Consider the following 56,051-nt stretch of genomic DNA (forward strand, 5'->3'; position numbering starts at 1 on the left):
TGCTCGTCGGCGACCACGATGGAGCGTAGGGTGTGCGGAAGGGACCGGGCGGCTTCGGCAATTATTGCCGCGTCTCGGGCGTCCGTTTTGGCCTCACCGGGGTGCAGGTCCGCGATGCGCCGCATCGCGAGCCCCGGCAGGTAGCCGACCATGATGCCTTCCGCCTGGGCCACGGCGACGGGCAGGGCGCCGATGGTGGAGGGCTGGTCGACGACCAACAGCACGCGTCCCTTGCCCGCTACGGCCTTAATGATGGAGCGTAATTTGGCCTCGTCCTGGGGCAGCGCCCGGTCGAGGATCTTCTTGCCCTGGCGGTCGATGGCGACCGCGTGGTGATTGCTCTTGCCGACGTCAACACCGATGAAGATGTCGACGAGTTCATGGTCCTTGATCAACGCAAACCTCCCAGAATTTGTGTCCGTCAAATCTGTTGGCATGTCCTGGCGGCGGCAAGGCTCGGCATCCACGTTACGGCTGACCTACGCGGTGTTTCATTGCGCTGGTCCGGTCCCCATTAGCGATTCCCTGGCGCCTATCGAATCCCGGTGACAACACCCCCCGGATCATTGATGACTGGGGGACTAAACCATGCCGGGACCGACAGGCCAACAACCCCAATTCTTACTCGTTAAGGGGGCTACTAAGAAGGTAACGGGGGGAGATCTTCGTCTTCAACGACTACCAGGACAAGGGGCTGTTCCTGGCCATCACCGCCGCCGACCTCGCCCGGGCAGCTGCCGCTGCTCGACGCCCTGCTGTGTGCCTTCCTGGCCGGTCCGTGGGTGGGCCGCAACGTCATCCATTACCAGATCGCCGGCGGTCTGATGGCGATCGGGGTGGTGCTCGCCTGTAACGGTTCCCGACGGCGGTTGGGCGCGTTCAGCGCCTTGGCGAGTCCCGCCGTCGTACTTTTCAAAGCGTCCGACGACGGCGGCTGGCGCTAACCGATGATGGGGCGTTCCTCCGGAAGGCTGTAAAGGCGGGGCCGGGAGGACAAAGCCAGCGCGGACGCGACCGTCACTGTGCCGATTCTGCCGAGGAACATCAGGGCCATAAGCACCCATTCTGCCGACGGCGGGAGGTTGTAGGTGATACCGGTGCTCATCCCGACGGTGGCGAACGCGGAGATGGATTCGAACAGCACCTTCTCCAGGCTGTAGTCGGTCACCATCAGCAGCGCCAGCGTGCCGGCCACCACCGCTGCCACCCCGAGCAGCGCCACGGACAGGGCCTGGCGCTGGGACGAGGCGCTGATGGAACGGTGGGCAATGGTCACCTCATCCCGGCCGCGGACCTCGTTCCAGATGGAGAAACCGAGTACCAGGAACGTTGTGATCTTGATGCCGCCCGCGGTGCCGGCGCTGCCGCCGCCAATGAACATCAGGATGTTCGTGACCATGAGCGTCTCCGGTGATGCCGCGCCGTAGTCGATGCTGTTGAAGCCGGCAGTGCGGGGGAAGACTCCGCCAGCTAGGGAACCCAGCAGCTTCCCGGTCAGCGACAGCCCGCCGAGTGTTTCGTCCCTGTTCCATTCGAAGGCGGCGAAAAGCGTGATGCCAAGCACCAGGAGCACCAGCGTGCCGTAGATGGTCAGGCGGAGGTGGACGCTCCAGTTCTCGGCCTTGACGTTTCCCCGGAGCAGTTGGATGATCACCGGGAATCCTAGGCCGCCTCCGATGATCGCCAGGCAGATGGGGACGATGATCCAGGGATCCTCGGCGAAGCCGATGAGGTTGTCGCTGTAGAGCGCGAACCCGGCGTTGTTGAACGACGAGACGGCGTGGAACACACCGTGCCACAGCGCCGTGGCAGGGTTTTGGTCGTAGGCCAGCCAGAAGCGTCCGGTCAGCACCGCGGCGGTGGCTGCTTCAATGACCACCATGAGCCTGGCCACCCGGAACAGCACGGCGCTGACGTCGCCCAGGTTGAGCGTGTGCGTTTCGGACTGCGCCACGAGTTGGCCGCGGAGGCCGATGCTTTTCCGGACCAGCAGGGCCAGGAGGGTCGCCAGCGTCATGATGCCGAACCCGCCGACCTGGATCAGTCCCAGAACCACGGTCTGCCCGAAGGGGGTCCAGTACGTGGCCGTGTCCACGGTGATCAGCCCGGTAACGCAGACAGCCGACACGGAGGTGAACAGGGCGGCCATCAGAGGGTCGGCTCCGGGGTCGCTGCCGGTCCGGGCAACGGGCAGCATCAGCAGGGCTGCTCCCAGGAGGATGACGGCCAGGAACGCCAGGGGCACCGTCCGGACGGGGTGTGAGAGGGCCCGCCGGATGGCGCTCTCCTTGCGGGCCCTGGCCGTTTTGTCTGTTTTGGCTGCCTTGCCTGTCCATCGCCCCGGGACAGGTCCCTTCACCCCGGCGGTGTCGCCACGTGCGGTCATTGGACTGCCCGTCAGCCCACGTGGATGCTGGGGCGGCGGCTGGGATCCGGTTCGTTTTCCCTGATGATTTCGCGGACCACGGGGGCGGTGTCGCCCCGTCCCAGCAGCAGGTAACGCATGAGGTGGGCCAAGGGGTTGCCTTCAGCCCACTCGAAGTACGCGTGCGGCCGGACACCGGTGGCGTCGCGGAGGGCCAGCAGGATGGCGGCGATGGCGTTGGGTGCGGCCGGGCTTTCGGCGCGGAGCACACGGTGTCCGTCCACTTCGATTCCGCGTACCTCAAGGACGTCGCTGAATCCCGAGGGGTCGGTGACCTCGATTTCAAGGAAGATCACATCGGCGGTTCCGGGCACGGGGTTGTTCTCCCGCTGCTCGGCTTCCTTCTCACGGTATTCTGCGGCATCGCGGGCCTGCGGGCGGTTCGCGATCAGGTTGATCCGCCCGTCAAAGTCGAGCGTGTCGGTGATGAAGCGGCGGGCTTCGTCGTCGAATTCGATTTTGTGGACCCGGAGTTCGGTGGTGCGGCTGACCCGGGAGACGAGCGAGACCACAATGATGCCCAGGATGAAGAAGCCGGATATTGCGAGGCCGTCCGGCTTGGCGATGACGTTGGCCCCCAGCGCGTAGAGCAGGATCAGGGTCAGGATGGTGAAGCCGACGGCGGCGCGCCGCCTCTTGCTGCGGGCGGCGGAGATGCTGACCGCAACGGCGCCGGAGACCATCATGGCCAGGATGCCGGTGGCGTACGCGCCGGCCTGGGCGTTGACGTCGGCGTTGAAGCCGATGGTGATCAGGATGCTGATGGCGGTGTACACCAGCACCACCGGGCGCACGGCCCGGGACCAGTCCGGGGCCATGCCGTAAGAGGGAAGGTAGCGGGGAACGATGTTTATCAGCCCTGCCATGGCGGAGGCGCCGGCGAACCACAGGATCAGGATGCTGCTGACGTCGTAGACCGAGCCGAAGCCGTTGCCGAGCAGCTCGTGGGCCAGGTAGGCCAGGGCGCGGCCGTTGGCCTCGCCGCCTGCCTGGAAGGCCTCGGCGGGGATCAGCACCGTCGTCACGAAACTGCTGCCCAGAAGGTACAAGCTCATGATCAGGGCGGCGGTGGTGAGGAGTTTCCGGGTGTTGCGGACACGGGCGGCCAGGCGTTCCTCGGCGGTGGCGCCGTTGGCCGCGACCAGTGGCATCATGCTGACGCCCGTTTCGAAACCGGACAGGCCCAGGACCAGCAGCGGGAAGGCGAGCAGGGCGGGTCCGGCGATGTCGCCGAAGCCGGTCCCGGAGGAGGTGAGCGCCGCGGTCCAGTCAGCCATGGCACCGGGCTGGGTGACGGCGTCGTACAGTCCCACTCCGATGATGACGGCGTTCAGCACAAGGAAGATGGCGACGAGGGGAATGGCGACGGCCACCGCTTCGGAGAAGCCGAGCAGGAACACGCCGCCCAGAATAAGCAGGAGCACCACCGTGATGAGTACTGCCTGACCCTCCAGGAAGTGCGGCAGGTAGGGGTTTTCGAGCATGTGGACGGTGGCGTCGGCGGCGGAGAGGGTGATGGTGATGATCCAGGAGGTGGCTACGAAGCCGAGCAGGATGAGCACAAAGATCTTGCCGCGCCAGAACGGCAGGAGCTTTTCCAGCATGGCCACCGATCCCTGGCCGTGCGGGCTTTCGTGCGCCACCCTCCGGTACATCGGCAGCATGCCCAGCAGGGTCAGGCCGACTATCAGCAGGGTGGCCAGCGGCGAGAGTGCACCGGCGGCGAGGGCGGCGATGCCGGGCAGGTAGGAGAGGGTGGAAAAGTAGTCCACCCCGGTGAGGCACATGACCTTCCACCAGCTCTGGGTGGGGGCGTGGTCCTCAGCAGTTTCCGGGCCCACCGGCTGGGGGACCGTGTGTTCGAGCAGCCACCGGGTGAGCCGGGTTCCGGGTCCGCCATCGCGTTCGGGGTTGGGAACGCTGGCAGGAATGGAGAAGCGGGTGGGTGCAGTCAACGGGTTGCTTTCTGTATCCCGCGCAGGCGGGATTGGGGTGAATAACCAACGGAGCGTAGCACCGGGCCAAGGGCCCTTTGCCGGAAAACCCGCGATCTTAACGCATCCTTAACGCCGCCAGCGCTGGTGTATGAGGGGCTTGCGCATCCGCTACTTAGCGCTACTAGTAGCTAGTAATACTGAGTAGTGGAGGAGGTGTCCGATGGGCAAGCAGATGACGGAGATGCTCAAAGGCACACTGGAGGGCATCGTTCTTGCCCTCCTGACCGGGAACCCGGCGTACGGGTACGAAATCACCACGCTGCTCCGGGCGCAGGGGTTCCCCGACATCGCTGAGGGCACCGTGTACGCGCTGCTCGTCAGGATCGAGCAGAAAGGCCTGGTGGACGTCGAGAAGCGGCCGTCCGAGAAGGGCCCGCCCCGCAAGGTGTACACGCTCAACGCTCAGGGCACGAAGGAACTGGACGATTTCTGGAACACATGGAGCTTCCTGTCCGAACGGCTTGAACAGCTCCGCAAGGGAGGAAAGTGATATGGCAGCGAAGTGGATCGAGCTGGTGACCGGCTCGCTCGAGCAGAAGAAGCAGTACAAGCAGGCCAAGGCGCGGCTGGATGCCCTGCCTGAGCCCTACCTCACCGTGGCGAACGCCTTCAACCGGTACTTCATGTACTACGGCGGGGTCACCGAGGGGGACACGATGGTGCAGATGTTCACGGACCTCGCGGACCTGTGGGAACGCGCCGCCATCGACGGCACGCCCGTGGGCGAGATCGTCGGCGACGATCCCATCGAGTTCGCCGAGAGCTTCGCCCAGGCATACGGCGGAAAGCGGTGGATCGACAAGGAACGGGCCCGTCTCAACGAGGCGGTCGACAAAGCAAAGGGGATGGGGTCGTGACCAGGACCGGCGGACCCGCGATCCGTGTGCAGAACATGGAGAAGTCCTACCAGGACCGGCACGTCCTGCGCGGTGTGGACTTCGAGGTGGCCCCGGGCAGCGTCTTCGCCCTCCTCGGCTCGAACGGAGCGGGAAAGACCACCATGGTGAAAATCCTGTCGACGCTGCTGAGGGCAGATGCCGGCACAGCCACGGTGTATGGATTCGACATCGCGACGGAAGCCCTTCAGGTTCGGGAGTCCATCAGCCTGACCGGGCAGTTCGCCGCCGTGGACGAAATCCTCTCAGGCCGGGAAAACCTGGTGCTGGTTGCCAGGTTGCGGCATCTGAAAGCCCCCGGCCAGGTGGCCGGTGATCTTCTGGCGCGCTTCAACCTCACCGATGCAGGCTCTCGAAAGGTGGCCACATATTCCGGCGGCATGCGCCGCCGCCTGGACATCGCCATGAGCCTGATCGGGGAGCCGAAGGTGATCTTCCTCGATGAACCGACCACTGGGCTCGACCCCGAAGGACGCAACGACGTGTGGCAGGTCGTCAAGGATCTCGCCAATCAGGGCACCACTGTTCTGCTCACGACGCAGTATCTCGAGGAGGCTGAGCAACTCGCGGACCGGATCGCCATTCTTCACGAAGGGCGCATCATCGCAAACGGCACTCTCGCCGAGCTGAAGCAGCTCCTTCCGCCGGCGAAGGTGGAATACGTCGAAAAGCAGCCGAGCCTGGAGGACGTCTTCCTCGCACTTGTGGGTAACGGCGGCAAGGTCGAGTCAGGTAAGGACCAGTCGTGAGCACACACTTTTTCGGAGACACGGCCGTCCTGCTGGGCCGCTCCATGCGCCACATCTTCCGCAGCGTGGACACCATCATCACCACCGCGATCACGCCGATCGCCCTTATGCTGCTGTTCGTGTACGTCTTCGGCGGCGCCATCAGCACGGGCACCGACAGCTACGTCAATTACCTGCTGCCGGGAATCATGCTGATCGCGATCGCGTCTGGCATTGCGTACACCGCCGTTCGTTTGTTCACCGATATGCAGAGCGGCATCTTCGAACGGTTCCAGTCCATGCCGATCGCACGATCATCTGTGCTGTGGGCCCATGTCCTGACGTCGCTGGTCGCCAACGGGCTCTCGCTGGTGATCATTGTGCTGGTAGCCCTCCTCATGGGAGGGCGCACATCGGCAAGTCTCCTGGCATGGCTCGCCGTGGCCGGAATCCTGGCGCTGTTCACCCTGGCACTCACCTGGCTGGCAATCATTGCCGGCCTTTCAGCGAAGTCGGTGGACGGCGCCGGCGGATTCTCCTACCCGCTGATCTTCCTGCCGTTCATCAGCTCGGCCTTCGTCCCGACGGAGACCATGCCGGGTCCGGTTCGATGGTTCGCCGAGAATCAGCCGGTCACGTCGATCGTCAACACCATCCAGGATCTGTTTGCCCAGCAACCGGTGGGCAACGACATCTGGATCGCACTGGCATGGTGCGTCGGCATCCTCGTCATCGCCTACGGGTTCGCCATGGCCGCCTACCGGCGCAGGATCACCTAAGGCGCCACCCCGCCGTCGTCCGACGGCGGCTGGCGCGCTCAGCGCGTTGGTGAGTCCCGCCGTCGTGCGGCATAGGCGAACAGGGACGTGGTGGCCACGGTGGCCAGGTACCCGGCGATCACGATGAGCGAGATCCCGGCCCAGAAGTAGTTGGTGGTGCTCCCCTCCTGGAGGGGGCCCGGGGCGATCTTGGCCAGCGAATACACCGCCACCCCCGCGGAAGCCAGCCCGATCACCACCGGCAGCGTGAGCCAGATTTTCGCCGAGCCCACGTGCCTGCCGAAGCCGTCCCACGCGTTCCACCCGGCGCCAGTCCGCATGATCAGCCAGCCGGCGGGGATCATAAACGCGCCCACCAGGAGGAAGGCGGCGACGACGTCGGCCGGGCGGTGCCACTGGTTGATCAGGGTGGAGACTCCCGAGGCGATGGCGAACGTGCCGCCCACAAACCCGGCCATCGGACGCCACCGCGGCGAGGCCATCAGGAACACCGCCGCCGCAGCCGACGCGGCCAGCGTGGTGTGACCGGACGGCAGCGAGTTCAGCTCCAGCGTCACCACACCCTTGTCCGGGCGGGCGGGCAGCACTTCCTTCAGGACCTGCGTGGCGATATTCGCGCCGATGCACGCGGTGACTGCAATCCCGGCAGCTGACCACCGCCGTCGGATCACCGTGACAAACAGAACCACGACGGCGGCCACCACCAGCGAGATGGTGGGCAGCCAGTCCAGGAACTCGGTGGCTGCCTTGCCCGCGGGCCCATGGATGTCCACGGCTTCAACCAGCGCGGACTCATCGATGAACTGGCCCGTGGTGGTCTGGACGAAGTAGTAGTAGGTGGCAATCAGGCCGACGACGCAGGCGAGCCAGGCGAACGCGAACATAAAGCCGGAGCCCGGGGTGGGGCGGGCCGGGGTCCGCGGCGGTGCCTGGCGTGGAATGGTCATCGGTTAAGGGTGTCACAGAAAACTGGGAGGACCCGCAGGGCTGCCTCGCGGCCCGCACCCAAGTAGGTAGCGCTATCTGTCGTTTTGCGGGGTCTAAACGACAGATAGCGCTACCTAGTTGGGCGGGGTCGCGGCAACCCGAATGTGACACTTGACACGTGTTAGGTCGGCGCCATAAGCTACCTCACACGTGTTAGGAAGGAAGTTGACATGACCGGTGCCACAACTGGCCGCCTGCGTGAAATCACACGCCGGACCGCCCTGGGTGCCTTGGGAGCAGGAATTGTGGGAGCAACGGTGGCATCGTGGCCCCGGCTCTCCGGATCCGATATTCCCGGGCGGGGCGACAACAGCCTCAGCATTGCCATCATGGGTACAGCCGCCGATGCCGCCGCGCGCCAGCGTGCCATCGACGCGTTCACCCGCCTCCACCCGGACATCCGGGTCAAGGTCCAGGCCATCCAGGCCGTGGACTGGAAAGACTTCTTCACCAAGATCCTCACCATGGTGGCCGCGGGCACCCCGCCCGACGTCGTCTACGTCGCCACCGAGGGCGCGCAGCTGTTCGCGGACAAGCTGGCCCATCCGCTGGACGAATACCTGCGCCGCGATGCCGCGGACATGGCCGAGTTCTTCGCCGACGTCCACCCCAGCCTTGTGGAGGCCTTCATGTATAAGGGCAGCCTCTTCCAGCTCCCCATGGACTGGAACGCCGCCAACATGTACTACAACACCACCGCCTTCGCCCAGGCCGGGCTGGACCGCCCGGCGGACGACTGGACCAACGTGGACTTCCGCAACAACCTCGCCGCGATGCGCAAGGCCCGGCCGTCCGACTTCACCCCGTACTACTGGACCAACCGGCTCTTCGGCGGCGTAGTGCCCTGGCTCTATGCCAACGACACCAGCTTCCTGAAGGAGACCCGGTCCACCGGCGGGGACTGGCTCTGGGACTCCTTCTACGCCAACGATCCCACCCGAAACCTGCGCTCCGGCGGTTACCAGTGGCTGGAACCCAACGCCGACGACCCCCGTGTGTTCGAGACCTTCGACTACCTCCGCGGCCTGGTCAAGGACGGCCTCGGCGTCCGGCCCGAAGAAGGCGGCGGCAGTTCCCTGGTGGGGCTCTTCGCCTCCAGCCGGATCGGCACCACGCCGGCCGGCGGCTACTGGGTCCAGGGCCTGCACGAGGCCGGCATGAAGGAGAACGACTACGACGTCGCATTCTTCCCCAAGTGGCGGAGCCAGCGGCACCAGTTCGGCACGGCCGGCTACGCCATCATGAAAACCGCCAAGGACAAGGACGCCGCCTGGGAATGGATCAAGTTCAGTGCCAGCCGTGAAGCCATGGAACTGATTTTCCCCAACCCGGTCACCACCCCGGCCCGCCGCTCCATGGTCAACGAGGCGCTGTATGCCGGTAAAGGCCCGGCGCACTGGAAGGTCTTCTACGACACTCTGGACAAGTACCCCACCACCGGCCCCATCCCGGCGCCGCCCCAGCAGGCCGCCGTCGAAACGGCGCTGATGAAAAACGTCTCGCTGGCAGTCAGCGGCGATGAGCGCCAGCTCAAGCAGGCCCTCGAGTCCATGCAGCGCGATCTTGAACTGGCCCTGAGGAGGCAGTCATGAGCACCACCACCCCTCGCCGGGAGCGGCCGAAGCAGGCCGCGCAGGCCGCCAAACCGGCAACGACCGCCACCGCGCACACCGCGTCCGGCCGGCACAGCCAGCGCTGGCTTGCCTGGATCTTCCTGGCCCCCACCATCGTGGGCATGGGCTTGTTCACCCTGGTGCCCATCGCGGCGTCGGTGGTCCTGGCGTTCTTCCGCTGGGACATCATCTCCGCCCCGACGTTCGTGGGCTTCGACAACTTCGCCGAAGTGGTCCAGGACCCCACGGTCCGGGTGTCCTTCCTGAACACCATCGCGTTTGTGGTGGTGGCGGTGGCCCTCCAGCTCGGCCTGGCACTGGCGCTGGCCGTCATGGTGCAGGAGAAGATGCCGGCCTGGCTGCGGACCTTCTTCCGCTCGGCGTTCTTCTTCCCGCTGATCCTCTCCGCCGCCTCGGTGTCCATCTTCATGCGGTACCTCTTCAACGAGCAGTTCGGCGTGGTCAACTGGTTCCTGTCCCTCGCCGGCATCCCCGCGGTGCCGTGGCTGACCACCCCCGGCGGGTCCGCCGCCGTCGTGATCCTTGTCTATGTGTGGCAGAACTTCGGGTTCTCCTTCCTGCTGTTCATCGGCGGTCTGGCGTCGATCCCCGTGGAAACCTATGAGGCCGCCTCGCTGGACGGCGCCACGGGATGGCGCAAGCACGTCTACGTCACCCTGCCGCTGCTCAGCCCCACCACCCTGCTGGCGTCCGTGATGGCCATCATCAGCGCGCTCCAGGTGTTCGACCAGCCGTACGTCCTGACCCGCGGCGGGCCGGGGGACTCCACCCGCACCGCCGTGATGGTGATCTTCGAATCCGCGTTCCAGCGACTGGAATTCGGCGAGGCCTCGGCCATCGGCGTGATCCTGACCCTGATCATCATGGCCATCACCGCCGCGCAGTTCCGGCTCAGCAAACGATTCGTCTTCTACCAGTAAGGCCAGCCATGACTACCACTACAGAGCGTGTATCCACCCGCACCCCTGCCGTGCCTGCCCGGTCCCGGCGGAAGCCGAACTGGAACCTGGTCCTCCGCATTGTCCTGCTGATGATCGCGGCAGTCCTGACCCTGGGCCCGGTGATGTGGACCCTGTCCACCTCGCTGCGGTCGCCGTCGGAATCGTTCAAGCTGCCGCCGTCGTTCTTCCCCTGGAATCCGGACTTCACGTCCTACGCGCAGGTCTTCCGGCAGCTGGATATCGTCCTCCTGGTGCTGAACAGCGCCCTGGTCACCGGGCTCATCGCCGTGGGGCAGATGGTCACGGCCGCAATGGCCGGCTACGCCTTCGCCAACCTGAAGTTCCGCGGCCGCGGAGCCCTGTTCTCCATCGTGCTGGCCACCATGATGGTGCCGGTGCAGGTGACCATCGTGCCCGTGTTTATGCTGATCCGCGGCATGGGGCTTTCGGACACCCTGCTGGCGCTGATCCTGCCGGCCATCCCGACGGCGTTCGGCACCTTCCTGATGCGGCAGTACTTCATGGGGCTGCCCACCGACCTCGCGGAGGCTGCGTCGATCGACGGCGCCACACCCTGGCGGACGTTCCGTTCGGTGTACGCGCCGCTGGCCATTCCGGGGATGGCGATCGTGGGCATCCTCGCCTTCAATTTCCACTGGAACGAGTTCTTCCGCCCGCTCATCATGACCATCTCGGAGCAGAACTTCACCCTGCCGCTGGGCCTCGTCTCCCTGCAGGGCAACCTGGGCACGGGCAGCATCTCGGTGGTGCTGGCCGGCGTGGTCCTGTCCATGATCCCCGCCCTGGTGGTCTTCATCTTCGGCCAGCGCGCGCTGCAGGACGGCCTCACCGCCGGCAGCGGCAAATAACCCCAACTTCTGAGAGGCTTACTTCATGTCATCCCCGGACCTTGCCGCCGCCGACTTCGCCCGCCTGGCCGCCGCCCACCCCGACCCCGCGTTCCCGCACTTCCACCCCCGCCCCGCCCAGGGCTGGATCAACGACCCCAACGGCATCAGCCACCTCCATGGCCGGTACCACGTCTTCTTCCAGTACAACCCCGCGTCCGCCCGGCACCACAAGATCGCGTGGGGCCACATCAGCTCCGCGGACCTGGTCCGCTGGGAGGAACACCCCGTGGCGCTGCGCCCGCAGGGCGGCGGGCCGGACGAGTACGGCTGCTGGACCGGTGTGGTGACGGACGACGGCGGCGTCCCCACCGCCGCGTACTCCGGCGTCCGCGGCGACGGCGGCCACTCCCAGGTGGTCATCTCCCGCGGTTCGGCTGACCTTGTGTCCTGGACCCAGGACGGGCACGTCGCGGCGTCCATGCCGGCCGACCCCATGGTCACGGCCGTCCGCGACCCCTTCATCTTCCGCTTCAACGGCAAGCGCTACGCCATGCAGGGCGCCGGTCTGGCCTCCGGCCACGCGGCACTCCTGCTGTACACGGTGGAGGACCTGGCCGACTGGAAGTACCAGGGCATCTGGCTCACGTCGGAGAACCCTGTGGCTTCTGCCCACACGCCGGCCGAGATTTGGGAGTGCCCGCAGCTGGTGCGGGTGCCGTCCGTTTCCTCCGTTGAATCCCCGTCCGGGGACGCCACTTCTTCCGGCGACGCGTGGGTGATGATGTTCTCCCTGTGGCTGTCCGGCGACGACCACGAGCACGCCAACGGGGTAGGCCACCTCATCGGCTCCCTGGCCGAGGACCCCGCCACCGGCCTGCCGGTGTTCTCCCCGGAGGCCGGCGGAAAGTCTGACCTGGGCCGCGACTTCTACGCGCCGCAGATCGTGCAGCTACAGGACGGTGCCGGCGCCGGCGCTCCCGGTGCTCCTGTTTCTTCCTCTGCCCTTGCTGCCCTCGCGGAGCCCAAGGCCCTGCTGTGGGGCTGGGCCAATGAAGGGCCGGGACGGGACGGCCGCCGGGGGCGCAACCAGGCCGAAATCGACGCCGCGGGCTGGGCCGGAGTGCTCACCCATCCGCGTCTGCTGTCCGTGGTGGACGGTTCATTGGCGGTGGCGCCCGCGCCGGAGGTGGATGCCTACCGTGGCACGCAACTAGCTTCGCAGGCTGCCGGGAGCGTTGAGCTGCCGCCGTATGCCGAGGCTGTGGTGACCGCCCGCTCCGGTGGGCCGGGCGCGCTGGCCGCGGACGCCGTCGTCGAACTTTCCCTGGTGGCGGATGGTTCGCAGGACGCCGGGCAAGTCGTGTTCAGCGGGACAATGGCTGCGGGGGAGGAGCTGCGGGTGTTTGTGGACGCGTCGCTGGTGGAGGTGTACCGGAGCGGTTCGGTGGCCACCACACTGCGCGCCTATCCGGCGCCCGGCGAGCGGCGGGTGCTGCGGCTTCCCGAGGGTACGGCTGCGGACGTCTGGCAGCTGGAGCAGCCCCAGTAAGGGCCGACGATTCGCTGTTGGCATGTTTGCGGGTTCGCGGTGTTTGCCAGGCCGGTGTTAGGTCCGGCCGGCGGGGACCGGGCCGGTTGACTCGCGCACCACGAGCCGGCACGGGACCAGCGTCTGGGCGGGGGGGCCGTGTTCGGCGGGCGCGTCGCCGTCGTCGTAATCCTCCTCCGGCTCCTCCGACAGTTCCCGGAGGAGCCCGGTCATGGCGGCGGCGCCCATCTCCCGCAGCGGGAGGGCCATGGTGGTGAGCGCGGGGACCATGGTGGAGGCGATCCGGAATTCGTCGTCGTACCCCATGACCGAGAGGTCCTTCGGGATGGCCAGGCCCAGCCGGTTGGCCGCGAGCACCACGCCGATGGCCAGGCGGTCGTTCGCGCACACGATAGCGGTGGGCCGGTCCGGCGCAGCCACGCCGTCCAGGAGCTTCATGGCACCGTGGAACCCGGCATCGATGTCCCAGCCAGCCTCGAGGATCCGGCCCGGCCGCACCGGCAACCCGGCGGCCTCAAAGGCATCCCGATGGCCCCGGATCCGGCGCGGCGCGGCGGGTGTGACGCCGTCACCGGCAAGGAACGCGATGTCCCGGTGGCCAAGCTCCAGGAGGTGCATTGCCGCCTCCCGGCCGCCGCGGACCTCATCCGGAATGACTGCGGGAACGCCTGCCTCGGGTCGGTCATCGAAGCAGTTGGCCAGCACCGACGGCACGCGCAGCATGTTGAGCGGGACGTGCAGGGGGCGCAGGCCCACGGTGACATACATCAGCCCATCCACCTGGCGGTCCAGCAGCGTGGCCACCGCACTTTCGTCACGGGTCTCGTCCAGCTCCGTATCCATCACCACGGTGACAAAACCCTGGGACCTGGCCACGGCGTCAGCCCCGGCGATGATGTTGCCGTCGAACGGGCTGGTGACCACCTGGTCCGAGACGATCCCGATGATCCGCGACCGGCGGTTCCGCAGGCTCACGGCAATGGCGTTGGGCGTGTAGTTCAGCGTGGCCGCCGCTTCACGGATCCGGACCTGGCTCTCCTTGGCCACATTCCCGTCGCCGCGCCCGTTCAGGACCAGCGACACCGCGCTGCGGGAAACTCCGGCGAGCTTGGCGACGTCGAGTGCTGTGGCTTTGCGGTTCATGCTGGATTCCCTCCCGCGTGCGGTATTTCCTGCAGTCTACCTAACGCGTGTGAGGTGTGCCCGGACCGACCTGGGCGGGGGCGTGCGCGCCTTCCCCCAACTGAGTAGCGCTATCTGTCGTTTTGAGGGGTCAAAACGACAGATAGCGCTACCTACTTGGGCCGGGGCGGGTTCGGGAGGTGCGCTTCAGGCAGGCGCGGGACGCTGGCCGCCGCGACCAGCAGTGCCAGGGCCCCGAGACCGAACGGCAGGGCGGTGAGGGTGGCGATGCCGCCCACCAGCAGTGGCCCGCCCGCATCGCCGAGTTCCCGGCCCAGTTCCGCGGAACCCATGGTCCGGCCCATGCGCTCCGGCGGCGTGGTGTCGGCCAGATGCGCGAAGCCGAGCGGCGTGGCCAGGCCGACGCCCGCGCCAATGGCTGCCGCGGCAATGAACAGCGTGACCGGGCCCGGGGCGAGGGCGATGAGTGCGACGCCCGCGGCGGTAAGGAGGAGTCCCGCCGTCGTTCCTTTGTTATCGCTGATGCGGTGTGCGTCCCGCAGCCTGCCGATCCAGGGCTGCGTGAGCACCGACGTGATGGCCAGGACACTGACCGCGGCCGTGCCGGCAACCGGGCCAAGGCCGTGCCGCGTGGCGAGGGCGGGAATGAATCCGATCGCCGCGCCGAGCGCACCGGTGGAGGCCGCCAGCACCAGCGTCGGTACCAGGAAGCGCCGCTCAGTGACCTGGCGGGCGAGATCGAGCACTGTGTAGCGCTGCCGGGGGAGCGGCGGCAGATGGGGAACGGACACCAGCACCCACACGGCGGTGGCCGCCGCCAGCACCGAGAGGGCCCCGAACAGCAGGGCAAACCCGCCCGCGAGGATCAGGCCCGCCCCCAGCAGCGGACCGATGACGTACCCCAGGCTCTTCCACGAACCGTACCGGCCGAAGTAGGTCCCGGCCTTCTTGCCTCCCGCCAGCCGCGCAACCATCGCGGACGACGCCGGCGAGAACGCCGAAGCCGCTGCGCCCTGCCCCAGCCGCGCGAGTCCAAGCATCAGCGGATTCGCCGCCCAGAGGCCGATCAGCGACAGCACCGCGAAGGCCAGGAGGCCGCCGACTATGACGGGTTTGGTTCCGATCCGGTCGCTCAGGGCGCCGAAGACGGGCTTGAGGAAAACCTCGGACACGTCATAGAGGGCCAGCAGGATGCCCAGGTTGAGCAGCGTCAGGCCGATGTTCTCGCTCTGCGCGCCCATGCCGGCGGCGATGCTGTGGGCGCCGAACGCGGTGACGAAGCCAGCCGCGTACAGGGGGACGGCGGACGCCCGGGCGTTCACCACCTGCGCCGGGGCGCTCACTCGTGCACTTCGAGACAGGGCGGCTGCTTTGGGGAAATCACACCGCAAAGCGTAGCAACAGCCGAACTGAGTAGCGCTAAGGGATCGCCCATAAATAAGTGCTTAAAATAGGTTTCTGGGGGAAACAATGGTGTATGCCCATTTCCGCTGAAACCGTCGAATCCCTGCGCGCGAAGTTCGCGACGATCCTGCCCCACCTCGATGAGCGAACCACGCGTTTGCTGTTGGCGGCCGAGGCCCGTTCGCTGGGCCATGGCGGGATCACGGCTGTCGCCCGCGCCTCGGACGCCGCCTTGTCTCGCGTCCAGCGGGGCGTGAACGAGTTGGAGGCCGGAACCGCCCCGCTTCAGGGTGTCCGCAAGCCCGGGGCGGGGCGCAAGACCCTGGTCGAGAAGGATCCCGGCCTGGTCCCGGCATTGCTGGAACTAGTGGAACCCACCCGCCGCGGGGACCCGGAATCGCCGCTGTCCTGGACCACGCTCTCCACCGGGAAGCTGGCCGCCGAACTCACCCAAAAGGGGCACTCGGTGGGTGCCGAAACCGTGGCGAAACTGCTCAAGGACAACGGGTTCAGCCTGCAAGCCAACGCCAAGATGCTCGAGGGCGGCCAGCACCCGGACCGCGACGCCCAATTCGCCTACCTCAATGCCCAGGCCGCCGACCACCTGGACGCAGGCCAGCCGGTCATCTCGGTGGACACCAAGAAGAAGGAACTGGTCGGGCAATACAAGAACGGCGGCGCCGAATGGCGGCCGGCCGGGGATCCCGAACAGGTCAAGGTCCACGACTTCATCGACAAGGAGCTGGGCAAGGCCAATCCCTACGGCGTCTACGACGTGGGCACCAACACCGGCTGGGTGTCGGTGGGCACCGACCACGACACCGCGGCCTTCGCCGTGAACACCATCCGCTCCTGGTGGAACACGACCGGCAAAACCACCCACCCGGGCGCCCCACGCCTGCTGGTCACCGCCGACGGGGGCGGGTCCAACGGCTACCGGACCCGGCTCTGGAAGACCGAACTCGCGGCCCTGGCCGCCGAAACCGGCTTGGACATCACCGTCTGCCACCTGCCGCCGGGAACCAGCAAGTGGAACAAGTCTGCATGACCCTTCGGGCCACCACGGAAACATGAAATACTGGGATCGGCCCGCCGGGCGCGGTTGCCGTCTCGATATTGGAGCACCTTGAGCCCGGAACAAGTCTGGCACAGGGTCCGCGGGACCTGAGATTGTCGCTGCGAGCACGAACCCCAGATTCGGTTACACCAGGTCCCTCCCCGGCGGGTCGTTTGGCCCGACGAAAGGAGGAGCCGTGGAACAGATCCACGACCGGGTCGCAGGGTTGGATGTGCACCGCGACATTGTTGCGGCATGCGTGCGGGTCACGGGGGCTCGCGGAGGGACGGTCACTCACAAGGAACGGTTCCGGACCACGACAGCAGGGTTGGCGGGGCTGGGCCGCTGGCTGGCCGGCCATCAAGTAACCCTGGTCGTCATGGGGCGACCGGGGTGTACTGGAAGCCTGTCTACTACTCGCTGGAGTCCGGTTTCGAGGTGTGGCTGTGCAACGCCTACCATGTGAAGAATGTGCCCGGCCGTAAGACGGACATGTCCGACGCAGAGTGGCTGGCCGATGTAGCCGCCCACGGCATGGTCCGTCCCAGTTTTGTACCGCCCCCGCCGATCCGGGAGTTGCGGGAGCTGACCCGGTACCGCAAGACTCAAACTGATGCCCGGGTCGCCGAGATCCAGCGTCTGGAGAAGGTGCTCCAGGACGCCGGGGTGAAGCTGACATCGGTGGCCTCCAAAGTGCTCACCCAGTCCGGGCGGCTGATGGTGGAGGCCCTCATCGACGGGCAGCGCGACCCGGCCGAGCTTGCCAATCTTGCCAAGGGCAAGCTCCGTCCGAAGATCCCCGAGCTGAGGGAAGCGCTGGATGGGCACTTCGGCGCCCATCATGCCGTGGTTGCCCGCCGCATCCTGGACCATGTCGATTACCTCGACGCCACGATCACAGCGCTGACCGAGCAGATTGATGTCCGTACCGCCCCCTATCAGGCGGCCCGGGAACTGCTCCTGCCCGTGCCCGGCTTCGACAGGCTCGTCATCGACACGGTCATTGCCGAGACGGGAGCAGACATGAGCCGGTTCCCGACTCCAGGTCATCTGGCGAAGTGGGCGGGCGTCTGCCCCGGAAATCACGAGTCAGCGGGCAAGCGTCGCCGCGTCGGCGCGACACCCGGCAACAGCTGGCTGCAGCGGGCCCTCGTTGAGGCCGCCCGGTCCGCCGCCCGTACGAAAGGAAGCTATTTCGGCGCACAGTACCGGCAGATCGCCAAGCGGCGGGGGCCCAACAAGGCCGCCGTCGCCGTCGCTCACAGCCTCTGTGACCTTATCTGGCACATGCTCAGCACCGGCGAATGCTTCCACGATCTAGGAGACGACTACTTCCAGCGCCGTCGCGATCCGGAGCGCGAGGCCCAACGCCTCGTCTCCCAACTCGAACGGCTCGGGTTCGACGTGGCCCTCACGCAACCGAAGGACACGGCCGCGTAGCCAACCGTCCCGGAAGCCGTGGAGCATTCGACGCCACGTCCCGCCGTCACGCGTGCCCGACGCTCCTCCGCCGGTCTGTATTTCACCCCAGATCGAGCACAAGCTCTTCTCCCACATCTCCATGAACTGGCGCGGGCGCCCCCTGACCAGCCACGAGGTCATCGTCAATTCCATCGCCGCGACCACCACCAAAACGGGACTCACCGTCCATGCCGAGCTGGACACCAGCATCTACCCCACCGGCGTGAAAATCCCCGACCAGGAAATGGCATCACTGGAGTCCAGCGGCACCCTCACCAGGCACGACTGGCACCCCGAATGGAACTACACCCTGAAAAAACGCGACACACCACCTAAATAATCAGCAGGCCCTAAGTGTCGTAATGGGCGCTGAAAACGACAGTTAGCGCTACTCAGTTGGGCCGGAGGAAGCTCAGGTGAGGGACGCCGCCAGCTCCTCGATGATCTCGAACTGCTCGCGCACGCCGCCTTCCATGCCGGACTGCGCAATCATGTCCCGGACTTCCTTGCTGCCCGTGTCGGTGCGGATCCGCACGGTGGTGGCGCCGCCGTCGGCCTCGTCAAAGGTGACCGTATTAAGCACGGCGCCTTCCTCGCTGTCCGGCGCGGTGCCCGGCATCTCCATGACCTCCGTGTGGACGATCCGCTCGTTGGGCACAATCGCGCGGTATATGCCGTGGAAGGCCACCTGGAATTCGGCGTGCGCCACCATGACGTACCGCCACGCGCCGCCAACGCGGAAGTCCATCGCCGCCACAGTCATCTCACCGCGCCGGCCCGGCCACCATTTCTTGACGAGTTCCGGCGTGGTCCAGGCCCGGTAAACGAGGTGCGGGGGTGCGTTGAGGGTCCGCGTGATCAGGATTTCCGTGTCGCTGGGGAACGTCACATCCATGGTGCTGCTGCTTGCCTGTGCCATTGTCCTGCTCCTTTCAGTGCTCTTCTTTGAGATCCTCCAGCACGTCCTCGAGAAGATCGAAGCGCTCCTCCCAGAGGTGCTGGTAGCTGGCCACCCAGTCGTGGATGGGCTTGAGGGCTTGCGGATTGAGCCGGTAGAGGCGCTGCCGGCCTTCGTCACGCACGACGACGGCGCCCACCTCGCGCAGCACCCGCAAGTGCCGTGACACGTGCGGCTGCGCCATGCCCAAAAGGGTCACCAGCTCGTTGACCGGGCGCTCGCCTTGAGTGAGGGCGTCCAGGATTTCCCGACGGCGGGGCTCAGCCACCGCATTGAACGTATCTGCCGTTGTTGCTGCCCGTGCCATACCGTGATCGTATACCCATATGGATATGCATTGGAAGGGACAGATAGCTCATCTGCCACGCAGTGCCGATGAGTTGAAAAGTCGAGTACCTACTACTGATGCTTTCGGCATCCGCGGCCGCATAGCGTCGTATGGGGGACCTGCGAGACGTCCATCGGTACACCGCTTCTGGGGGCAGGAAGGACAGCAATGGCGCCGGACGAGGGCAATGCCTTTCCCCTCCTGGATCCGGCTGTCCTGGACAGGCTGCGGACAGAGCTCGAGGACGATGACGGCGTGTGGAAAGTCTTCGTGCAGAACTTCATCGAACACCTGCCCCACAGGACTGAAAAGCTGCGTCTGACCCTGACCACCGGCGACCTGGCCGGTGCGATGGACGCGGTCCTCAGCCTCAAGACCTCCAGCCAGATGGTGGGCGCGGAGCGCCTGGCCGGACTTGCTATGGAGCTGGAACGGGCCCTGCGCCACGAGGGCATCGACAATGAGCCAGCCCGGGTCCTGCCCCGGCTGGCAGCGGACCGCCTGCGCCAGATCATTCGCTGCGCCCGGCAGACCACTAACATCCTGCAGAAATACCTGCACTCCGGGTGAGGCCGTGTGTGACATCCCCGGCTAGGGTTCATACCAGCCATGCCCAAACGCACCTTCCCGGATGCCACCCGGAGCTCCAGCCTATGGGCGGCCACACCAGGCGTAAACAGCGGGCCAACGCTGCCAGGGGCCAACGCGGGCCTTAGCCCTGCTTGTACAGTGAACCCATGCCCGCCGCCTTGCCTTCCCTGGACGAACTGCTCGCTTCCGCGCATGTGGTGAGCCTGCCCATGCGGGTGAGGTTCCGCGGCATCATGGAACGCGAAACACTGCTGCTGCGCGGCCCGCACGGCTGGGGCGAGTTTTGCCCGTTCCCCGAATACGCCGACGCCGAGGCCTCCCGCTGGCTCGCCGCCACGATCGAAGCCGGCTGGCACGGTTTCCCTTCGCCCGTCCGTTCGGTGATCCCCGTCAACGCCACCGTTCCCGCCGTTTCCGCGGACCGTGTGCCGGAGGTCCTGGCCCGGTTCGGCCGGGTGGACGCCGTCAAGGTCAAGGTGGCCGAGCACGGGCAGACGCTCGACGACGACGCCGCCCGGGTGGCCGCCGTCCGCGCAGCCCTGCCCGACGCCGCCATCCGCATCGACGCCAACGGCGGCTGGGACGTGCCCACCGCGGTATCGGCACTCAGGAGGCTGGCCGCCGTCGGGCTTGAATACGCCGAACAGCCGGTGCCCACCATCGAGGGGCTCGCCGAGGTACGGCGGCAGCTGCGCGCCGCCGGGACGCCGGTGCTGATCGCCGCCGACGAAAGCGTGCGCAAGGAATCCGATCCGCTTAAGGTGGCGCGGGCCGGCGCGGCCGATCTGCTGGTTGTTAAGGTCGCACCGCTCGGGGGAGTGCGGCGCGCGCTGGACATCGTGGCGCAGGCAGGGCTCCCCGCCGTCGTCAGTTCGGCGCTGGACACGTCCGTGGGCATCCGTGCGGGGCTGGCCTTGGCAGCTTCCTTGCCGGAGTTGCCCTACGCGTGCGGGCTGGGGACGGTGTCGCTGTTCACCTCGGATATCACGCTGGATCCGTTGGTGGCCGACGACGGCGCCATCCGCCTCCGCGAGGTCGCCGCCGACGCCGGGCTGCTGGAGCGGTTCGCGGCTTCCGCGGAACGCCGGGACTGGTGGCTGGCCCGGCTCGCCAGGGTCCACGCCCTCCTGGCAGCATCGACTGCTCCGTAACGGCCCTTTTGCGGGCTGAAAAGGGCGCTTACGGAGCAATCGATGGGTATCCTTGCAGGTCACCGCCGGTTAACCTGAACTTCACCCTGCAGACGGCTGTGCGTCGGAACCGGCTGACAGGGTGGCCGGGACCCGATCGTAAATTTGGAGGCACCCCTTGTCTGAAACGACAGCCCGCAAGTTCACCCTGCTGCCCATGCTCGGCCACACCAAGGGCAAGCGCAGCGCAGTCACCTGCGCCTTGAAGTGCGACAACGCCTGCGCCGGCGATGTCTGCAACACCAGCTCCAACAGCTATTTCCGGGACATCGCGTCCGCCACCATGTCCCGCCGCGCCGCCCTGGGCTTCGGCGCCGCCGGAGCGCTCGCCGTCGTACTTGGCAGCGCCATTACCTCCGCGGAACCGGCAGTTGCCGGCGGCCCCGGGCTGGCCCCCGCCGCGAAGGAGGGCTTCGCGACGTCGAAGCTGAAGTTCACGCCGATCGCTCCGGTGGATGCCGCCGTCGACGCCGTCACGGTTCCGGAAGGCTTCACCTGGCAGCCCGTGATCCGCTGGGGCGATCCCATCTTCAACGACGCCCCGCAGCTCGACCTGAACAACCAGACCGTTGCCGCCCAGGAAAAGCAGTTCGGCTACAACAACGACTACACGGACATCCTCGAGGTCCCGGGCAGTAAGGGCCGCCGCGCCGTACTCTTCGCCAACCACGAGTACACCAACGAGAACATCATGTTCCCGGCCACTATGCCTGCCGACCAGAAGCGGGCAGTGGGCCAGGCCGCGCACGGCCTCTCCGTCGTCGAGCTCGAGCGCAAGAACACCGCCAAGCCGTGGACCTACGTCAAGGGCGCCGAACTGAACCGCCGTTTCCTCAACAGCACGGTGTACGAACTGACCGGTCCGGCCGCGGGTTCCCCGCTGGTCCAGACCGCCGCGGACCCCGAAGGCCGCTTCATCAAGGGCACCCTGGGCAACTGCGCTGGCGGCACCACCCCCTGGGGCACCATCCTCTCCGGTGAGGAAAACTTCAACGGCTACTTTGTCTCCCCGGGCACGTCCGCTGAAGACAAGCGCTACGGCCTGACCTCCAAGCCCACCGCACGCGGCTGGGAACTGGACGACCCCCGCTTCGACACCCGTAATGCCGACTTCAAGAACGAGGCCAGCCGCTTCGGCTGGATCGTGGAAGTCGACCCTTTCGACCCCACCTCCACCCCGAAGAAGCACTCCTCCCTGGGCCGCTTCAAGCACGAGGGCGCCAACGTCATCATTGCCGAGTCCGGGCACGTGGTGGCGTACTCCGGCGACGACGAGCGCTTCGACTACCTGTACAAGTTCGTCTCCAAGGACAAGTACATCGAGGGTGACCGCAAGCACAACATGACCCTCCTGTCCGCGGGCAACCTGTACGTCGCCAAGTTCACAGGCAACTCACCGGCCGCTGAGATCACCGGCACCGGAGCTCTCCCCAAGGACGGTGCGTTCGATGGCATCGGCGAGTGGCTGCCCCTGGTGGTGGACGGCAAGTCTGCCGTGAAGGACATGACGGTGGAGCAGGTTCTGGTCTACACCCGCCTGGCTGCCGACAAGGTTGGCCCCACCAAGATGGACCGCTGCGAGGACGTGCAGCCCAGCCTGCACACCGGCAAGGTCTACGTGGCCTGCACCAACAACTCCAACCGCGGTGTGGGCTCGAACGAAGCAGCCACCGAGGTCAACCCCCGCAATGAAAACCGCGACGGCCACATCGTGGAAATTATCGAAACCGGCGACCAGACCTCCACCACTTTCACGTGGAACCTGCTCATGGTCTGCGGCGATCCCAAGCTGGGCGACGTCACCTACTTCTCCGGCTTCCCGGTGGACCAGGTCTCGCCCATCTCCTGCCCGGACAACCTCGCGTTCGACTCCGTGGGCAACCTGTGGATCTCCACCGACGGCGCCCCCTCCGGCATCGGCCGCGCGGACGGCCTGTTCAAGGTCACCCTCGACGGCGCCGAGCGCGGCAAGGTGGAGCAGTTCCTGGCCGTGCCGCGCGACGCAGAGACCTGCGGGCCCATCGTCCACGACGACGAGCGCACGGTGTTCGTCTCCGTCCAGCACCCGGGCGAGGACGGCACGTTCGATGCGCAGGTGTCCTTCTTCCCGGACTACGTCAAGGCAGGTACGACGCCGGCCCCCGGCCAGGTGCGCGCACCCCGCCCGTCCGTGATCCAGGTGTTCCGCGCGGACGCCTAACCCCCTCCGCTTCTTCCACGTTGCTCTATCACTTTTGGTCCCTATCCGGCCTCTACAAGGACCACAAGTGATAGAGCAAGGCCGGGAGGAGAGAGCGTCCTAGCCGATCAGGCCGGCGCCGAACTCTTCTTCGGCGATGAGCGGCCTGATAACCGCCTCGACCTCGCCCTGGACGAAGTTGCGGCGGATCACGTTGTTGCCGAACACGTTGCCGATGGCGCCCAGCACCATGGCCTGGTCCAGCGAGAGGTAGCGCCGGGCGATGGTGCCGGACTTTACGGCCACGGCATCGAAGAATCCGCCGGCGCCATAGGCGCCGAGGTCGTTTTCGATCTTCACCAGGTTGTCGTACGCCTCACGGGGTTCGTATTCCATGGCGAGGAACGCCGCATGCGGGGTCACCACCCCGTCGCCCCAGGCGGGCGTCGGGTTGGTGGCCGGACGGCAGCCCTCGAAGCCGACGTCCACGCTGGTGCGTTCGACGTCGGACGGGTAGCCGTCGCTGCTCATGCCCAGGATGTCCACGCCCCACTCGGAGTACCCGCCGTTGGGGTGGCTGGCGGGGGAGAAGCCCCAGTAACCGTACTTGGCGTCGTCGAGGCCGAATTCGCGCTGCGCCCGGACCGTCAGGGGGTGGTTGACGCCCCAGGCCTTCGGCGCCCAGCTGGATTCCGGGACGAACAGATCGGGCATCAGCGACTCAAACATGTCGCCGCCCCAGCTCGGCACGATCCGCATGCCGCGGTACGTGTAGGCGCCTTCGAAGACGTCGATGCCCATGTAGGTCCGGTGCTCGCCCACCGGCTTCTGCTCCTGCCAGGACCAGTCGCACGTGTCCGGGAAGACCCGCATGGTGGCGAAGTAGTGCGCGGGTGGAAGCTGGCCCAGGGCGATGCCGATGTAGGTGGCGATGCGCGGCTCGGAGTTGGTGACGTCGTAGTGGTTCATCGTGTAGAAAACGTCGGGACCCGTGCCGAGGTAGTTGCCCTGGACCGTTTCCACGGGCGGTTTGACGTCGTAGAACCCGCCGCGGAGCAGGCCGGCGGCCACACCTGGCCGGGCGTCCTTGTTGTAGAAGATCCCGAAGTCCATCCTGCCGAGGATGGTGTTCGCCAGGCCGGCGAGCTTCGGCTCGGCGTTGCGGACCACCATGAGGGCCGCGGCGAACCAGCCGTTGTCCACGCTGGACATAAACGGCGCCACGGGGTTCCCGTTCTCGGGCCAGATGGTGATGACCTCACCGGTGGCTTCGTCGTACCAGTTGTAGAGCATGCCGCTGGGCTCGTGGTGCTTCAGACCGACCAAGGTGGTGAGCGTACGCGTCAGCCGCTCCCGGCACTCGTTGGCGCTGATGATGTTCAGCTCCCGCGCCACCACGGTGCTCCACATGTAGCCGCCAATGTTGGTGGGCGACGTGAAACCGCTGCGCTTGGGCGCGGTGATGGACTCGCCGATGTAGTCGGCCGGCAGGCCTGTAGCGGAATCCGTCATTGCGACCAAAGACTGCCAGGTGTCGTGCGCCCAGCGGTTGATGATCTTCCGGTCGATGCCCTCCTTGTTCCGGGGACGCGACAGCGGCGATACGCCGCCGGACGCCGTGGATGCCGCGGACGCCGCAAGCTGGGCGGCGTAGCCGGGAGTCGCCGTGGCCGCTGCGAGGCCGGAAACGGCGAACGCTGCCGCACCGGCCAGGAGCTGACGGCGGGTGGCGCTGGAGATTCTGGGGTTCGGCTCAACGTGCTGGTTCATGAGTTCTGTCCTAACGTGTCCGTAGTGGAAGCGGCCGTTTTGGAAGATGCCGTTCCAGAGGTGGCCGTTGCCGGCACAGGCAGGCTCAGGCCGTGCCCGAACGGGAAGAGGGGATCGGCGGTATCGCCGGGAACGTCGGACCGGGAGGCCCGCACGGCATCCATCGACCGCGGGATTTCGAAGGGAAGGCGTCCTTCGGGAGCGATGCGTCCGAACACAGCGTCCAGGAGTGCCGCGTCCGAAACGCCGAACGTGCCCACCACGGCGGACGCGAAGCCGGTCAGCGGGGTGAGGATTGCGGGGCGGTCCAGCCGAACGTCAATGACCAGAGGTACTTTTTCGGCCAGGGTGCGGAGCCGGGAGATCAGCCCGGGAGGGAAATCCAGGCTCCCAGCATGGAAATGTTCCTCTAGGAACAGGTCGTTGCGGTGGTCCCACGGCGAATGCAGCCGGATCACCGCGACATCCGCCTGCTCCGGGTCCTGCACCACAGTGCCGAAACCCTCGAGACTCAGCGGGTCCATGCCTTCCACGTAGACGGCCGGTGAGCCGGCCAGCGGAAGGGAGGGCCCGACGTCGGACGTTCCGTTGGTGAGCACCGTGACGGACCGGGACTGCGCCCGGTGTCCCTCGCGCCGGAAGTCGGCGTTCCCCACGATGCTGGCGGCTGCGTCCTCGTCCACGAACGGGTTGTCGAACAGGCCCAGCTGGAACTTGACCAGCAGGAGCCGGCGGGCCGATTCATCGAGGCGTTCCTCGCGGACCAGCCCGTCCCGGACCAGGCCGATGAGCAGTTCGGTGCATTCCTCGCCGCCGAACTGGTCCACGCCGGCGTTGAGGATTTTCAGCATGCGTTCGGGCGCGGCGAGGTGTTCAACGCCCCATGCCCGGGCCGGCAGGACCTGGTCGCCCACGATGTTGTCGTTGACCAGTTCCCAGTCGCTGAGGACCACGCCGTCATAGCCGAGCTTGTCGCGGAGCAGGTTGGTGATGATCTGCCGGTTGTAGCCGAATCCGACTTCCTCAACGGGTTCGCCGTCGAGCTCGACGCCCACCGGCATGCCGTAATAGGGCATGATGGCGCTGGTCTTTTCGGCGATCGCGGCGCGGAACGGCGCCAGGTGTTCGTCGAAGCGGCCGCCCGGGTAGACCTGTTCGCGGCCGTAGGGGAAGTGGGCGTCCTCGCCGTCACGCTGCGGACCGCCGCCGGGGAAGTGCTTGGTGGTGCAGGCAACGCTGTCCGGCCCCAGTTCGTCGCCCTGGAACCCCTGGAGGTACTCGACGACGTACTTCGAGCTGAGCACCGAGTCCTGCCCGAACGTTCCCGCCTGCCGGCACCACCGCGGTTCGGTGGCCAGGTCAACGGTGGGGTGCAGGGCCGCGCGGATCCCGACGGCGGTGTATTCCTGCCGCGCGATCCCGGCGAAGCGGCGGATCAGGTCGGCACTGCCCACGGCGGCCAGGCCGATCGGTTCCGGCCATTGCGAGAAGTGGGCGGCCGTGAAGGAGACGCCGGAGTTTTCGATGAAGGCATGCCGCGGGTCCGTGGAGATGGTCACGGGAATGCCGTGCGGGGTCTGCGCGGCAAGTGCCTGCAGGGCGTTGCTCCAGCGGGCAGCCTCCCGGGCGGTGCCGAGCGCATGGACGTTGAAGTGGTTCATGAACTTGCCAAGGATCACGGTGCTCGTGGGCGACTTGCTAATTTTGCCCGGGTCCTCAAGGAGGGATCCGTCCGGGCCGGTTTCGATCACCGTGTGGAACATCAGCCCGGCCTTTTCCTCGAGGCTGAGCCGGGTCACGAGGTCTGCGGCGCGTTCATGCGGGCTCAGGCCGGGGTTTTCGAAGGGATCCATGATCCCGTTGCCGTTAAGGTCCCGGAACTTTTTTCCGTCGGCGTTTCCGTCGGCGTTTCCGTCGGTGACGGACGTCGCGGGGCGTGCTTGATTCTGGGTAGGTGCAGTCATGGGGCTCTCTCGGAGAGGTTGGGCAGGGGAGCGGCTATTTGATGCCGGTGGCCGCGACGCCCTGGATGAAGTACTTCTGGAGGGCAACGAAGAGCAGGATGATGGGCGTGATCACCAGCACCGAGCCGGCCAGGAGCAGGCCGTAGTCCGTGGCGTTCTGGCCCGTGGAGTAGAGGGAAAGGGCCACCGGCAGGGTGTACATTTCCTCGCTCTGGGCCACCACCAGCGGCCACAGGAAGTTGTTCCAGGAGCCGAGGAAGGTCAGGATGCCAAGCGTGGCCAGCGGCGGGCCGCACAGCGGCATCACAATCCGCAGGAACGTGCGCAGCTCGCCGGCACCGTCGATCCGGGCGGCCTCGATGAGCGAATCCGGGATCCCCGCGATGAACTGCCGCATCAGGAACACACCCATCGGAGCGGCGAGGAACGGCAGGATCAGGGCAGGGTACGTGCTGACCATTCCGAGTTTGCTGACCAGGACGAACAGCGGCACAAACGTCACCACGCCCGGGACCATCAGCATGACCATCACCAGCAGGAACAGGAAGCGTTTGCCGGGGAAGTCCATCTTCGCCAGCGCATAGCCCACCATCGAGCAGAACAGCAGGTTGCCGAGCACCGTGAATACGGCCACCACAACGCTGTTAAGGAAAAACGTGCCGATCTGCAGCTCGGTGAACCAGACCACGAAGTTCTCCAGCGTGGGCTGTTCCGGCCACCAGGTGATGGGCCGGCGGAGCAGCTCGCCCTGGGTCTTGAACGCGCCGAGCAGCATCCAGGCAAACGGCAGGAGCGTTCCGGTCACGGCCACCAGGAGGGCCGCGTAGATCAGCGCGCGGCGCGCGGACAGCCGGCGGCCAGTACGACGGCGGCGGGCCGGGACGGGCGGGGACGCCGGCACCTGGGTGCCTCCCGCCGTCGTCCGTTCCGCTTGGGCGCGTGGGATGGTTGGTGCGGTTTCCGGGATGGTCATGTCCTCAGTCCTTGGATCGCAGGGCACGGAATTGGATCAGGCTCAACAGCGCGATGGCCACGAAAAGCACGTAGCTGGCGGCCGAGGCGAGCCCGTATTTGCCGAACCCGAACTGGTTGAACGTGAAGTAGCTGACGGACAGGGTGGAGTCCAGCGGGCCGCCCTTGGTCATCACGAACGGCTCCTCGAAGAACTGGAGGAAGCCCACCGACAGCAGGACTGTGCCCAGGAGCAGCGTGGGGCGGAGCATCGGCAGCGTGATCTTCATGAACCGCTGCCAGGCGCTGGCACCGTCCACTTCGGCGGCCTCCAGGATGTCCGCGGGGACCGTCTGGAGCCCGGCCAGGAAGATGATCATCAGGGTGCCCAGGTTGCGCCACACGGCCAGCATGATCAGGGCGGGCATGGACCAGGTGGTGCTGTTGAGCCAGTCCGGGCCCGCGATGCCCACCCAGCTGAGGATGAGGTTCAGCAGGCCGTCCGGCTGAAGGATGAAGCGCCACACCACGGCTACGGCCACAATGCTGGTGACCACGGGAGTGTAGAAGCCCACGCGGAAGGCCGTGCGGAAGCGGGTGATGCCGTTGTTCAGGGCGACCGCGAGGGCCAGGGCCAGGACGGTGGTGAGGGGGATGCCGGCCAGCACGAAGTAGGCCGTGTTCAGGATCGAGTGCAGGAACTGTGGATTCCGGAACAGTGCCGCGTACTGGTCAAGCCCTACGAATCCAACAGCCAGCGGGTTGTCGATGTCGCGGCTGGTGAAATCCGTGAAGGACATCAGGAACGACGACACCAGCGGACCCAGCATAAAGATGCCGAAGATCAGGACGAACGGCGCAGCGAACAGCCACGCGGTGACGGCGTTGCGGCGCCGACGCGAGCCCCCGGGCCTGGCCGGAGGCCTGCCGGCACCCCTTGAAGTGCCGGCAGGCATCGTGTTGGTGGTTGCAGCCACTGTTACTTCCCGGTGCCGATCGAATCTGCGGCCTGCTGCAGCGACTTCAGGGCTTCGGCGGGATCTTTGCCTGCCTTGACGATCTGTTCAATTTCGCCGTCCGCGGCTGCCGCGACCTGGGTCCAGGTGGAAACGGCCGGTGGGTTGTTGGTGGACTTGAGCTGGTCTCCGAAGACGGAGAGTTTGCTGTCTGACGCAAGGGACGGGTCCTTCCATGCACTCTGCAGTGACGGCAGGTCACCGGTGGCCTTGTACCACTTGAGCTGGACCTCCGGCTTGGACAGCCACTGGAGGAGCTTCCAGGACGCGTCGCGGTTCTTGGACTTCTTGAAGACCACCATGTTTGAACCGCCCACGAAGGACGTGGAGGTCTTTTCCTTCGGCATCAGGGCGACCTTGTACTTGTCCTCAAAGCCTGGGCCGCCGGCCTTGTTGAGCAGGCCGACGTGCCACGGGCCGCTCATCATCATGGGGGCGGAACCGTCCACGAAGGATGCTTCGGCAGTGGTTCCCGTGGACACGGCCTTGGATGCGAGGCCGTCAGCGAAGAAGCTGGCGTAGTACTTCAGCGCCGCTGCCGCTTCCGGCGTATCGAGGGTCCACTTGGTGCCGTCGTCGTTCATCAGCTTCGCGCCGTTGGACCACTGGAAGGGGAGGGTGTCCAGGTAGGAGCCGGCGACGCCGGCGGGTAGCTGGACTCCGTATTTTGCCCCCGCCTTCTCCTGGAGACCCTTGGCAAGGGCTTTGAAGTCATCCCAGGTTTCGGGCGCCTTGGTGATGCCCGCCTTTTCCGCGAGGTCGCTGCGGTAGTAGACCACCCGGGTGTCGACGTACCAGGGCACCCCGTAGGTGGTCCCCTCGACTTCGGTGGATTTCACTGAGCCCGGGAAGAAATCGCCAGACTCGATCTCCTTCGGTGTGGCGTCGAAGGAGTCGGCGAAGTCACCCATCCAGGTAGTGCCCATCTGGGCGACGTCCGGTGTGGTGCCGCCTGCAATGGCGGTCTGGTACTTGCTGAGGGCGGCGTCCCAGGGGATGGCCGTGACGTTGACCTTGACGCCGGGGTTCTCGGCCTCGAATTCCTTCAGCAGGGCGGGCAGTGCCTCGCCTTCGCTGCCCTGCGCCCACAGGGTAATGGTGCCCGACGCCGGCCCGGAGGCAATGGCTTCGGCCGGGGACGATGCGGCGGGGCCGGCGGAGTCCCTGCCGCAGGCGGTCAGGAGCAGTGCGGCTGCAATGCCGACGGCTGCTGCCTTCTTAGCATTCGGATGGATCATCATTGTTCCTTTCGTGGTTCCGCGGGCCTTTAAGTGGCACGGCGCGGAGGGAGCAGGAGGGGTGGAGCCATCCCACGAGGAAATATCTAAGCGCTTTGATTGACTGGGTTAGGTCAATCTAAGCGCATTGAATGTGATCTTGGCAACAGCTGGCGCTAAGTTTTTTGAACGACTGGGCGCGAACGGACACTTGAGGCCCTTCGCCAGAGCTGACACTTGAGGCCCCGCGTGTGCTTGTGGCGGTGCTGGCGCTCCTGGCACGCAGGTCTCTAGACCGGCCGGCAGCCGCAGCTTTCGCGCAGCACCACTCGCACGGGAAGTTTCAGATCCACCGGAGGCTTGTCCGGGTGGTCGAGCCTGTCCAGGAGCAGTTCCACCATGGTGCGGCCCATCCGTTCCATCGGCTGCCGCACTGTGGTCAGGGAGGGCCGGATGACCCGCCCCGCGGCGATGCCGTCGAAGCCGGTCACGGCAACGTGTTTCGGCACATTAACGCCGCACGCAGCTAGCACATCCATAACAACCAGCGCATCCTGGTCGGTGGCGCAGACAAAGGCCTGTGGCAGGGAGCCCTGCTGGCAGATGGTCCGGACCGTTTCCGCGACGGTGAGCTCGCCGCCCGCGGGATACCGGGGCTCGTGCCGCATCTTCACGCCTGCAGCGGCGAGGGCGCTCCGGAATGCCTCGAGCCGTTCGTCGTTGTCGGAGGACGGCATGGCGCCGATGAACATCAGCTCGGTCAGTCCGTGCACGTTGATCAGGTGCTCGGTGATTGCACGCGCTCCGGAAGCGTTGTTCACGGTCACATGATCCATACCCCGGTTACGCAGGCTCTCCGAGACCTCCACTACGGGGATGCGGCGGGCTATGCGGGCCAGAGCCTCGACAGGAACCGAGCGCGGAAACACGGCCAGCCCGTCAACCCTGCCGGCGATGTCAGACAGCACCGCTTCGTTGTTCGCTGGATTGCCGCCGCCAACCAGCAGCGCCTGCCCCCGGCGCCAGCACTCCAGTTCGACACCGCGCTGGACCTCGTCCACATACAAGGGAAACAGGCGGAGGTTCCCTTCCTCACTGTCTCCGTCCAAAGGGTCGCCGCCCTCAGGGTCCGCACCCGCGGCCGGATCCAGCGAGAGCCCGCCGGGCAGCCCACCCTGCATGCCGGGTTCGCCATGCACACCGGGGCCACCCTGCATGCCGGGTCCGCCATGCACACCGGGGCCTCCCGACGGATCCAACAGGTAGTCGTAGGCGAATAGGCCCAGGGCGCCGGTCCTGCCGCGTGCGAGTCCGCGGGCGCTGGCGCTGGGCACGTAACCAAGCTCATCGGCGGCCGCGAGCACGAGTTCGCGTGTAGACGCCTTAACCTTCTCCGGCTGCCGGAAGGTAAACGAGACGGTTGCGATGGAGACGCCCGCGCGTTCGGCGACGTGGTAAACAGTGGGGCCTTTTGCCATGTGATTCTCCTTCTGCCCCCGAGTCTATGCGCTTAGTACTAGTGCGCGGGAGTGCCGGGACATGTAGCCGTCCTCAGGATGGCAAACTGGTTCGGTGACTTCCCTGAACTCCCTCGCCGCCGCGCGGATCGCCGTCGACGCCCTGATCGACGGTGGTGTCCAGTACGTGGTGGTCTCGCCGGGATCGCGTTCCGCCCCCATGGCCTACGCCCTGGCCGAGGCCGAAGCGGCCGGCCGCGTGGACCTCCTGGTCCGCATCGACGAACGTTCCGCCGGCTTCACGGCCCTTGGCCTGGCCCTGTCCACAGGCTCCCCGGCGGCCGTCCTCACCACGTCAGGCACCGCCGTCGGGAATCTTATGCCCGCCGTGATGGAGGCCAACCACGCGGCCGTCCCGCTGGTAGTGGTGTCCGCCGACCGGCCCGAGGAACTGCAGGGGACCGGCGCCAACCAGACCACCATCCAGCTGGACCTGTTCGGCGAACACGTGCGCTTCGCCGCCGACGTCCCGGCCGGCAGCAACCCCCTGCGCGCGGTGGAAACGGCGCTGGCCGCGGCCACCGGAGCGTTTTCCGACCTCGCACCCGGGCCCGTCCAGCTGAACCTGGCGTTCCGCGACCCGCTGGTTCCCGCACCGGGGGAGGGGCTTCCGACGGCGGCCGGGCATCCCCGGTTCCGGATCGGCACCGACCCGCTCACCATGAATCTGCCGCCCGCCGCTGCCTCCCTGGAGGAAAGGCGCACCGTGGTGCTGGCAGGGCACGACGCCGGGCCCGTCGCCGAAGCGTTCGCCCGCGCACACGGCCTGCCGCTGCTGGCCGAGCCCTCCTCCAACGCCAGGTTCGGACCCAACGCCGTGGGCCCGTACCGGCTGCTGCTGGAGCACTTCGGACCGTCCGCGGCGCTGCCCATCGAACGGGTGGTGATGTTCGGCCGGCCCACGTTGTCCCGCCCGGTTGCTGCGTTGCTGGAGCGGGCCGACGTGCCATCCGCGCTGTACCAGCCGGTTCCCGTGGCCTGGTACCAGCCGGGCCGGCGCACGGAACTTCCGCTGGAGAACCTGGCCGACCTCGCCGATTTCGCCGGCCGCGGTCCGTCCGACTGGCTGGATACCTGGCTGCTGGCCGGCGCCGCCGCACAGCACGCCCTCGACGGCGTCCTGGCCGCCGAGCCCGCCGCTTCCGGACCCTCCGTGGGCGCCCAGGTCTGGCAGCACGCCCGCGGCCAGTTGATGCTGGGATCCTCCAACGGCATCCGCGATGTTGACCTGGCCGGCCTCCCCGCCGCCGAGCCGGCGGCCACGGTGTACGCCAACCGCGGCCTCGCCGGGATCGACGGCACCATCTCCACTGCCACCGGGATTGCCATCGGCGGCCGCCAGGACACCACGCTGCTGCTGGGCGACGTTACTTTCCTGCACGATGCCGGCGGCCTGCTCCTTGGTTCCGGCGAACCTTCGCCGGGCCTGCGGATCGTGGTGCTGAACGACGCCGGCGGGGCCATCTTTGATCTGCTGGAGCACGGGGCCGTGCGCGAATCCGGACGCTACACGGACGCCGTCGAGCGCCTCTTCGCCACCCCCCACACCGTGGACTTCGCGGCACTCGCCGCAGCGTACGGCGTCGGGCACTGCTCGGTAAGTACGACGGCGGGACTCGCCGAAGCGCTCGCCGCACCGCTGAAGGGGCGCAGCATCATCGAAGTCCGCACCGACCGTGTTGGCCTCCGCGCCCTCCACGCCCGCATCAAGGCCGCCGTCGCCGCCGTGTTCGCCGTCGGAGCGTAGGATCGCGCTCGCGGCTGGCTGACGCGCGGAAGTCCCTGTGACGCGCATATGCCCTGTCGCTACCGGTATTTCGGTGGCGACAGGGCATATAAGCGTCGACAGGCAGGCGCCGCGTCGAAAGCGGCTACTCCTCGATCTCGATGTGCGTCGGGTCCAGGACTCGGCGCAGGAACTCCTTGGTGCGGGCCTGGGTGGGTGCGGAAATGACCTGCTCGGCCACGCCTTCCTCCACCACCACGCCGCCGTCCATGAACACCACGCGGTCCGCTACTTCGCGGGCGAAGCCCATCTCGTGGGTCACCACCAGCATGGTCATGCCCTCCTTGGCCAGGTTCCGCATGACCGAGAGGACATCGCCCACGGTTTCGGGGTCCAGCGCGGAGGTGGGCTCGTCAAAGAGCATCAGTTCGGGGTTCATGCTCAGCGCCCGGGCAATCGCGACACGCTGCTGCTGGCCGCCGGAAAGCTGGTCCGGGAATCGGTCGGACAGGTGCCCCAGGCCCACGCGCTCCAGGTTGTGCTGGGCCACCTTGTCGGCCTCTTCCTGGGACCGCTTCAGGACCTTCGTCTGCGCAATGGTGCAGTTCCGCTTCGCGTCCAGGTGCGGGAACAGGTTGAACTGCTGGAACACCATGCCCACCTTGCGGCGCATTTTGTCGATGTCCACATCGGGGTCGGTAGCTTCGAAACCGCCCACGTGGATGGCGCCCTCGTTGGGCTGCTCCAGGAGGTTGACGCAGCGCAGGAGCGTGGATTTGCCGGAGCCTGACGGGCCGATCAGGCACACCACTTCACCGGGGGCCACGTCCAGGCTGATGCCCTTGAGGACCTCGTTGCTGCCGTAGGACTTGCGCAGGTCCTTGATGGACACGCCTGCCGCGTTGATGGTGCCGGTGTTTCCGGCGGAGGAATTTACGACGTCGTTCATGGCTTCCCTGCCTATCGCTTGGTCCGCGCGGAGCGGCTTTCGAACTTCCGGGCCAGGAGGCTCAGCGGGATGGTGATGACCAGGTAGAAGGCGCCGGCTACAAGGAGCGGCGTCAGGCCTGCGCCCAGGCTGGAGATGCCGTCGCGGCCGAACTTGGTGAGCTCGTACTGCGACGCCGTGAGGCCCAGGACGTAGATCAGCGAGGAGTCCTTGGTCAGCAGGATGACCTCGTTGGTCAGCGGCGGGAGCACAATCTTGAACGCCTGCGGAATGACGATGGACACCATGGCCCGCCACTGCGGCATGCCCAGCGAACGTGCGGCTTCGAGCTGTCCCTTGGGCACCGCCTGCAGGCCGGCGCGGAGGGTTTCGGCGATATATGCCGAAGCCACCATACCCAGTGAGATCATCACGATCAGGGTGACGTTCCACTGAACGCCAAACGCGAGAGGGACACCGTAGCCGAAGGCGATGAACACCAGCAGCGCTGGGACGCCGCGGAAGAACTCGATGTAGCCGGTGGCGATCCAGCGGTACAGCGGGAAGCTGGACAGCTTCATCAGAGCCAGCAACAGGCCGCCGGAGAGGCCCACGACGAAGCCCAGGAACGTGTAGATCAGGGTGTTCTTGAGGCCCACCAGGAAGATGTCCGGGAACATCGGGCCGATCTTGCCGAAGTTGAAGACGCTGTTGCCGACGGTCTTCCAGTCGGTGGCCAGGACCAGCGCGGCCATGGCCACTACGAAGATGCCAATCTGGACATACAGGCTCACTCTGGCCCGTTGACGTGCGGTCATTGCCATGGGGTGCTCACATTCATTTGCGTGGCTGAGGCCCCGGACGGACTGCAGCGCAGTCCGTCGGGGGCCCCAGCGGCGTAATTCTCAGGGCTGTGAAGGTCAGTCCGAAGTCCGGTTACTTGGCGGTCTCCCCGAACCAGGTGGTTTCGAACTTCTTCAGGGTGCCGTCGCCGGCCAGTCGCTTCAGGGTTCCGTTGACCTTCTCGGCCATGGCGGTGTTGCCCTTCTTGATGGAGATGCCCAGCTTCTCGCCCGTGGCGTAGTCATCCACGCGCTCGAACTTGGGATCATCCTTGATGGCGTAGGCCAGGATTGACTGGTTGCCCAGGGCAGCGTCGATGGTGCCGGCCTGGAGAGCCTGGACCAGGAGGCCGCTGTCCTCGAACTGCTGGGCGTCGATGCCGTTTTCCGCGGCGTACTTTGCGCCGGTGGTGGCCTGCTGGACACCCACCTTCTTGCCCTTGGCGCTGTTGATGTCCGTGATCCCGGACGCTGTGGTGGCCACGAGGGTGAGGTCATCGTCCATGTACGGGTCGGAGAAGTCCATGACCGACTTGCGGACGTCCGTGATGGACACCGAGGAAATGGAGAGGTCGCAGCCGGTGAGGGCGGTTCCGGTCTCGATGGCCTCGAAGGAGCTGTCCACGATGCTGAGTTCGGCGCCGAGATCCTTGGCCACTTCATTGGCGATGTCGATGTCGAAGCCAACGATCTGGCCGTCCTTCTGGAATTCGAAGGGCTCGTAGGGGACGTCGGAGCAGACCGTGAGCTTGCCGGCGTTGATGAGCTGGATGCCGCCCTCGGACGCCGCCGGGGTGGTGCTGCCGCCGCAGGCAGTGAGAGTGAGCGCGCCGACGGCCAGGATTGCTGCCGCCTTGGCGGCGATCTTGGCCTGGGCCAGGGACTTGAGCTGCATGTTCTTTACCTTTTTGTTGCAGGGGTATGCGGTACGAAATCGCGGTTCATAGTGTATCGCCGAATGAGAGATGTGCATCACATGAAACTTAGTTTCACTATTGGATAACTAAATCACACCCTAAATCAAGACCTGCGAAGCCGCCCGTGTCTGGAATTCCGGACACCCCGCCCATGTACGTAGCGCTAACTGTCGTTTTGGAGGTTCAAAACGACAGTTAGCGCTACCTAGTTGGAAATCCCCAGCGACTCCAGCATCGGCCGGAACTTCGCCCAGGTCTCCGCCAGTTCGGCCTCCGGCTGGGAGCCGTCAACTATGCCGCAGCCGGCATATAACCGCACGGTATGCGGATCCTCAATCACTGCGCCACGCAGGGCGATGCCCCATTCGCCATTTCCGGCAGCGTCGAGCCAGCCCACCGGCCCCGCGTACGGGCCGCGGTCCAGGTGTTCAAGCTTGCGGATCAGGGCGCCGGCCACCAGTGTGGGCGTGCCGCAGACCGCGGCCGTGGGGTGCAGTGCGTTGATCAGCGCGAGGCACGTGGGCACATGGCCCTCCACTTCGGCGAGCTCCGCTTTTACGTCCGACGCCAGGTGCCATACGTTCGGCAGCTCCAGAATGAAGGGCTCGTCGTGCGCGTTCATGGCCTCGGAAAACGGTGCCAGCTGCGACGTCAGCGACTGGATCGCGATCTCGTGCTCGTGCCGCTGCTTCTCCGACCCGGCCAGCACCCGCTCGGCATAGTCCATCGGAATTCCAGCCTCGCCGTGCGCATCGCGGCGGTCCAGCGTCCCGGCCAGCACGCGCGCCTGGGCGGTGCGGCCCTCCACCTGGATGAGCATCTCCGGGGTGGCGCCCACCAGCCCGTCCACACCATACGTCCAGCATTCGCGGTACCGCACGGCCAACTCGCGCAACACCTGCGCGGCGTTCACGCCCGACGGCACCGTGGCCACAATGTCCCGTGCCAGCACCAGTTTCTCCAGCGCACCGGTCCGGATCTCCGCCACGCCCGCGGCGACGGCGGCCATCCAGTCCTCCTCGCTGAGCGAGCCGGTGTGCAGGGTGGCCCCGTCGGCGGAAGGCAAAGGGCGCACGACGGCGCCGGCCGGCTCGGCGGGGATGTCACTAGTGGTGCTGCCACCGCTCAGCCAGCCGGCGAGGGCGGCGAGGGCGCCTGCTTCGGTGAGTTCGCCGTCGTCGACCGTCAACTGGGTAAGCCAGTACCGGCCGTCCCGGACGCCCACCACGATCTCGGGCACGATCAGCCGCGATACGTGGGTGGACTTCTTGGAAAACGCGAAGGAGCCGAAAGCCACCGGGCCGGTGCCGGGCAGCTCCACCGAGTCGGTGATGTCCGCTTCGAGGACCAGGTGGCGCCACCAGATATCCGCTTCGAGAAAACGCTCAGGGCCGGTGGCGGTGAAGCGGGCGATCTCGCCGAAGCCCACCAGGCCGGCTTCGCGGCGGGTCCAGCAGAGGACGTCGTCCCGGACCAGAAACTGCGGCAGTCCGCCGGCGGACGCGGTGCCATCCAGGGGGACTGTGAGGGTGCGGAACGTGCTCGTCATGATGAGACAACATTACTCCCGCGTGTGCGTGCAACTGGCTCTGGCCAAGGAAATCGGCGGCGTGCTCTCCGGCGGCGTGGCCCCGATCATCGCAGCAGGCCTGCTGGCGCTGTTCACCAACTCTTGGTGGCCGGTCGCCGGAATGATGGTCCTCTACTCCGCCGTCGCTTTTGTGGCCACCTTCTTCGCCCCGAAACCAAGAGACGCGACCTGACCCTCGTGGAGGACGCAGTATGAATGCGGTTGTTGTCCATTCCGCCGGAAACCTGCGACTTGAGGACCGGCCGGACCCGGACTGCCCGGCCGGCTCGGTGATCGTCGACGCCGTGACCGTCCACCCCGCCGTGTACTGCGGCGAAAGCACCGACTGCCTCGCTGGACGCACCAACCTCGCCCGCAGGTCACCTACTACCGCAGCGCTTCGCCTCCCGCAAGGCCGTCCCGGCGCGGCCAGCGTCGCTCGCCGCACTCGTCTTCCGTGAGATTGACTACCGCGGGACCTTCCGTTTCGCGGACGAGCTGGATGACGCCCTCGCGTACCTGGCGGACGGGCTGGATGTTGAGCCGTTGCTGACGCACACGTTCGACGCCGGTGACGTGGCCGAGGCGTTTGCCGCGGCTTCGGACCGGGGGACGGGCTCGTCGAAAGTCCTTCTCAAGTTTGTCTGAGACAATTGCATGGTGAACCGAGCATCCTTGGAAAAGCGTCCGGACGAAGTAGCCACGATGTTTGACGACGTCGCACCTAAGTACGACGTCGTCAACGATGTCCTCTCCATGGGGCAAACCCGCCGTTGGCGCAGGATCGTGGTGGATGCCATGGACGTGAAACGGGGTCAGCGGGTGCTGGATCTGGCCGCGGGAACCGGCACCTCCAGCGAGCCATATGCCGATGCAGGCATAGATGTCATCGCCTGCGATTTCTCCCTCGGCATGCTCAAGGTGGGCAAGCGCCGCCGCCCGGACATCAACTTCGTTGCCGGAGACGCCACCAACCTGCCTTTCGCGGACAACAGCTTCGACGCCAGCACCATTTCGTTCGGGCTGCGCAATGTCAACGAGCCCAAGAAGGCGCTGGCCGAGATGCTCCGCGTCACCAAGCCCGGCGGCAAGCTGGTCATCGCCGAGTTCTCCCAGCCCGTGGTTCCGCTGTGGCGCACCATGTACACGGAATACCTCATGCGTGCCCTGCCGGCCATCGCCGTGAAGGTGGCCTCCAACCCGGACGCCTACGTCTATCTCGCCGAGTCCATCCGCGCCTGGCCGGACCAGGACCACCTGGCCGCCTGGCTGCAGGAATCCGGCTGGGAAAAGGTCACGTACCGCAACCTGACCGGCGGGATCGTGGCCGTCCACCGTGCCACCAAGCCGCTGGAATCAACGCCCGAGGGCGCAGCTGAGGCCATCGCCGCACACAAGGGCCCAGTGGCAAAGCTCCGCCGAAACATCCAGCGCTGACCTGTGAATGTTCTGATTGTCGGCGCGGGGCCAGCCGGTTCCACCGCCGCGTATTACCTTGCCAAGGCCGGCATCAGCGTGACCGTCCTGGAAAAGACCAGCTTCCCGCGCGAGAAGGTCTGCGGCGACGGCCTCACCCCGCGGGCGGTCCGCGAAATCCAGAAGCTCGGCCTGCCGCACCCTGAAGCCGACGGCTGGCGCCGGAACAAGGGCCTCCGCCTCATTGCCGGCGGCCGCACGATCGAACTGCCCTGGCCCGAGGTCTCCGACTTCCCGCAGTACGGCCTCATCCGTACCCGCCTGGGCTTCGACGAGGAACTGGCCCGCCACGCCCAGGCTGCCGGCGCCGAAATCCTCGAGCGGCACAGCGTCACGGAAGCCCTGCGGTCTGAAGAAGGCCGCGTGACCGGTGTCCGCGCAGCGCTCCTGGACGAGTCCGGACGCAAGACGGGGGAGTCACGCGACTTCAGCGCCGACGTCGTACTCGCCGCAGACGGCAACTCGACGCGAACCGCGGTGTCGCTGGGGATTCACAAGCGCGACGACCGCCCCCTCGGCGTCGCCGTCCGCACGTACTTCACCTCGCCCCGGCACAACGACGACTGGATGGAAGGCTGGCTGGAGCTCCCCGGCCGCGACGGAAAACTGCTCCCCGGCTACGGCTGGGTGTTCGGCGTCGGCGACGGCACGTCCAACGTGGGCCTCGGCATCCTGAACTCGTCGAGGGACTTCGGCAAGCTCGATTACAAGCAGGTCCTGCGCGAATGGACCGCCGCCATGCCCGCCGAGTGGGGCTTCACCCCGGACAACCAAGTGGGCGAAATCCGCGGCGCCGCGCTGCCCATGGGCTTCAACCGCACCCCGCACTACTCGCCCGGCCTTCTGCTCCTAGGCGACGCCGGCGGCATGGTCTCCCCGTTCAACGGCGAGGGCATCTCCTACGCGATGGAGTCGGCACGGTTCGCGGCGGAGTTCATCGTTGACGCCTCCGCTCGTTCCGTGTCCAACGGAACGTACGACGCCGACGCGCACCTCGCGGGGTACGCGGACTATGTGCGGGGGCAGTGGGGATCGCACTTCACGCTGGGCCGGGCATTTGCCGCGCTGATCGGAAAACCCGCCGTTATGAAGCTCGCGCTGCGGACCGGGATGCCCATTCCCGTGCTGATGCGCTTTGTGGTGCGGCTGCTCGCAAACCTGACCGACCCGGCCGCGAAAGGCTTCGAGGACCGGGCCATCCGCGTCCTGGAATCGCTGGTTCCGGCCACCTCCAACACCCCACCGGCATCGAACCAGCGGTATCCGCAACAAAAAGTTAGGGTTAACCAGTGACTAACTCCGCAGACCACAGCTGGACGCACGCCGGGCACGGCCTGCCGGACTCCGAACCCAGCCTCAATACCACCGCCATTGCCACGGGACTGCAGCTGCCCGCCGGCTTCGCGGCCATCGCGGAGGACGCCGAGCTGGGCCCCGCCATCACCAACAACCTGGCCCGCGTGGAGAAGAAGCTCCGCGAAGCCATTGCCAACTCCGATCCGCTGGCTGATGCAACGTCGCGTCACCTCGTGGAAGCCGGCGGCAAGCGCATCCGGCCGCTGCTGACGCTGCTGTGCGCCCACCTTGGCGACGCCTCACTGCCTGCCGTGGTGCAGGCAGCCGTGGTGGTGGAGCTGACCCACCTGGCAACGCTGTACCACGACGACGTGATGGACTCCGCCCCGTTCCGCCGCGGCGCCCCCACGGCCCACGAGGTCTGGGGAAACTCCGTGGCGGTCCTCACCGGCGACCTCATCTTTGCCCGCGCGTCCATCCTGGTGTCCGAGCTTGGTTCCCGGGCGCTGGGCATCCAGGCCCGGACGTTCGAGCGGCTGTGCCTGGGCCAGCTGCACGAAACTGTAGGCCCGCGTCCGGACGAGGATCCGGTGGAGCACTACCTGTCCGTCATCGCGGACAAGACCGGTTCCCTGGTGGCGGCCTCCGGCCAGCTCGGTGCCATCTTCGCCGGTGCCGACGAGGCTTACGAGGACCTGCTGGTGGAGTACGGCGAGAAGGTGGGCGTGGCCTTCCAGCTCGCCGACGACGTCATTGATGTCACCGGCGTCAAGGTGAAGTCCGGCAAGTCACCGGGCACGGACCTCCGCGAGGGGGTGCCCACGCTGCCGGTCCTGTTCCTGCGGCGCGATGCTGCGGCCGGTGACCAGTCCGCCGTCGAACTTTTGAAGCTCATTGATGGGGACCTGACCTCGGACGCTGCCTTGGCTGCCGCCGTGGCCGGGCTCCGCGAGCACCCCGTCACCGCCGAGTCCTGGGTAATTGCCCGCCGCTGGGCCGACGAAGCCATTGCCGCACTGGCGCCGCTTCCCGAGGGTGTTGTGAAGTCGTCGCTGTCCAACTTCGCCCTGGCTGTGGTGGACCGCGCCAGCTGATTCTTGGCTGCGAGCGGGGCCTCGGCGGGGTGAACCTGGCCGGGGCCCGCTTTTGCTTAAATGCAATAGCCCCGGTTCTCAGCAACGATACGAATCACACGTTGCGTCGAACCGGGGCTATATCTCCGTTCGCATCAGACCCGCCGGAGGCGTTTAGCGGATCCGTGAACAGTCTATGACAGGTTTGTCACAGGATGCAAGCCAGCTGTTACTGCGCGTGTCACAGGCTACTTCGTCCTTCGTGGGGCACATTGCGGCGTCCGATGGGCCCTCCGGACTGTAGGTACGGCGTGTCCGTGTCGAAGTGCCCCGCGACGGCCGCGTTGTCCACATGCGGCACCTTGGGTCTGCCCTTTGCTGTAGTCCAAGTGCACCGTGGAGCGATGGATATTGAGACTTTTCTCGGCACGCGGGCCGGCGTAACCCGGGCCTCGACGCTCCGCGGGGCCGGATTTTCCCGGGCCTCCGTCGACAAGGCACTGGCGGCCGGGCGAATTGTGCGGATCCGACGAGGTATCTACAGTTTGCCGCGTGAGGCAGGCGTGCTTGGCCTGGCGCTGCAGCACAATGCACTGCTGACGTGTCTGTCGGCCGCCCCCATTTACCAGCTGTGGACGATACATGACGCTGGTCCCGTGCACCTCAGTCCAGGGCATAAGAGGACACCGCCGGGGACGCTGACGCACGGCCGATGCCCCCACCCGTCGCACCCATGGCTGCCGGTGGCAGGCCTGGCCGACGTTCTTATTCATTCGTTGCGTTGCTTGCCCGCCGTGGAATCGCTGGTCATGCTTCAGTGCGCAGCCCAGCGGGGCGACATCAGCCTGGATTTCCTGCGGCGCAAGCTCCCGGGAAACCGCAACGCCAGCGCCAGGTCCGTCCTGGACTGCGTGATCCCTCGAGCGGATTCCCTTCTGGAGGTGTTGGCGAACTACCACTTCCGGCGGGCCGGGCTCCACGTCCGCAGGCATGTAGAGCTTCCGGGAGTTGGGGAAGTGGACTTCCTTATTGAGGAGTGTGTCGTGGTGGAAACCGACGGAAGCACTCATTTGGAGGCACAACAAGTGAAGAAGGACCGAAAGCGCAACAATGCCACCCTGATCGGCGGACGTCTTGGCCTCAGGTTCGGCTATGACGACGTTGTCTATCACCCTGAGCGGATGGTGGGCCAGGTGTTGGCGGTACTGGAACTGTCGCGGCAGGGGGCTTTCGGTGCGAGGTGAGTCGCGCCGTCGTGGGGCACTTTGGGCGACGTAACCGCGGAAACCGGCTCAGCGCGCGGCGCGTCCGTGTCGAAGTGCCCCGTTTAGGCCGCGCAGGCGGAGCAGGAGAGGGCCCTAGTTTTCTTCTTCGTCGTTGAAGGCCCACTCGAACATGTCGAAGACGAATTCGGAGAAGGTACCTTCTTCGCTCTTCCACTGGCCGCGGGCGTTGTTGCGGCGGTACACGAAAGGGTCCGGGATGCCGAGGTCGCCCACACGGAAGCCCCAGGTGAACTGTTCTTCCTCATCCTCGAGGAACATCAGGAAGCCTTCGTCATCCACTTCCAGCTCTTCGGGATCCCAGAAGTAGTGGTACGCCTCCATGATGTCCTCGCAGCCGCCCACTGCCAGGTAGAACTCGCGCAGGGCCAGGGGAACCTGGAACTGGTGTTCGGCGAGGGCCGCGTCCAGCTCGTCCGCGGGCAGGCCATCTTCTTCCTGCCATTCGTCCTCGAGATACGTCGGAACAAGCGCGCGGAACTTCTCGAGGAACATGTCAGTCATGCTCATATCCTAGCTAACTGCGGCGCGCTCCCGAGCCGCTGCCAGCCCCATCAGCCCCACCGCTCCCAAAGCCGCCCGGGCCACCAAAGCCCCCAGCCCCGTCCCCGCCGCCGGAGCCCCGCCGGTGCAAGCCATGTACGGCCAGCGGGACAAACCAGGACCGGCGCCAGGCAACCACGCGGAAAGCGAACACCACGGCCGCCACCGCACACGCCGTCAATGCGTTGAAGGCCCCGGTGACCCAGAGCAGCGCGGTCAAGGCCGCCCCGCTGAAGGCCGGCAGCGCGTAAAGGTCGCGGGGGTTGAAGAGCTGGGGCACCTCGTTCGCGGTGATGTCCCGCAGCAGGCCGCCGCCCACCGCCGTGGTCACGCCGAGAAGGATGGCGGCCACCGGGTTCATCCCCAGGGCCAGGGCCTTCAGCGTTCCGGTGATGCAGAACAAGGCCAGCCCGCCGGCGTCGAACAGCACCAGCAGCGAGGTGTACCGCTGCACGCTGGAGTACAGGAAATACACCAGGACGGTGGCCAGTACCGGTGGGACCAGATAGGCGGGGTTGGAGAAGGCCGCCGGCGTGGTGTTGAGGATGATGTCGCGGATGACGCCGCCGCCGAGGGAGACCAGGGACGCCAGCAGCAGCGAGCCCACCAGGTCGAACTGTTTCCTTGCTGCCAACAATGATCCGGAGACGGCAAAGAAGAAGACCCCGGCCAGGTCCAGCCACACCAGGTCGATGTCGAACGGCAAAGTGTCGAACGGCGATGTCATGAGGCGTCCCGGCGGTTTCATGGTGGGCGGACAGGGCGGCTCCAACGTTACGCTAGCCCCTATGAACAACCCGATCATGATCGCCTGTGCCCACGGGACGTCCAGCCCCCAGGGCGCCGCGGAGGTCAACGCCCTGCGCGCCGCCGTCGCCGCCCTGCGTCCGGGCCTGGACGTGCTGGAAGCCTATGTGGACGTCCAGCAGCCGGACCTCGTGGACGTCGTGGCGGGACTGCCCGCAGACTCAAGTGCCGTCGTCGTGCCCCTCCTGCTGAGCGTGGGCTTCCACGTCAAGGTGGACATCGCCCGGGCCGTGAAAAGCCGGCCGGGCAGCCTGGCCGCAGCGCCGCTCGGCCCGGACCCGCGGCTCGCAGCCCTGCTGGACCAGCGCCTCCGCGAAGCCGGCGTGACGGACCGTGACGCCATCGTCCTCGCCGCCGCAGGTTCCTCCAACCCCAACGCCGCGGTCAGCGTGGAAGAACTCGCCGCCCAGCTCAGGGCGCTGCGGCGCAACCGGATTCTGCCCGCCTACGGTGCCTCTGCCCAGCCGTCGGTGCCCGACGCCGTCGCCATCCTCCGCCTGGAACTGGCCGGAGGCGCCGGGGCGGGGGAGTCCGCCGGTGCCGTGGACGACGGCGGCCGCGTGGTGATTGCCTCCTACCTGCTCGCGCCGGGGTACTTCCACGACCAGCTGGCCAAAGCCGGAGCCGACCTCGTGACAGAACCACTGCTGCCGTCCCCGGTGCTCGCCGAGATCGCGCTGGAACGGTTCGACGCCGCCGTCGCCCACGGTCAATAGCCGCCCGCCCGGGAACCCGCAACCAAGCACAGCGGGCGGCCTTCTTCAAGGCTCTCCGGCGGTTCGTGACGAATTGTTTCCCTAGGTGACCTCCCGTTTCCGGACCTTTGTGACGCGCTTCGGCAGGCACCTACAGTCGATGCATGACTGATACAGCTCTAGCCGGAGCGTCCGTGGACCCCGCCGCCGCCAAGCGCCCCGCGCGCGCCTCCCGCCCCGCTGCAAAGCCGCACGGGCAGTGGAAAGTGGACGGCAAAACCCCTCTGAACGCCAACGAAACCTGGAAGCAGGAAGACGACGGCCTCAACGTGCGCGAGCGTATCGAGACCATTTACTCCAAGGACGGCTTCGACGCCATCCCCAGCCAGGACCTGCACGGACGCTTCCGCTGGTGGGGCCTGTACACCCAGCGCAAGCCCGGGATCGACGGCGGCAAGACCGCCACGCTCGAGCCGCACGAGCTCGAAGACAAGTACTTCATGCTCCGGGTCAGGATCGACGGCGGGGCGCTCACCACCGAGCAGCTGCGCGTCATCGGCCAGATTTCGGTTGATTTCGGCCGGGATTCCGCCGACCTCACGGACCGCCAGAACATCCAGCTGCACTGGATCCGCGTGGAGGACATCCCCGAGATCTGGAAACGGCTTGAGGGTGTTGGCCTGTCCACCACCGAGGCCTGCGGCGACGTTCCCCGCGTCATCCTGGGCTCCCCGGTTGCCGGCATCGCCAAGGACGAGATCATCGACCCCACGCCGCTCATCGCGGAGCTGGGGGAGCGTTTCATCGGCAACCCGCTACTGTCCAACCTGCCGCGCAAGTACAAGACCGCCATCACCGGCCACCCCAGCCAAGACGTGGTGCACGAGATCAACGACTTCGCCCTCGTAGGCGTCCGCCACCCCGAACTCGGAGTCGGCTACGACCTCTGGGCCGGCGGCGCGCTGTCCACCAACCCCATGCTCGGCAAGCGCCTCGGCGCCTTCGTGAAGCCTGAAGAGGCTGCCGAAGTCTGGCTCGGCGTCACCAGCATCTTCCGCGACTACGGCTACCGCCGCATGCGCACCAAGGCCCGCCTGAAGTTCCTGATGGCCGACTGGGGACCGGCGAAGTTCCGCCAGATCCTCGAGGACGAATACCTCGGCTACAAGCTGGCCGACGGTCCCGCCGCGCCCAAGCCCACCACTCCGGGGGACCACATCGGCGTGCACGAGCAGAAGGACGGCAAGTTCTTCATCGGCGCCACCCCGCTGGCCGGCCGCCTGTCCGGCGTGCAGCTGGTGAAGCTCGCGGACACGCTCGAGGCCCGCGGCTCCTACCGCCTGCGCACCACGCCGCACCAGAAGCTTGTGGTCCTGGACGTTGCCAAGGACCACGTGGAACCGCTGGTTGCCGAGCTGGATGCCCTGGGCCTGTCCGCCCGCCCGTCCGTGTTCCGCCGCGGCACCATCGCCTGCACCGGCATCGAGTACTGCAAGCTGGCCATCGTGGAAACCAAGGTCACCGCCGCCACCGCCGTCGCGGACCTGGAACGCCGCCTGGCCGACCTCGCGGAGTCCGGCGAACTGCCGCACGCGCTGTCCCTGCACATCAACGGCTGCCCCAACTCCTGCGCCCGCATCCAGACCGCGGACATCGGCCTGAAGGGCATGATGCTGCCAACGCCCGACGGCGACCCCTCCCCGGGTTTCCAGGTCCACCTGGGCGGCGGGCTGGCTTCCAACAGTCGCGAAGAGGCAGGTTTGGGGCGCACCGTCCGCGGCCTGAAGGTATATGTCGAGGACCTGCCGGACTACGTGGAACGCGTCGTCCGCACGTTCGTGGCCCAGCGCGCCGATGGCCAGACCTTCGCCGAGTGGGCCCACGCAGCAGACGAGGAGGCCCTCCAGTGAGCAAGCACGCATTGGGAGTTGACGGGGCGGCATCGCCTGCCGCTAAGCTCCGCACCCACGACGAGCTCAAGGCCATCGCCGAGTCCGGTGCTGCCGAGCTCGGCTGGGATGCCCCCGCCCGCGACGTCATCGCCTGGGTGGAGCGCAACTTCGACCTGTCAGCGGTCGCCGTCGCGTGCTCCATGGCCGACGCCGTGCTGCCGGCCCTGGTCGCGGACCAGATGCCCGGCGTCGACGTCCTGTTCCTGGAGACCGGTTACCACTTCCCGGAAACCTACGCCACGCGTGACGAGGTGGCCGCGAACCTCCGCGTCAACGTGGTGGACGTGCTTCCCGAGAACACAGTGGAACAGCAGGACCGGCTCCTGGGCAAGGACCTTTTTGCCCGCGACGCCGCCCAGTGCTGCGCCCTCCGCAAGGTGGCCCCGCTGCGCCGCACGTTGGCCGGCTACGAACTTTGGTTCACCGGTGTCCGCCGCGACGAGGCTCCCACCCGGACGAACACCCCGCTGGTGACCTGGGACGAAATCAACGGCCTGGTCAAGGTCAACCCGCTGGCAGCATGGACGTTCGACCAGCTGGTCCAGTACTCCGATGACAACCTCCTGCCCGTTAACCCGCTGCTTTCTCAGGGTTACCCCTCCATTGGCTGCCAGCCCTGCACCCGCAAGGTGGCGCCGGGCGATGACCCCCGCGCCGGCCGCTGGGCAGGCACCGACAAGACAGAATGCGGACTACACGTATGAGCACCCTTAACGACACGTTGGTTTCGACAAGCCCGGTTTCGACAGGCTCAACCACCGAGCCGGTGATCGAGCCTGTCGAGATCCACACGCGCCTCTCCAGCCTGGACGCCCTCGAGTCCGAAGCGATCCACATCATCCGCGAAGTCGTGGCCGAGTTCGAGAAGCCTGCGCTGCTGTTCTCCGGCGGCAAGGACTCCGTGGTGATGCTGCACCTGGCCACCAAGGCCTTCTGGCCGGGCAAGGTCCCGTTCCCCGTGCTGCACGTGGATACCGGCCACAACTTCCCCGAGGTCATCGACTTCCGCGACCGGACGGTGGAGCGGCTGGGACTTAAGCTCGTCGTCGGCTCCGTCCAGGAGTTCATCGACCGCGGCGACCTGGCCGAGCGTGCTGACGGCACCCGCAACCCGCTGCAGACCGTCCCGCTCCTGGACGCCATCCAGCAGAACAAGTTCGACGCCGTCTTCGGCGGCGGCCGCCGTGACGAGGACAAGGCCCGCGCCAAGGAGCGCATCCTGAGCCTCCGCGACGAATTCGGCCAGTGGGACCCGCGCAACCAGCGCCCCGAGCTGTGGAACCTCTACAACGGCCGCCACACCGTGGGCCAGCACGTCCGTGCGTTCCCCATCAGCAACTGGACCGAGCTGGACATCTGGCGCTACATCGAACGCGAGAACATCGAGCTGCCGGGCCTGTACTACGCCCACTGCCGCGAAGTGTTTGCCCGCGACGGCATGTGGCGTGCGGTGGGCGAGGTTTCCCAGCCGCTGCCGCACGAGGAAGTCATCGTCAAAACCGTCCGCTACCGCACCGTGGGCGACATGTCCTGCACCGGTGCCGTTGAGTCCGACGCAGCCACCGTGAGCGACGTTGTGATTGAAGTTGCCGCCTCCACCATCACCGAACGTGGCGCCACCCGTGCAGATGACCGCATCTCCGAGGCAGCCATGGAAGACCGCAAGAAGGATGGGTACTTCTAAATGAGCACTTTTAATACGCCGGTGGTTGAGCCTGTCGAAACCCTGATTTCGACAAGCTCAATCACCGAGGCAGCGCTCGCGACGGCCCTGCCCACCACTCTCTTCCGGTTCGCCACCGCCGGATCGGTCGACGACGGGAAGTCCACTTTGGTGGGCCGCCTCCTGCACGACTCCAAGGCGATTCTTGCTGACACGCTCGACGCCGTTGCCCGCACCTCCTCCGACCGCGGCTTTGGCGGCGAGAAGGGCGGGATCGACCTGGCACTGCTGACCGACGGCCTGCGCGCCGAGCGGGAGCAGGGCATCACCATCGACGTGGCCTACCGCTACTTCGCCACGGACCAGCGCAGCTTCATCCTGGCCGACTGCCCCGGGCACGTTCAGTACACCAAAAACACCGTGACGGGCGCGTCCACGGCGGATGCCGTCGTCGTACTCATTGACGCCCGCAAGGGTGTCCTGGAGCAGACGCGCCGGCACCTGTCCGTGCTGCAGCTGCTGCGGGTGGCGCACGTGATTGTGGCCGTGAACAAGATCGACCTGGTGGACTTCAGCGAGTCCGTGTTCCGCGAGATCCAGGCCGATGTGCAGCAGGTGGCCCGCGAACTGGGCATCGGCTCCGCCGAGCTGGGCAGCGCGGACCACATCGACGACCTGCTGGTGATCCCGGTGTCCGCCCTCGACGGCGACAACGTGGTGGACCGTTCCGAGCGCACCCCCTGGTACGACGGCCCGGCCCTGCTGGAGGTCCTCGAAACGCTGCCAGCCGCCGACGAAATCGACACGCAGCTGGAGAGCTTCCGCTTCCCCGTGCAGCTGGTGATCCGGCCGCAGGGTGCGCTGGCTCCCGACGCCGTCGCTGGTGGCCTGGACGTAGAGGCCTTCCGTGACTACCGCGCATACGCCGGCCAGATCACCGAAGGTTCCGTGAAAGTGGGGGATTCGGTGTCAGTGCTGACCCCCGGCCAGTCGCCCCGCACCACCACGGTGACCGGCATCGACTTCGCCGGCGAATCACTGCAGGAAGCGTTCGCCCCGCAGTCCGTCGCGATCCGCCTGGCGGAGGAATTCGACGTCGCCCGCGGTGACACCATTGCCGCCGCCGGAACGTTCCCGGAGTCCACTGCCGACCTTTATGCAGCCCTGTGCTGGCTGTCGCCCAAGCCGCTGCGTGAAGGCGCCAAAGTGCTGGTCAAGCACGGCACCCGCACCGTCCAGGCGCTGGTCCGCAGCGTCAGCGGCAAGCTGGACCTGGCCACGTTCAAGCTCGAAGGCGCGTCCAGCCTGGAGCTGAACGACATCGGCCACGCGCAGCTCCGGCTCGCGGCGCCGTTGCCGCTGGAGAACTACCTGCACCACCGCCGCACCGGCGCGTTCCTGGTCATCGACCCGCTGGACGGCAACACGCTGGCCGCGGGCCTGGTCAAGGACCACCCGGGCGACCACGAGGACGAGCGCTACTCGATCTGAGTTTCTGCCGAAACCGCGGCTTGTTCGCAGATCCTGGCCTTCACGGGCTGGTTTTGCGAACAAGCCGCGGTTTCGTCGTTTTCGTATCCTTAACAGTGGGAGGCGAAGCGTGGAAACCATCAACAGCAAGCTCATCAGCTGGGCCTCGATCCTTGATGACAAGACCCGCGAGCAGGCGCTGGCCACGTCCACGCTGCCGTTCATCTACCCGCACCTGGCCCTGATGCCTGACGCGCACCTGGGCAAGGGTGCCACGGTGGGCTCGGTGATTCCCACCCTGCGCGCCATCATCCCGGCCGCCGTCGGCGTGGACATCGGCTGCGGCATGATCGCCGTGCGGACCCAGTACTCTGTCAAGGACCTGCCCAAGGACCGCAAACGGCTGCGCGACGACATTGAACGCGCCATTCCGTTGTCCGCCGGCCACAACAACAGGCGGATCATGGCCACTGCCGAACCGCGCCTTGCCGAGCTCCGGAAGCTGGCGGCGCAGGCCGGCTTCAACCCGGCCCAGTATCTGGCCAAATGGGAACTTCAGCTGGGCTCGCTGGGATCGGGCAACCACTTCATCGAGGTCTCCGCCGACGAGACCGACGCCGTCTGGCTGTTCCTGCACTCGGGCTCGCGGGGCGTGGGCAACAAGATCGCGCAGCACCACATCGCCGTCGCCCAGCAGGTGACCCGGAAGCGCGGGACCAGGCTGCCCGACCCTGACCTCGCCCACCTGGAGGAGGGTACCAGCGAGTTCGCCCGCTACATCAAGGAACTACGCTGGGCGCAACATTTCGCCCTCCTGAACCGCGAGGAAATGATGGACCGCGTCATTACTCAGTTCGGGCACTGGGTGGGCGGCCATGTCAAGGAGCGCGAGCGGATCAACTGCCACCACAACTTCACCCAGCAGGAGACCCATTACGGCAAGTCCGTGTGGGTATCGCGGAAGGGGGCGATCAGAGCCGAGCACGGCGATCCGGGACTTATCCCGGGGTCCATGGGGACGGCGTCGTACGTGGTGGAGGGGCTGGGGAACCCCGTCTCGCTGAACTCCTCCCCGCACGGGGCCGGCCGCGAGTACTCCCGGACGGCTGCCCGAAAAACGTTCTCGCTGGCCGAGCTGAAGACGGCCATGCAGGGCATTGAGTTCCGGGCCACCGAGGCGTTCATCGACGAAATTCCGGCGGCGTACAAACCGATCGATGTGGTGATGCGCGACGCGGCGGACCTCGTCAGGGTGCGGCACAAGCTGCGGCAGCTGATCAACGTCAAGGGGGACTGAACCGGGCCCGGAATGTGACGCTGCATGAACCCGCGTGACCCCCCGTTTCTGCTTCATTGAATGGGTTTAGGTCTCTCCCTATGGTGAAACAATGACTAGTTCCAAGCCCGGGATGACCCGCATCGTGGCCGGCGAAAGCGCAGTACCCAAGCGCAAGCGTGCCATCGAGGCAGCCCTGGCCATCGGGCTCGTGTTCCTGATCGCCGCCGGGGCCGTAGTGGCGTCGTCCATTTCCCGTAATACGGCGGCAGAGGCAGCCATCCCGTCGCCCACTCCGGCCGCAGAACTGAAGCTGGGCTACTTCGGAAACCTGACTCATGCTCCCGCGTTGGTGGGCGTGAAGCAGGGGATCCTCGCCCGGAACCTGGGTGACACCAAGCTCAGCACCGAGACTTTCAATGCGGGACCGGCCGCGATCGAGGCGCTGAACGCCGGAGCCATCGACGCGGCATACATCGGCCCAAATCCCGCGATCAACTCGTTTGTCAAGAGCGAGGGGGAGTCCGTCAGCGTCATCGCGGGCGCTGCCGCAGGTGGCGCGCAGTTGGTTGTGCGTCCGGAAATCAACTCGGCGGCGGACCTGAAGGGCAAGACACTCGCCTCGCCGCAGCTGGGCGGCACGCAGGACGTGGCCCTCCGCGCGTGGCTCGGCTCGCAGGGCTACAAAACAAATGTGGACGGCAGCGGCGACGTTGCGATCAACCCCACTGAGAACGCCCAGACACTGAAACTGTTCCAGGATGGAAAGCTCGACGGCGCGTGGTTGCCTGAGCCGTGGGCGTCCCGTTTGGTGCTCCAGGCCGGAGCCAGGGTCCTGGTGGACGAAAAGGACCTCTGGGACGGATCCCTTTCCGGCAAGGCCGGCGAGTTCCCTACCACCATCCTGATTGTTAACAAGAAGTTCGCCGCCGCGCACCCGGACACCGTAAAGGCCCTGCTCAAGGGCCATGCCGAGTCCGTGGCCTGGCTGAATGACACGCCTGCCGCAGAGAAAACGAGCGTCATCAACGCCGCCCTGCAGGAATCGGCAGGCGCGGCGCTTCCCGCCGATGTCCTTGATCGAGCCCTGCAGAACGTGGTGTTCACGGTGGATCCGCTCGCGGGAACCTACCCCAAGCTCCTTGAGGACGGGGTGAAGGCCGGCACCACCAAGCAGGCCGACATCACCGGATTGTTCGACCTCCGTGCCCTGAACGAAGTCACCGGGACCGCCGGCCGCGTCTCTGCCGCCGGCCTCGGCCAGGACTGACCTCCAAACTTCGCACCACCTACCTAAGGACGGGACCATGCCAGTCGTACTGGAAAACCTGGGCAAGCGCTTCGGCGACGGCGCCCCGGTGCTGGACGACGTCAACGCCACCATCGGCGCGGGCGAATTCGTAGCCCTCCTCGGTGCGTCCGGGTGCGGCAAATCCACCCTGCTGAACATCATGGCGGGACTGGAGGTCCCGACGTCGGGCGCCCTCGAAGTGCCCAGCGACGGGGCAGCCTTTATGTTCCAGGACGCCGCCCTTTTCCCCTGGCTGACGGCGCGGGTGAACATCGAACTGGCCTTGAAGCTGCGCGGTGTGGGCAAGGCTGAACGCCGGATCAAGGCGAACGAGCTGCTGGAGTTGGTGCACCTCGGCGAGGCTGGGGACAAGCGTCCTCACGAGCTTTCCGGCGGTATGCGCCAGCGCGTGGCCCTGGCCCGGGCCCTGTCGCAGGACCGGCAGCTGCTGCTGATGGATGAGCCGTTTGCCGCCCTGGATGCCATCACCCGCGACCTCCTCCACGACGAGCTGGAACGCATCTGGAAGGAAACCGGGCGCACCATCGTTTTTGTGACCCACAACGTCCGCGAGGCCGTGCGCCTGGGCCAGCGTGTACTGCTGCTGTCGTCCCGTCCCGGCCGCGTGGTCCAGGAATGGGCCGTCACCGAGGAACACCGAACCGACGCCGGCCTGGCCGGACAGCTGACCGGGGTCATCACCGCCCGGCTGCGGGAGGAGATTCGCCGCCATGCCAAATAACCCCACGCCCCTCGCCGAGACCGAACCGGTGGTCGAGGTTGACGAGACCGGGATTTCGACAAGCTCAATCACCGGACAGCCGGAAACCCGCAAAGTCCACGCCGCCCTGACCCGAACTTCCACCGGGCATGAGGACCTGCGCGAGCTTGAGGCCGGGCTGGATTCGCTCCAGTCCGACGCCGCGCGCAAGCACCGGATCGACTGGAGCCGGGTGCTCCTGCCGGTCGCCGCCCTGGTGGTCCTTGTCCTGATCTGGCAGTTCTACGTCTCCCTGGGCCTGAAGCGCCGCGACCTGGTTCCCGGTCCGCTGGACGTCCTGGGCCAGATCGGCGTGCTTTGGGGCGAGGCCAAGCTGCAGGAAGCGGTGTGGACCTCGCTGCAGCGCGGGCTGGTCGGGTTCCTGATCAGCGTTGCCATCGCCACGCCGGTGGGGCTGCTGCTGGCCCAGGTTGCGCCGCTGCGCCGTGCCTTCGGGCCGCTGATTTCCGGCCTTCAGGTGCTGCCGTCCGTAGCCTGGGTGCCCGCGGCCATCATCTGGTTCGGCCTTACCGACGCCACCGTCTACTTCGTGGTATTTATGGGGGCGATCCCATCCATCATCAACGGCCTGATCTCCGGCGTGGACCAGATCCCGCCGCAGTACCGCCGCGTCGGCACGGTCCTGGGCGCCAACCGTTTCCAGATGGCCGTGCAGATCATCCTGCCTGCCGCCCTGCCCGGCTACCTCAGCGGGCTCAAACAGGGATGGGCGTTCTCCTGGCGGTCGCTTATGGCCGCGGAAATCATCGCCGTGGGCGGCACCATCGGCTTCGGCCTCGGCTCCATGCTGAACCAGGGCCGCGACTTGGCCGACATGACCATCGTGATGTCCGCGATCCTGCTGATCCTGGCAGTCGGCATCCTCATCGAGCTGCTGGTGTTCGCCCCGATCGAGAAGCGCCTCCTCCGCAGCCGCGGCCTCCTGTCCGGCAGCACCCGCTAAGACGCCGGTCACGCCGGCCACAGCAAGACCAAAGCGCAGAGCCCGACGGCGAGTCCCGCCGTCGGGCTCTGCTGTTCTGTTTTGAAGGCGACCAACTACGCCGGCAGCCCACCACCAGGGAGTCTGGCAGACTGGCGCCATGACTGTCAGTTTCGTGTGCCGCACCGAGTCCACCCTGCCCCCGGAGCGCCTGTTCGACCTCGCGCGCAGCGTGGACGCCCACGTGGAATCGCAGCGGGGCGCGGGAGCGGGCCATTGCGGGAGTCATGTCCGGGCTGATCGATGAAGGCCAGGAAGTGACCTGGCGGGCCCGGCACTTCGGCGTTCCGCTGACGATGACCAGCCGCATCACCGCGCTGGCGTTTCCCGCCAGCTTCACGGATGAGCAGGTCAGGGGCCCGTTCAAGTTCTTCCGCCACGTCCACGAGTTCCAGGCCGCTGAGACTGGCAGCATCATGACGGATCGCGTTGAATTCGCCGCGCCGCTCGGCATCCTGGGGCGCCTCGCTGAGCGGCTGGTCCTTCGCCGTTACCTGCAGCGACTCATCGCGCACCGCGGCCGGTTCCTGGCAGGTCCCTAGGCTTACGCTTCCGGGAACGGCGGAGGACCCACAATCTCGATGCCGCCGTTCAGCCGCCCTGATTCGCGGATGCGGTCAAAGTCCACCAGTCCTGTTCCTTCGCCGTCCGCGAGCGGCTCGCTCGCGCCGAAGTAGAAGGCCTGCGCGCCGCCGGGGGTGTGCAGGCACAGCACGCGGGTCCCCTCCTGCAGGACTTTGAAGGCGTGCGGAACGCCGCGCGGGGCGATGGTCACCCCGCCCGCAGCAACCCGATGTTCCGTGCCGTCCATGTTCATGAGGATCTCGCCGGCCAGGATGTACATGGTTTCGTCGGAGTCGGGATGGGTGTGTAGGGGAGTGACCTTGCCGAGTTCCATCTCATCTTCGAACAGGAGGAACGCTCCGGCGGTGTCTTCTTCCGTGGCCTTCCAGGTCTGCACCCCTCCGCCGAAGAACCAGCGCCTGGCCCCTTCGCCGGGCTGCCGGATTACTGCGGATGCTGAGTTCTTGGTCTCCATGGTGGTCGCCTCGATGTTGATCGGAAGACTTATGGGACTTTTGTCCCATAACAAGACTCCTGTACCATAAAGTCCATGTCAAGACCCTACGCGGACGTCGGACGAACGGGCCAGAAGCGCCGCACCCGTGACGCCCTGGTTGCAGCGGCGCGCCAGCTCGTGGCGTCCGGCGCCTCACCCACCGTGGACGACGCCGCGCTCGCCGCGGGCGTAGCCAGGAGTACGGCCTACCGGTATTTCCCCGGGCAGCGGGAGCTGCTCGCTGCGGCCCATCCGGAAACTGCCCGCACGTCACTGCTTCCGGACGTTCCGCCGGAGGATGTGGCCGGGCGGCTGGATGCCGTGGTGGCGGAGTTCACCAGGATGATCGTCGAAACCGAGGCGCAGCAGCGGACCATGTTGAGGCTTTCCCTGGAGCAGCCCGGGGACGGGCCCCGGAGCCTGCCCTTGCGGCAGGGGCGTGCGATCGCCTGGATCTCGGAGGCGCTTGCCCCGCTCCAGGGGCAATGGGCCGGCCAGGACATTCAACGGCTGGTCCTGGCGATCCGCAGCGCCACAGGCATTGAATCCCTGGTCTGGCTGACGGACGTCGGCGGGCTGAGCAGGGAAGAGGCGGTCGCTTCTATGCGGTGGACTGCCGGTGCACTCCTGAAGCAGGCGCTGCTGGACGGACCCCCGGAACGCGGCTGACACGTCCGTTGCACCGGAATATGACGCGGCTCCCGGTCCTGAGGGGTATACCTTGGGACTTATCCGGAGTCATCAGGGCAGGCGTTGCGCGATGTGAGGAAGGCCATGGAACGTGCGGTGGGGGCAGGCGAGGGCGTACTGGCGGGGATCGGCTCTACGCCGCTGATCGAGCTGGGCAAAGTGGTGCCGGCAGGATCGGCCAGGGTGCTCGCCAAGCT

Annotated in this window: 52 protein-coding genes and 3 pseudogenes (1 of these 55 running past the window's edge); 34 read left to right on the forward strand and 21 right to left on the reverse strand. The window is 66.5% G+C overall.

Going from position 1 to position 56,051, the window contains the following annotated elements; genetic code table 11:
* The 3 genes from ACVWY0_RS16500 to ACVWY0_RS16510 form a co-directional block, all read right to left on the reverse strand.
* A partial coding sequence (locus ACVWY0_RS16500; protein WP_485837631.1) for an IS110 family transposase occupies positions 1-395 on the reverse strand: 395 nt, incomplete at its 3' end.
* A 545-nt stretch (positions 396-940) separates the two neighbouring features.
* Complete coding sequence (locus ACVWY0_RS16505; RefSeq protein WP_485837632.1) at positions 941-2,386, reverse strand: TrkH family potassium uptake protein; 1,446 nt, start codon at positions 2,384-2,386, stop codon at positions 941-943.
* Between the two features lie 11 nt (positions 2,387-2,397).
* Positions 2,398-4,380 carry an APC family permease gene (locus ACVWY0_RS16510; protein ID WP_485837633.1) on the reverse strand — a complete coding sequence of 661 codons (1,983 nt, stop codon included), beginning with the start codon at positions 4,378-4,380 and terminating at the stop codon, positions 2,398-2,400.
* 202 nt (positions 4,381-4,582) lie between these two features.
* On the opposite strand from ACVWY0_RS16510, the gene ACVWY0_RS16515 reads away from it, so the two are divergent.
* Genes ACVWY0_RS16515 through ACVWY0_RS16530 form a run of 4 tightly spaced genes read left to right on the forward strand, consistent with a single transcriptional unit; the run spans position 4,583 to position 6,825 of the window.
* Complete coding sequence (locus ACVWY0_RS16515) at positions 4,583-4,912, forward strand: PadR family transcriptional regulator (RefSeq protein WP_485837634.1); 330 nt, start codon at positions 4,583-4,585, stop codon at positions 4,910-4,912.
* Position 4,913: 1 nt separating this feature from the next.
* Positions 4,914-5,279, forward strand: a complete 366-nt coding sequence (locus tag ACVWY0_RS16520; protein WP_485837635.1) for a DUF1048 domain-containing protein — start codon at positions 4,914-4,916, stop codon at positions 5,277-5,279.
* A gap of 35 nt (positions 5,280-5,314) precedes the next feature.
* On the forward strand, positions 5,315-6,067 hold the full coding sequence (locus tag ACVWY0_RS16525) for an ABC transporter ATP-binding protein (RefSeq protein ID WP_485837696.1): 753 nt from the start codon (positions 5,315-5,317) through the stop codon (positions 6,065-6,067).
* A complete protein-coding gene (locus ACVWY0_RS16530; RefSeq protein ID WP_485837636.1) occupies positions 6,064-6,825 on the forward strand; it encodes an ABC transporter permease in 762 nt (253 codons plus the stop codon). Before ACVWY0_RS16525 ends, ACVWY0_RS16530 begins: the two co-directional genes overlap by 4 nt.
* Before the next feature lie 38 nt (positions 6,826-6,863).
* On the opposite strand, the gene ACVWY0_RS16535 is transcribed toward ACVWY0_RS16530, so the two are convergent.
* A complete protein-coding gene (locus ACVWY0_RS16535) occupies positions 6,864-7,772 on the reverse strand; it encodes a phosphatase PAP2 family protein (protein WP_485837637.1) in 909 nt (302 codons plus the stop codon).
* 210 nt (positions 7,773-7,982) lie between these two features.
* Here ACVWY0_RS16535 and ACVWY0_RS16540 point away from each other — a divergent pair, with 210 nt between their 5' ends.
* From ACVWY0_RS16540 to ACVWY0_RS16555, 4 genes are read left to right on the forward strand one after another with little or no spacing between them, the layout of a single operon-like run.
* A complete protein-coding gene (locus ACVWY0_RS16540) occupies positions 7,983-9,404 on the forward strand; it encodes an extracellular solute-binding protein (protein WP_485837638.1) in 1,422 nt (473 codons plus the stop codon).
* Positions 9,401-10,366 carry a carbohydrate ABC transporter permease gene (locus tag ACVWY0_RS16545; RefSeq protein ID WP_485837639.1) on the forward strand — a complete coding sequence of 322 codons (966 nt, stop codon included), beginning with the start codon at positions 9,401-9,403 and terminating at the stop codon, positions 10,364-10,366. Before ACVWY0_RS16540 ends, ACVWY0_RS16545 begins: the two co-directional genes overlap by 4 nt.
* 8 nt (positions 10,367-10,374) lie before the next feature.
* Complete coding sequence (locus ACVWY0_RS16550; RefSeq protein ID WP_485837640.1) at positions 10,375-11,256, forward strand: carbohydrate ABC transporter permease; 882 nt, start codon at positions 10,375-10,377, stop codon at positions 11,254-11,256.
* Between the two features lie 25 nt (positions 11,257-11,281).
* A complete protein-coding gene (locus ACVWY0_RS16555; RefSeq protein WP_485837641.1) occupies positions 11,282-12,787 on the forward strand; it encodes a glycoside hydrolase family 32 protein in 1,506 nt (501 codons plus the stop codon).
* A gap of 57 nt (positions 12,788-12,844) precedes the next feature.
* Here the strand turns inward: ACVWY0_RS16555 and ACVWY0_RS16560 are convergent, their stop codons facing one another.
* On the reverse strand, positions 12,845-13,930 hold the full coding sequence (locus tag ACVWY0_RS16560; protein ID WP_485837642.1) for a LacI family DNA-binding transcriptional regulator: 1,086 nt from the start codon (positions 13,928-13,930) through the stop codon (positions 12,845-12,847).
* A gap of 152 nt (positions 13,931-14,082) precedes the next feature.
* Entirely contained in the window at positions 14,083-15,273 is a 1,191-nt protein-coding gene (locus ACVWY0_RS16565) for an MFS transporter (protein ID WP_485837643.1), read from the reverse strand.
* A 134-nt stretch (positions 15,274-15,407) separates the two neighbouring features.
* Between ACVWY0_RS16565 and ACVWY0_RS16570 the strand changes: the two are divergent.
* The 3 pseudogenes from ACVWY0_RS16570 to ACVWY0_RS16580 form a co-directional block, all read left to right on the forward strand.
* Positions 15,408-16,373 (forward strand): annotated as a pseudogene (locus tag ACVWY0_RS16570) (ISAzo13 family transposase); the annotation flags it as partial.
* Positions 16,374-16,587: 214 nt separating this feature from the next.
* Positions 16,588-17,831: pseudogene (locus ACVWY0_RS16575) on the forward strand (IS110 family RNA-guided transposase).
* A gap of 64 nt (positions 17,832-17,895) precedes the next feature.
* Positions 17,896-18,192 (forward strand): annotated as a pseudogene (locus ACVWY0_RS16580) (ISAzo13-like element transposase-related protein); the annotation flags it as partial.
* A 72-nt stretch (positions 18,193-18,264) separates the two neighbouring features.
* Here ACVWY0_RS16580 and ACVWY0_RS16585 read toward each other — a convergent pair.
* Complete coding sequence (locus tag ACVWY0_RS16585; protein ID WP_485837644.1) at positions 18,265-18,771, reverse strand: SRPBCC family protein; 507 nt, start codon at positions 18,769-18,771, stop codon at positions 18,265-18,267.
* A 13-nt stretch (positions 18,772-18,784) separates the two neighbouring features.
* Positions 18,785-19,117, reverse strand: a complete 333-nt coding sequence (locus tag ACVWY0_RS16590) for an ArsR/SmtB family transcription factor (protein ID WP_485837645.1) — start codon at positions 19,115-19,117, stop codon at positions 18,785-18,787.
* Between the two features lie 189 nt (positions 19,118-19,306).
* Between ACVWY0_RS16590 and ACVWY0_RS16595 the strand changes: the two genes are divergently transcribed.
* The 3 genes from ACVWY0_RS16595 to ACVWY0_RS16605 all read left to right on the forward strand — a co-directional run bounded on the left by ACVWY0_RS16595 (position 19,307) and on the right by ACVWY0_RS16605 (position 23,119).
* On the forward strand, positions 19,307-19,708 hold the full coding sequence (locus ACVWY0_RS16595; RefSeq protein WP_485837646.1) for an Hpt domain-containing protein: 402 nt from the start codon (positions 19,307-19,309) through the stop codon (positions 19,706-19,708).
* 167 nt (positions 19,709-19,875) lie between these two features.
* Positions 19,876-20,880, forward strand: coding sequence for an o-succinylbenzoate synthase (locus tag ACVWY0_RS16600; RefSeq protein WP_485837647.1), 1,005 nt, complete (start codon positions 19,876-19,878; stop codon positions 20,878-20,880).
* Between the two features lie 157 nt (positions 20,881-21,037).
* A complete protein-coding gene (locus ACVWY0_RS16605; protein WP_485837648.1) occupies positions 21,038-23,119 on the forward strand; it encodes a PhoX family protein in 2,082 nt (693 codons plus the stop codon).
* 99 nt (positions 23,120-23,218) lie between these two features.
* Here ACVWY0_RS16605 and ACVWY0_RS16610 read toward each other — a convergent pair whose 3' ends face one another.
* The 6 genes from ACVWY0_RS16610 to ACVWY0_RS16635 all read right to left on the reverse strand — a co-directional run bounded on the left by ACVWY0_RS16610 (position 23,219) and on the right by ACVWY0_RS16635 (position 31,494).
* On the reverse strand, positions 23,219-24,868 hold the full coding sequence (locus ACVWY0_RS16610) for a glucoamylase family protein (RefSeq protein WP_485837649.1): 1,650 nt from the start codon (positions 24,866-24,868) through the stop codon (positions 23,219-23,221).
* Positions 24,865-26,721 carry a glycoside hydrolase family 3 protein gene (locus ACVWY0_RS16615; RefSeq protein WP_485837697.1) on the reverse strand — a complete coding sequence of 619 codons (1,857 nt, stop codon included), beginning with the start codon at positions 26,719-26,721 and terminating at the stop codon, positions 24,865-24,867. The genes ACVWY0_RS16610 and ACVWY0_RS16615 overlap by 4 nt, the downstream gene beginning before the upstream one ends.
* Before the next feature lie 145 nt (positions 26,722-26,866).
* The gene (locus tag ACVWY0_RS16620; protein ID WP_485837650.1) at positions 26,867-27,805 is read right to left on the reverse strand and encodes a carbohydrate ABC transporter permease; all 939 of its coding nucleotides are present in this window, start codon (positions 27,803-27,805) and stop codon (positions 26,867-26,869) included.
* 4 nt (positions 27,806-27,809) lie between these two features.
* Positions 27,810-28,739 carry a carbohydrate ABC transporter permease gene (locus ACVWY0_RS16625; RefSeq protein WP_485837698.1) on the reverse strand — a complete coding sequence of 310 codons (930 nt, stop codon included), beginning with the start codon at positions 28,737-28,739 and terminating at the stop codon, positions 27,810-27,812.
* Positions 28,740-28,762: 23 nt separating this feature from the next.
* Entirely contained in the window at positions 28,763-30,037 is a 1,275-nt protein-coding gene (locus ACVWY0_RS16630; RefSeq protein ID WP_485837699.1) for a sugar ABC transporter substrate-binding protein, read from the reverse strand.
* A gap of 269 nt (positions 30,038-30,306) precedes the next feature.
* Positions 30,307-31,494 carry a LacI family DNA-binding transcriptional regulator gene (locus tag ACVWY0_RS16635; RefSeq protein WP_485837651.1) on the reverse strand — a complete coding sequence of 396 codons (1,188 nt, stop codon included), beginning with the start codon at positions 31,492-31,494 and terminating at the stop codon, positions 30,307-30,309.
* A gap of 94 nt (positions 31,495-31,588) precedes the next feature.
* Between ACVWY0_RS16635 and menD the strand changes: the two genes are divergently transcribed.
* The gene (gene menD / locus ACVWY0_RS16640; protein ID WP_485837652.1) at positions 31,589-33,280 is read left to right on the forward strand and encodes a 2-succinyl-5-enolpyruvyl-6-hydroxy-3-cyclohexene-1-carboxylic-acid synthase; all 1,692 of its coding nucleotides are present in this window, start codon (positions 31,589-31,591) and stop codon (positions 33,278-33,280) included.
* A gap of 124 nt (positions 33,281-33,404) precedes the next feature.
* Here menD and ACVWY0_RS16645 read toward each other — a convergent pair whose 3' ends face one another.
* From ACVWY0_RS16645 to ACVWY0_RS16660, 4 genes are all read right to left on the reverse strand, one after another.
* On the reverse strand, positions 33,405-34,208 hold the full coding sequence (locus tag ACVWY0_RS16645; protein WP_485837653.1) for an amino acid ABC transporter ATP-binding protein: 804 nt from the start codon (positions 34,206-34,208) through the stop codon (positions 33,405-33,407).
* 11 nt (positions 34,209-34,219) lie between these two features.
* Positions 34,220-35,011, reverse strand: a complete 792-nt coding sequence (locus ACVWY0_RS16650; protein ID WP_485837654.1) for an amino acid ABC transporter permease — start codon at positions 35,009-35,011, stop codon at positions 34,220-34,222.
* A gap of 112 nt (positions 35,012-35,123) precedes the next feature.
* A complete protein-coding gene (locus ACVWY0_RS16655) occupies positions 35,124-35,924 on the reverse strand; it encodes an ABC transporter substrate-binding protein (protein WP_485837655.1) in 801 nt (266 codons plus the stop codon).
* 227 nt (positions 35,925-36,151) lie between these two features.
* Positions 36,152-37,495 carry an isochorismate synthase gene (locus tag ACVWY0_RS16660; RefSeq protein WP_485837656.1) on the reverse strand — a complete coding sequence of 448 codons (1,344 nt, stop codon included), beginning with the start codon at positions 37,493-37,495 and terminating at the stop codon, positions 36,152-36,154.
* Here ACVWY0_RS16660 and ACVWY0_RS16665 point away from each other — a divergent pair.
* The 6 genes from ACVWY0_RS16665 to ACVWY0_RS16690 all read left to right on the forward strand — a co-directional run bounded on the left by ACVWY0_RS16665 (position 37,494) and on the right by ACVWY0_RS16690 (position 42,605).
* Positions 37,494-37,709 carry a hypothetical protein gene (locus tag ACVWY0_RS16665; RefSeq protein ID WP_485837657.1) on the forward strand — a complete coding sequence of 72 codons (216 nt, stop codon included), beginning with the start codon at positions 37,494-37,496 and terminating at the stop codon, positions 37,707-37,709. The genes ACVWY0_RS16660 and ACVWY0_RS16665 overlap by 2 nt on opposite strands.
* A 19-nt stretch (positions 37,710-37,728) precedes the next feature.
* Positions 37,729-37,977 carry a hypothetical protein gene (locus tag ACVWY0_RS16670; protein ID WP_485837658.1) on the forward strand — a complete coding sequence of 83 codons (249 nt, stop codon included), beginning with the start codon at positions 37,729-37,731 and terminating at the stop codon, positions 37,975-37,977.
* A 199-nt stretch (positions 37,978-38,176) separates the two neighbouring features.
* Positions 38,177-38,953: a demethylmenaquinone methyltransferase gene (locus ACVWY0_RS16675; protein WP_485837700.1), complete on the forward strand. Its 777-nt coding sequence runs from the start codon at positions 38,177-38,179 to the stop codon at positions 38,951-38,953.
* Between the two features lie 3 nt (positions 38,954-38,956).
* On the forward strand, positions 38,957-40,285 hold the full coding sequence (locus tag ACVWY0_RS16680) for a geranylgeranyl reductase family protein (protein ID WP_485837659.1): 1,329 nt from the start codon (positions 38,957-38,959) through the stop codon (positions 40,283-40,285).
* Positions 40,282-41,382 carry a polyprenyl synthetase family protein gene (locus tag ACVWY0_RS16685; RefSeq protein ID WP_485837660.1) on the forward strand — a complete coding sequence of 367 codons (1,101 nt, stop codon included), beginning with the start codon at positions 40,282-40,284 and terminating at the stop codon, positions 41,380-41,382. Before ACVWY0_RS16680 ends, ACVWY0_RS16685 begins: the two co-directional genes overlap by 4 nt.
* A gap of 383 nt (positions 41,383-41,765) precedes the next feature.
* Complete coding sequence (locus ACVWY0_RS16690; RefSeq protein WP_485837661.1) at positions 41,766-42,605, forward strand: type IV toxin-antitoxin system AbiEi family antitoxin domain-containing protein; 840 nt, start codon at positions 41,766-41,768, stop codon at positions 42,603-42,605.
* A gap of 114 nt (positions 42,606-42,719) precedes the next feature.
* Here the strand turns inward: ACVWY0_RS16690 and ACVWY0_RS16695 are convergent, their stop codons facing one another.
* Together ACVWY0_RS16695 and ACVWY0_RS16700 are read right to left on the reverse strand one after the other, a co-directional pair.
* Positions 42,720-43,148, reverse strand: coding sequence for a hypothetical protein (locus ACVWY0_RS16695; protein ID WP_485837662.1), 429 nt, complete (start codon positions 43,146-43,148; stop codon positions 42,720-42,722).
* A 13-nt stretch (positions 43,149-43,161) separates the two neighbouring features.
* The gene (locus ACVWY0_RS16700; protein WP_485837663.1) at positions 43,162-43,914 is read right to left on the reverse strand and encodes a trimeric intracellular cation channel family protein; all 753 of its coding nucleotides are present in this window, start codon (positions 43,912-43,914) and stop codon (positions 43,162-43,164) included.
* Between the two features lie 61 nt (positions 43,915-43,975).
* On the opposite strand from ACVWY0_RS16700, the gene ACVWY0_RS16705 reads away from it, so the two are divergent.
* The 11 genes from ACVWY0_RS16705 to ACVWY0_RS16755 all read left to right on the forward strand — a co-directional run bounded on the left by ACVWY0_RS16705 (position 43,976) and on the right by ACVWY0_RS16755 (position 54,646).
* Positions 43,976-44,710, forward strand: a complete 735-nt coding sequence (locus ACVWY0_RS16705; protein ID WP_485837664.1) for a sirohydrochlorin chelatase — start codon at positions 43,976-43,978, stop codon at positions 44,708-44,710.
* Between the two features lie 143 nt (positions 44,711-44,853).
* Complete coding sequence (locus tag ACVWY0_RS16710) at positions 44,854-46,599, forward strand: nitrite/sulfite reductase (protein WP_485837665.1); 1,746 nt, start codon at positions 44,854-44,856, stop codon at positions 46,597-46,599.
* Positions 46,596-47,345: a phosphoadenylyl-sulfate reductase gene (locus ACVWY0_RS16715; protein ID WP_485837666.1), complete on the forward strand. Its 750-nt coding sequence runs from the start codon at positions 46,596-46,598 to the stop codon at positions 47,343-47,345. Before ACVWY0_RS16710 ends, ACVWY0_RS16715 begins: the two co-directional genes overlap by 4 nt.
* On the forward strand, positions 47,342-48,325 hold the full coding sequence (gene cysD, locus ACVWY0_RS16720; protein WP_485837667.1) for a sulfate adenylyltransferase subunit CysD: 984 nt from the start codon (positions 47,342-47,344) through the stop codon (positions 48,323-48,325). The genes ACVWY0_RS16715 and cysD overlap by 4 nt, the downstream gene beginning before the upstream one ends.
* Positions 48,326-49,795, forward strand: a complete 1,470-nt coding sequence (locus tag ACVWY0_RS16725; RefSeq protein ID WP_485837668.1) for a sulfate adenylyltransferase subunit 1 — start codon at positions 48,326-48,328, stop codon at positions 49,793-49,795.
* 109 nt (positions 49,796-49,904) lie between these two features.
* Positions 49,905-51,071, forward strand: a complete 1,167-nt coding sequence (locus ACVWY0_RS16730; RefSeq protein ID WP_485837669.1) for an RtcB family protein — start codon at positions 49,905-49,907, stop codon at positions 51,069-51,071.
* Between the two features lie 112 nt (positions 51,072-51,183).
* A complete protein-coding gene (locus ACVWY0_RS16735; RefSeq protein ID WP_485837701.1) occupies positions 51,184-52,320 on the forward strand; it encodes an ABC transporter substrate-binding protein in 1,137 nt (378 codons plus the stop codon).
* A 37-nt stretch (positions 52,321-52,357) separates the two neighbouring features.
* Entirely contained in the window at positions 52,358-53,083 is a 726-nt protein-coding gene (locus ACVWY0_RS16740) for an ABC transporter ATP-binding protein (protein WP_485837670.1), read from the forward strand.
* Positions 53,073-54,065 (forward strand): ABC transporter permease, encoded by a 993-nt coding sequence (locus ACVWY0_RS16745; RefSeq protein WP_485837671.1) that lies wholly within the window; start codon positions 53,073-53,075, stop codon positions 54,063-54,065. Before ACVWY0_RS16740 ends, ACVWY0_RS16745 begins: the two co-directional genes overlap by 11 nt.
* Positions 54,066-54,204: 139 nt before the next feature.
* The gene (locus ACVWY0_RS16750) at positions 54,205-54,351 is read left to right on the forward strand and encodes a hypothetical protein (RefSeq protein ID WP_485837672.1); all 147 of its coding nucleotides are present in this window, start codon (positions 54,205-54,207) and stop codon (positions 54,349-54,351) included.
* The gene (locus tag ACVWY0_RS16755; protein ID WP_485837673.1) at positions 54,332-54,646 is read left to right on the forward strand and encodes an SRPBCC family protein; all 315 of its coding nucleotides are present in this window, start codon (positions 54,332-54,334) and stop codon (positions 54,644-54,646) included. The genes ACVWY0_RS16750 and ACVWY0_RS16755 overlap by 20 nt, the downstream gene beginning before the upstream one ends.
* A 2-nt stretch (positions 54,647-54,648) precedes the next feature.
* Here ACVWY0_RS16755 and ACVWY0_RS16760 read toward each other — a convergent pair whose 3' ends face one another.
* Entirely contained in the window at positions 54,649-55,143 is a 495-nt protein-coding gene (locus ACVWY0_RS16760; RefSeq protein ID WP_485837674.1) for a cupin domain-containing protein, read from the reverse strand.
* Positions 55,144-55,218: 75 nt separating this feature from the next.
* Here ACVWY0_RS16760 and ACVWY0_RS16765 point away from each other — a divergent pair, with 75 nt between their 5' ends.
* On the forward strand, positions 55,219-55,833 hold the full coding sequence (locus ACVWY0_RS16765) for a TetR/AcrR family transcriptional regulator (RefSeq protein WP_485837675.1): 615 nt from the start codon (positions 55,219-55,221) through the stop codon (positions 55,831-55,833).
* A 105-nt stretch (positions 55,834-55,938) separates the two neighbouring features.
* A protein-coding gene (locus ACVWY0_RS16770) for a PLP-dependent cysteine synthase family protein (protein WP_485837676.1) crosses the window boundary here: on the forward strand, positions 55,939-56,051 show its beginning. 832 nt of this gene lie beyond the right edge of the window; only the first 113 of its 945 coding nucleotides appear in the window; its start codon is at positions 55,939-55,941; its stop codon lies beyond the right edge, outside the window.

The organism is Arthrobacter sp. UYNi723 (genome assembly GCF_054057635.1).

What these genes read in the sequence shown, in the direction of transcription:
- ACVWY0_RS16505 (WP_485837632.1), bottom strand. Translation starts at nt 2,386, where the DNA reads ATGACCGCACGTGGCGACACCGCCGGGGTGAAGGGACCTGTCCCGGGG.
- ACVWY0_RS16515 (WP_485837634.1), top strand. Translation starts at nt 4,583, where the DNA reads ATGGGCAAGCAGATGACGGAGATGCTCAAAGGCACACTGGAGGGCATC.
- ACVWY0_RS16520 (WP_485837635.1), top strand. Translation starts at nt 4,914, where the DNA reads ATGGCAGCGAAGTGGATCGAGCTGGTGACCGGCTCGCTCGAGCAGAAG.
- ACVWY0_RS16525 (WP_485837696.1), top strand. Translation starts at nt 5,315, where the DNA reads ATGGAGAAGTCCTACCAGGACCGGCACGTCCTGCGCGGTGTGGACTTC.
- ACVWY0_RS16535 (WP_485837637.1), bottom strand. Translation starts at nt 7,772, where the DNA reads ATGACCATTCCACGCCAGGCACCGCCGCGGACCCCGGCCCGCCCCACC.
- ACVWY0_RS16540 (WP_485837638.1), top strand. Translation starts at nt 7,983, where the DNA reads ATGACCGGTGCCACAACTGGCCGCCTGCGTGAAATCACACGCCGGACC.
- ACVWY0_RS16545 (WP_485837639.1), top strand. Translation starts at nt 9,401, where the DNA reads ATGAGCACCACCACCCCTCGCCGGGAGCGGCCGAAGCAGGCCGCGCAG.
- ACVWY0_RS16550 (WP_485837640.1), top strand. Translation starts at nt 10,375, where the DNA reads ATGACTACCACTACAGAGCGTGTATCCACCCGCACCCCTGCCGTGCCT.
- ACVWY0_RS16555 (WP_485837641.1), top strand. Translation starts at nt 11,282, where the DNA reads ATGTCATCCCCGGACCTTGCCGCCGCCGACTTCGCCCGCCTGGCCGCC.
- ACVWY0_RS16560 (WP_485837642.1), bottom strand. Translation starts at nt 13,930, where the DNA reads ATGAACCGCAAAGCCACAGCACTCGACGTCGCCAAGCTCGCCGGAGTT.
- ACVWY0_RS16585 (WP_485837644.1), bottom strand. Translation starts at nt 18,771, where the DNA reads ATGGCACAGGCAAGCAGCAGCACCATGGATGTGACGTTCCCCAGCGAC.
- ACVWY0_RS16590 (WP_485837645.1), bottom strand. Translation starts at nt 19,117, where the DNA reads ATGGCACGGGCAGCAACAACGGCAGATACGTTCAATGCGGTGGCTGAG.
- ACVWY0_RS16595 (WP_485837646.1), top strand. Translation starts at nt 19,307, where the DNA reads ATGGCGCCGGACGAGGGCAATGCCTTTCCCCTCCTGGATCCGGCTGTC.
- ACVWY0_RS16600 (WP_485837647.1), top strand. Translation starts at nt 19,876, where the DNA reads ATGCCCGCCGCCTTGCCTTCCCTGGACGAACTGCTCGCTTCCGCGCAT.
- ACVWY0_RS16610 (WP_485837649.1), bottom strand. Translation starts at nt 24,868, where the DNA reads ATGAACCAGCACGTTGAGCCGAACCCCAGAATCTCCAGCGCCACCCGC.
- ACVWY0_RS16615 (WP_485837697.1), bottom strand. Translation starts at nt 26,721, where the DNA reads ATGGATCCCTTCGAAAACCCCGGCCTGAGCCCGCATGAACGCGCCGCA.
- ACVWY0_RS16620 (WP_485837650.1), bottom strand. Translation starts at nt 27,805, where the DNA reads ATGACCATCCCGGAAACCGCACCAACCATCCCACGCGCCCAAGCGGAA.
- ACVWY0_RS16625 (WP_485837698.1), bottom strand. Translation starts at nt 28,739, where the DNA reads ATGCCTGCCGGCACTTCAAGGGGTGCCGGCAGGCCTCCGGCCAGGCCC.
- ACVWY0_RS16630 (WP_485837699.1), bottom strand. Translation starts at nt 30,037, where the DNA reads ATGATCCATCCGAATGCTAAGAAGGCAGCAGCCGTCGGCATTGCAGCC.
- ACVWY0_RS16635 (WP_485837651.1), bottom strand. Translation starts at nt 31,494, where the DNA reads ATGGCAAAAGGCCCCACTGTTTACCACGTCGCCGAACGCGCGGGCGTC.
- ACVWY0_RS16645 (WP_485837653.1), bottom strand. Translation starts at nt 34,208, where the DNA reads ATGAACGACGTCGTAAATTCCTCCGCCGGAAACACCGGCACCATCAAC.
- ACVWY0_RS16650 (WP_485837654.1), bottom strand. Translation starts at nt 35,011, where the DNA reads ATGGCAATGACCGCACGTCAACGGGCCAGAGTGAGCCTGTATGTCCAG.
- ACVWY0_RS16655 (WP_485837655.1), bottom strand. Translation starts at nt 35,924, where the DNA reads ATGCAGCTCAAGTCCCTGGCCCAGGCCAAGATCGCCGCCAAGGCGGCA.
- ACVWY0_RS16665 (WP_485837657.1), top strand. Translation starts at nt 37,494, where the DNA reads ATGATGAGACAACATTACTCCCGCGTGTGCGTGCAACTGGCTCTGGCC.
- ACVWY0_RS16660 (WP_485837656.1), bottom strand. Translation starts at nt 37,495, where the DNA reads ATGACGAGCACGTTCCGCACCCTCACAGTCCCCCTGGATGGCACCGCG.
- ACVWY0_RS16670 (WP_485837658.1), top strand. Translation starts at nt 37,729, where the DNA reads ATGAATGCGGTTGTTGTCCATTCCGCCGGAAACCTGCGACTTGAGGAC.
- ACVWY0_RS16690 (WP_485837661.1), top strand. Translation starts at nt 41,766, where the DNA reads ATGGATATTGAGACTTTTCTCGGCACGCGGGCCGGCGTAACCCGGGCC.
- ACVWY0_RS16695 (WP_485837662.1), bottom strand. Translation starts at nt 43,148, where the DNA reads ATGACTGACATGTTCCTCGAGAAGTTCCGCGCGCTTGTTCCGACGTAT.
- ACVWY0_RS16700 (WP_485837663.1), bottom strand. Translation starts at nt 43,914, where the DNA reads ATGACATCGCCGTTCGACACTTTGCCGTTCGACATCGACCTGGTGTGG.
- ACVWY0_RS16705 (WP_485837664.1), top strand. Translation starts at nt 43,976, where the DNA reads ATGAACAACCCGATCATGATCGCCTGTGCCCACGGGACGTCCAGCCCC.
- ACVWY0_RS16710 (WP_485837665.1), top strand. Translation starts at nt 44,854, where the DNA reads ATGACTGATACAGCTCTAGCCGGAGCGTCCGTGGACCCCGCCGCCGCC.
- cysD (WP_485837667.1), top strand. Translation starts at nt 47,342, where the DNA reads ATGAGCACCCTTAACGACACGTTGGTTTCGACAAGCCCGGTTTCGACA.
- ACVWY0_RS16725 (WP_485837668.1), top strand. Translation starts at nt 48,326, where the DNA reads ATGAGCACTTTTAATACGCCGGTGGTTGAGCCTGTCGAAACCCTGATT.
- ACVWY0_RS16735 (WP_485837701.1), top strand. Translation starts at nt 51,184, where the DNA reads ATGACCCGCATCGTGGCCGGCGAAAGCGCAGTACCCAAGCGCAAGCGT.
- ACVWY0_RS16740 (WP_485837670.1), top strand. Translation starts at nt 52,358, where the DNA reads ATGCCAGTCGTACTGGAAAACCTGGGCAAGCGCTTCGGCGACGGCGCC.
- ACVWY0_RS16745 (WP_485837671.1), top strand. Translation starts at nt 53,073, where the DNA reads ATGCCAAATAACCCCACGCCCCTCGCCGAGACCGAACCGGTGGTCGAG.
- ACVWY0_RS16750 (WP_485837672.1), top strand. Translation starts at nt 54,205, where the DNA reads ATGACTGTCAGTTTCGTGTGCCGCACCGAGTCCACCCTGCCCCCGGAG.
- ACVWY0_RS16755 (WP_485837673.1), top strand. Translation starts at nt 54,332, where the DNA reads ATGTCCGGGCTGATCGATGAAGGCCAGGAAGTGACCTGGCGGGCCCGG.
- ACVWY0_RS16760 (WP_485837674.1), bottom strand. Translation starts at nt 55,143, where the DNA reads ATGGAGACCAAGAACTCAGCATCCGCAGTAATCCGGCAGCCCGGCGAA.
- ACVWY0_RS16765 (WP_485837675.1), top strand. Translation starts at nt 55,219, where the DNA reads ATGTCAAGACCCTACGCGGACGTCGGACGAACGGGCCAGAAGCGCCGC.